This is a genomic window from Curtobacterium sp. PhB137, from assembly GCF_003814955.1.
Taxonomy (GTDB): Bacteria; Actinomycetota; Actinomycetes; order Actinomycetales; family Microbacteriaceae; genus Curtobacterium.
Genome location: NZ_RKQO01000005.1, coordinates 287,889 through 345,559, shown reverse-complemented (window position 1 = coordinate 345,559; position 57,671 = coordinate 287,889). Strand labels below are relative to the sequence as shown.

The following is a 57,671-nucleotide window of genomic DNA, read 5'->3' as shown; positions in this document are numbered from 1 at the left end:
GATCGGGCGTACGTGGTCGAGAGGAACGACCAGGTACGCCCGATTCCGCTGTCCGCAACGGGACCCGCGGGCGTGCGCGCGGCCCTGGTGGTCCCCAGGAGGCGGACGGGAGGCACGGGTCTGGGCCGACCCGCGCCTCCCGTCCGCCGCGCAGCGCCTCCACCGCCGCGACGCGCACCCGCCGCCGCGCACAGCAAGCAGGAACGGGCGTCCCTGGTCGGGAGGACCGACCAGGGACGCCCGGAACGCACGGGTCAGCGCTGCGGGCTGCGCGCCCGACGCTGGGCGCGGGACGCGAGCGACGGCCGGCCGGTGAGCGGCACGCTCAGCGGAGTCCACCGGAACGCCTCGGTGACCGCCACGGACAGCACCACCACGAGCAGGTACGTGACGAGCGTCAGCCACGGCCGCGGCACCACGGCCTCGAGCCAGCTGTCGCCGTACAGCAGGATCCAGATGAGGAACGGGTGGCTCAGGAAGATCCCGAACGACCGGTCCGAGGCGTAGTCGATGAAGCGCGCGACCGGGCTGCCGGGACGCCGACGATCCGCCCAGCGCGCACCGATCGCCAGGAACCCGACGAAGACCGCGGTGCTCCACACGGCCTCGATCGGTTGCAGCGGTGTCCCGGCGGCGTAGAGCGACTGGCCGAGGGCGACCTGGAGCGCCCAGACGCCGAGCGTCAGCGCGCCGACGCCGGCGAACGCCCAGAGCACGGCCCGGCGGTGCACCCGGATGAACCGGAGGAACGCGTCGGCGTGGTCGGCGGCGATCGCCCCGGAGACGATGAAGAACACGTACGAGAAGAAGAACTGCTTCTGGTACCCGTGCAGCCAGGCGTCGCTCGCCGGGAAGTACTTGTAGCCGGCGAACTCGACGAGCTGCACCACCAGCGCCACGACGAGCGTCGTGACGTGGTGCCCGCGGGTCTTCCGGACCAGCCACACGACGACCGGCAGCAGCAGGTACACCTGCATGGTCACGAGCAGGAAGTACAGGTGGTACCAGGACGAGCCGGTGACGATGCCCTCGGCGAGGGTGCGCACCAGGTCGGGCACGTCGCCCCGACGGGTGCTGCTGAGGAGCCAGCTCGACCCGACGTACACGAACGACCACGCCAGGTACGGCACCCCGACGAGCAGGAACCGCTTCGGCCAGAACTGCGCCATCGGCCGCGGTCGCAGCGTGTAGCTGTAGACGAGCACGAACGCCGTCAGCGAGAAGAAGACGAGCCGGGTGAAGTGCAGCAGGGCGAGCAGCGCGTTCAGGCCGACGTCGTCGGAGGCGGCGGTGTGGCTGGTGGTGTGCACGCCGATGACGCAGGCGAAGGTCAGGATCCGGAGGACGTCGACCTCGTACAGGTGGCGTGGCTTGCCCGCCGCGGTGCGGGTCGGGGTCTGGACCTGCGGCTGCGGCTGGGCCTGTGGCTGCGGCTGCGGCTGCGGCTGCGGCTGGGCCTGCGGCTGGGCGCCGGTCACGACGGCTGCGCCATCGTCCGCACCTTCGCCCGCTGCACCTTGCCGGTGGGCGCGCGCGGCAGGTCGGGGACCACGATGATCTCGACGGGGCGGCGGAAGCGGGTCAGGTGGGCCTCGGCGCGCGCGGTCAGGTCGGCGACGAGCGCAGCGGCGTCGACCGGCGCCGCAGCGGCGTCGACCGCGTCGGCTGCGTCCGCTGCGTCGGCTTCGCCCTGCTGCAGGATCACGTACGCCACCGGGACGGCCCCGAGCACCTCGTCCGGCCGCCCGACCACGACGGCCTCGAGCACCCGGGGGTCGCCGAGCAGGACGTCCTCGACCTCGGAGGGGTAGACCTTCTCGCCGCCACGGTTGATGACGTCGTCGGAGCGTCCGGCGAGCGAGACCCAGCCGTCCGCAGCGACGGATCCCACATCTCCCGTGCTCAGCCAGCCGTCGGCGTCGAAGCGGTCGGATGCGCGCCCGAACAGGTAGCGCCCGACGATCCCCGGGCCGCGCACCCACAGTGCACCGACCTCGTCGGCGGGCAGGGCTGCGCCGTCCTCGCCGCGTGCCTGCACCTCGGACCCGACGGGCACGCCGACGGTCCCGGGGCGAGCAGGCGCGTCGAGCGGCGTCGCGGTGATCTGCGACGCACCTTCGGTCATCCCCCAGCTCACGACCAGCGGGACGTCCCCGAGTGCCGTGCGCACCGGGTCCGGCAGCGGTGCCGAAGCACTCCGGACGAACCGGAGGCCCTCCGGGAAGTCCAGTGGCCCGGTCTTCGCGAGCACGGCGAGGATCGCCGGCACCGCGTTCAGCCAGGTGATGCGCCGCTCGGCGAGCAGTTCCCAGAACCCGGTCCGCCGGAAGCGCACGTCGAGCACGAGCGTCGCCCCGGCGACGAGCGTCGCCAACAGGCCGACGACCTCGGCGTTGACGTGGAACAACGGCAGCGAGTTGAACCCGCGGTCGCGGCCGGTCAACCCGTTGTGCAGCGCGACCGCCCGCGCGACGAACAGCAGCTGCGACTCCGGCAGCTCGACGCCCTTCGGAGCGCCGGTCGACCCGGAGGTGAAGAGCACCACGGACCCCTCGCCCGGTGCGTCCGGACTCTGCGTGGGCACGTCACCGTCACGGACGGCTGCCGGGAGGAACGTGGCCGCGTCGACCCCGCTGGCGGGCACCCCGGGGACGGTCCCGTCCACGGCACGGTCCGACACCACGATCGAGGCCCCGCCCATCAGGTCGGCGAGTCGGGCCGGCTCGGTCGCCGGCTGTCCGGTGTCCACCGGGACGGCACGGCGCCCGGTCGCCACGGCGGTCAGGTGCACCACGGCGAACGCGAGGGGGTCGCCGACGTCGACGAGGACGGCTCCGGAGGCGGGCACGCCGATCGCGTCGAACGTCGCGGACCAGGCGGTCACGGCATCCTCGAGCGCTCGGTAGGTCAGGACGCGCGCAGAACGGGCGTCCTCCAGGTAGGGGCGCTCGGGGCTCTCCGCCGCGCGGTCGCGGATGAGCGAGCGCAGATCGGGTTCTCCGTCGACGGGCTGCACCAGCAGAGGCTATTGCGCGAGCCTATGAGCCGTCAGAGGGGAACCGGTGCAGCATCCACTGCCAGAGCGCGGTAATCCTGGGTTCCCCGTCCGGTCCGAGCGGCGTGGAGTCCTTGATGATGAACGAGTGCGCCTTCCCCCGGCCCCGGACGTCGGTCAGGATCGCGTGCGGGTCCGCGCCGGCGAGCGGTGGATCGGTGTCCGTCCGGAAGGGGCCGTCGACGCCGTCGAGCCCGAGGACCCGCCACGACCCGGTGATCCGCGGGCCGAAGGTGTCGCGGACGTCGTCGACGGCGTACATCCGGTCGACGGGGGTCTTGCCGGGGCGGTTCATCCACGCCGCGTGCGACGGCCCCCGTGACTCGACGGGCGACGAGAACATCAGCGCGCCGCGGACGGACCGGATGTGCGCGATGTACGCCGCCTCGCCGCCGCCCTGGGAGTGTCCGGCCACGACGATGTCCTGCCAGGCGATGTCGTCGTCACCCTGCACGAAGCGGCCCCACCCGCCGTCGGGGTCGTGGTCGTCGAGGTAGGCCACCGCGTCACGGAAACGCGACACGATCGACCCGGCGGGCGTCACCGAGCTGAACTCGGACTGACGGGTGCCGTCGAACCGGTTGCGTTGCACCATGCCGTAGCAGCGGGCGTCGGACTCACACGTGCCGGACAGGGTGCGACCGAGGTTCCAGTAGTCCAGCCCGAGCACGTGGTACCCGTCCGCCAGGGTCTGCCCGAGGAACCGCTGGTACTCCGCCGGGCGCGACCTCGTGGCGGGCAGGAACAGCAGCAGGGGGCCGTCCGCCGAGGTGCGGGCGGCGAAGTCGTCGCGGTTCGGGGTGAGCCGCTCGCCGCCCACGGTGCCGAGCCGGAAGCGGTGGAACTCCCCCTCGGGTCCGCGCTCGTCGCCCGACGGTGGCTCGTCGGCGTGCGAGCGGTCGATCGTGGGGACGCGTCCCTCGTCCTCGATGCGCTGCGCACCGAGCAGGTTCGCCGCGACCAGCGCACCGCCGCCGATCGCGACGAGCACGATCGCGGCGAGGACGAGCAGCAGACGGTGCTTCACGAGGTGATCCGCGACCACACCTCGTCGGCCGATCGGATCGTCTGGTCGAGGGTGCCCGTCGCGTCGACGACGTGGTCGGCGAGTGCGAGTCGGTCGGCGTCGCTCGCCTGTGCGGCCACCCGGCGCTCGGCCTCGTCGCGTTCCATGGCACGGTGCTCCACCAGCCGCTCGATGCGCTGCGCAGCGGGGGCGTCGACGACCACGACCGCATCGAACCGGAGCGGGCGGGATCCGCGGGCCTCGGCGAGCAGGGGTACGTCGTACACGACGACCGCGTCCGGGTCGGCGGCCTCGGCCGCGTCGAAGGCACGCTGCGCGAGCCGCCAGACCTCGGGGTGGGTGATCGCCTCGAGGTCCTTGCGTGCCGCCGGGTCGGAGAACACGATCGCTCCGAGCGCGGGACGGTCGAGCGAGCCGTCGGCCGTGATCACCGAGGAGCCGAACCGCTTGGCGACCTGCGCGAGCCCGGGGCTGCCGGGTGCGACGGCGTCCCGTGCCAGCCGGTCGGCGTCGACGACGATGCCGCCGTGCTCCGCCCACCGCTTGGAGACCGTCGACTTGCCCGCGGCGATGCCGCCCGTGAGACCGATGATGCGCACTGCGACAGGCTAACGACCCGCAGCGTGGAAACGCCGGAAGCCCGGCACCCCCTGGGGGATGCCGGGCTTCCGGTCAGTGCGACTCGCTCGATCAGTTGGTCGAGCTGAGCTTCTCGCGGAGCGCCGCCAGCGAAGCGTCGTCGGCGAGGGGGCTTGCACCACCGGTCTCGCTCGAGAACGACGACGAGGAGGAAGCGGACGACGTCGATGCGCCGGCCGGGAGGTCGAAGCCACCCTTTTCCTCGTCGGCGATGGTCTTCGCGACCTGCGCCTTGTGGGCTTCCCAACGACCCTGGGCGGCCGCGTACTGGCCCTCCCACTCGGTGCGCTGGGTGTCGTAGCCCTCGAGCCACTCGTTCGTCTCCGGGTCGAAGCCGTCCGGGTACTTGTAGTCACCCTTGTCGTCGTACTCGGTCGGCATGCCGTAGAGCGCCGGGTCGAACTCAGTGCCCTCGGGGTCCACGCCCTCGTTCGCCTGCTTGAGGCTGAGCGAGATGCGGCGACGGTCGAGGTCGATGTCGATGATCTTGACGAAGACCTCGTCGTTGACCGAGACGACCTGCTCGGCGAGCTCGACGTGCTTGTTCGAGAGCTCGGAGATGTGCACCAGGCCCTCGATGCCGTCGGCAACGCGGACGAAGGCACCGAACGGGACGAGCTTCGTGACCTTGCCCGGTGCGATCTGACCGATCGCGTGGGTGCGGGCGAAGACCTGCCACGGGTCCTCCTGCGTCGCCTTGAGCGAGAGCGACACGCGCTCACGGTCCAGGTCGACCTCGAGGATCTCGACGGTGACTTCCTGACCGACCTCGACGACCTCGCTGGCGTGCTCGATGTGCTTCCAGCTGAGCTCGGAGACGTGGACGAGACCGTCGACGCCGCCGAGGTCCACGAACGCACCGAAGTTGACGATCGAGGACACGATGCCCTTGCGGACCTGGCCCTTGTGCAGGTTGTTGAGGAACGTGGTCCGGGACTCGGACTGCGTCTGCTCGAGGAGCGCACGGCGCGACAGGACCACGTTGTTGCGGTTCTTGTCGAGCTCGAGGATCTTCGCCTCGATCTCCTGGCCGAGGTACGGCGTGAGGTCGCGGACGCGACGGAGCTCGATGAGCGAGGCGGGGAGGAAGCCGCGGAGACCGATGTCGACGATCAGGCCACCCTTGACGACCTCGATGACCGTGCCGGTCACGACGCCGTCGGACTCCTTGATCTTCTCGACGTCGCCCCATGCGCGCTCGTACTGCGCACGCTTCTTGGACAGGATGAGGCGGCCTTCCTTGTCCTCCTTCTGGAGGACCAGGGCCTCGACCTCGTCGCCGACCTTGACGACCTCGTTGGGGTCGACGTCGTGCTTGATCGAGAGCTCGCGCGAGGGGATGACGCCCTCGGTCTTGTAACCGACGTCGAGGAGGACCTCGTCGCGGTCGATCTTCACGACGGTGCCGGAGATGAGATCACCGTCGTTGAAGAACTTCAGGGTCTTCTCGACCTCGGCCAGGAAGTCATCAGCCGAACCGATGTCGTTGATGGCGACCTGCTTAGGAGCCTTGGTCGTAGTGGTTGTCATGTAGAGATTGCTCCGAACGGACATGAGTCGGGCCGTGGCGTGCGGGGAGTCGAGACCCCCGGGGTGCTCCGCCGTGGCGATTGATTGAGTGGCGCGGATTGCGCCGCACAAGTCTAACCGCACCGGCGGAGCCCCCACAACCGGGCGTGTCACCCGCGCGTCAGCCGAGCAGCGCGCTCCGCAGCGTGTCGAGACCGATGCTGCCGAGGGCGAGCGCACGACGGTGGAACGACTTCAGGTCGAAGTCGGCGCCTTCGCGGGCGGCGACCTCGTCGCGGATCGACTCCCACACGCGCTGGCCCACCTTGTACGACGGCGCTTGTCCGGGCCACCCGAAGTACCGCGCGACCTCGAACTGCACGAACGCGTCGTCCATGTTCACGTTCTCGCGCATGAAGTCGAGGGCGTACTCCCACGTCCAGCCGCCGCCGTCCGGGTTGGTCTTCTCCAGGTGCACGCCGATGTCGAGCACCACGCGCGCGGCACGCATGCGCTGGCCGTCGAGCATGCCCAGCCGGTCGCCGTCGTCGTCGAGGAACCCGAGCTGCTCCATCAGGCGCTCGGCGTAGAGCGCCCAGCCCTCGACGTGCCCGGACGAGCCGGACAGCTGGCGGCGCCACGTGTTCAGCTCGCCGCGGTTGTAGACGCCCTGGCTGATCTGCAGGTGGTGGCCGGGGACGCCCTCGTGGTAGACCGTCGTCTTCTCGCGCCAGGTGCCGAACTCGGTGACGCCCTCGGGCACCGACCACCACATCCGGCCCGCGCGCGAGAAGTCGTCGGACGGCCCGCTGTAGTAGATGCCGCCCTCCTGCGTCGGGGCGATGCGGCACTCCAGCCGGCGGATCGGGTCCGGGATGTCGAAGTACGTGCCGGCCATCGCCGCGACGGAGGCGTCGCTCGTCTCCTGCATCCAGCGCTGCAGGGCGTCCGTGCCGTGCAGGATCCGCGACGGGTCGGTGTCGAGCACCTCGATCGCCCGGGCCACACTCGCACCCGGCTCGATCCGGTCCGCGATCCACTCCTGCTCGTCGCGCATGCGGGCGAGTTCCTCGAGGCCCCACTCGTACGTCTCGTCGAGGTCGACGACGGCACCGAGGAACCGGCGGGAGTGCAGCTCGTAAGCCTCGCGCCCGACGGCGTCGACCGGGGTGGCGAGCGGCAGCAGCTCGTGCTCGAGGAACTGCCCGAGGCTCCGGTACGCGGCCGACGCGACCTCGGCCCCTCGGGTCAGCTCGGCACGGAGCGAGTCCGGCACGGGAGAGCCGTCGTCGAACGCCGCACCCTCGGCGAGCCGGCGGAAGAAGCCGTCCTCGGCACCGTTGCGGGCGGCCTGCTCCGCGACCAGGGCGACCTGCCGCTTCGCCGGGGTGACGTCCTCGCGCGTGCCCTCGAGCAGGGTCTCGCGGATGCCCTCGAGCGCGTCCGGCAACGCGTGCAGTCGGCTGGCGACGTCGTGCCAGTCCGACTCGGTCGCCGTCGGCATCAGGTCGATGATCTCGCGGACCGACTGGGCCGGGCTCGCGATCACGTTGAGGTCGCGGAGGTGCAGCTTCCGCGCGTACGACTCCTGCACCAGGTCGAGTTCGGCACCGAGGTCCGCCTTCGTGACCTCGTCGACGGGGTCCACCACGGCCGCGGCGTCGAGCTCGCGCTTCGCCGCCCGTGCCGCGTCGGCCAGGGCGGCCGCGCCGGCGGGCGAGGTGTCGCCGTACTCCCCCGTGCGACCCGGCACACCGATGTACGTGGCCGTCGTCGGGTCGAGGTCGACGAGGGTGGCGACCCATCCCTCTGCCACGTGGTCGACGGCGGTCTGCTGGCGGACGGGACGCTCTTCGCTCATGCTCCGACCCTACCGACCGGCTCGGACGACGGACAGCGGTCCTAGGATCGTGACCACCGGGACCGTCCGGTCAGAGGAAAGGATGTTGCATGTCCGAACACGATGGTCGCTGGACCGAGGGCACGCCCTGCTGGTCCGACCTGGGTGTGCCCGACGTGGACGCGGCCCGCACCTTCTACACCGAGGTGTTCGGGTGGCACGTCGAGGACGGCCCCGCTGAGGCCGGCGGGTCCGTCACGGCGCTCCTCGGTGGCCGCCCGGTGGCCGGGATCGGTCCGCTCACGGGCGAGGGACAGCCGCCGAGCTGGACGGCGTACCTCGCCACCGACGACGTCGATGCCATCACCGCTCGCGTCACCACCGCAGACGGCAGCGTCCTGACACCCGCGTTCGACGTGCTCGATGCCGGTCGGATGGCGATCGCCGCAGACCCGACGGGTGCGGTCGTGGGACTCTGGCAGGCAGGGGCGCACGACGGCTCCGGTCGGGTCAACGAGCCCGGTGCTCCGTGCTGGGCCGAGGTGCACACGCGCGACGCCGAGGCGGCGAAGGCCTTCTACACGGCCCTGTTCGGCTGGTCGTACGACGTGTTCGGCGATCCGTCGGAGCCCTACGCCTCGGCGAAGCTGCCCGGAGCGACCGCCGAGGCCGACCCGGTCGCCGGCGTCTTCGCGCCGCCAGGCGGCCTGCCGGAGGGCGTCCCGGCGTACTGGTTGACGTGGTTCGGCTCGGACGACACCGACGCGACCGTCGACGCGGCCGTCCAGCGGGGCGGGACCGCCCTGATGGAACCGTTCGACAGCCCGTTCGGGCGCTCGGCGATCGTTCTCGGCCCCCAGGGCGAGGTGTTCGGCGTCGTCGCGATGCCGGCCTGAGGGCCAGGCCACGAACGGACGGGAGGCCCGGTGCCAGCTGGCACCGGGCCTCCCGTCCGTTCTGTGGTCGCGTCGCGACCCGCGGTCAGTGCGCCGCACTCTCCCAGTTCGCACCGAGACCGACCGAGACGTCGAGCGGCACGGTGAGTTCGGCGGCGTTGCCCATCCGGGTGCGGAGGATCTCCTCGACGCGGTCCTGTTCGCCGGGCGCGACCTCGAGGATGAGCTCGTCGTGCACCTGGAGCAGCAGGTGCGACTCGAGTCCGCCGTCGCGCAGGTCCTGGTCGACGCCGAGCATCGCGATCTTCATGATGTCGGCCGCCGAGCCCTGGATCGGCGCGTTCAGCGCAGCGCGCTCGGCGTTCTCGCGCAGGACGCGGTTCGGGCTCTTCAGGTCCGGGAACGGCCGGCGACGACCGAAGATCGTCTCGGTGTAGCCGTCCTCGCGCGCCTGCTCGACGACGTTGCGCAGGTAGTCGCGCACGGCGCCGAAGCGAGCGAAGTACTCGGTCATGAGCGTCCGGGCCTCGGACTGCTCGATGCGGAGCTGCTTCGACAGCCCGAACGCGCTCAGCCCGTAGGCCAGGCCGTACGACATCGCCTTGACCTTGGTGCGCATCTCGGCGGAGACCTCGGCCGGCTCGACGCCGAACACCCGGGCGCCGACGAAGCGGTGCAGGTCCTCGCCCTCGTTGAAGGCCTGGATGAGACCGGGGTCGCCGGACAGGTGCGCCATGATGCGCATCTCGATCTGCGAGTAGTCGGCAGTGATGAGCGTCGTGTACGGCTCCGCGACGGCGAACGCCGACCGGACCCGGCGTCCGACCGCGGTCTTCACCGGGATGTTCTGCAGGTTCGGATCGGTCGACGAGATGCGGCCGGTGCTGCTGCCGGTCTGCTCGTACCGGGTGTGGATGCGCCCGTCGACGATCGCCGCGTCGAGCGTGTCGACGATCTGGCGGAGCTTCGTGGCGTCGCGGTGCTGCAGCAGCAGGCCGAGGAACGGGTGCGGGTGCTGCTCCTGCAGGTCGGCCAGGCTCGCGGCGTCGGTCGAGAACCCGGTCTTCGTCTTGCGGGTCTTGGGCATCGCGAGCTCGGTGAACAGGACTTCCTGCAGCTGCTTCGGGGAACCGAGGTTCACCTCGTGCCCGATCTCGGCGAACGCCTGCTGCGCCAGGTCGGCGGCACGCTCCCCCAGTTCCTTCGACAACCCCGTGAGCACCGGGCGGTCGATGCCGACACCGATCGTCTCCATGCTCGCGAGCACCGACACCAGCGGGAGCTCGATGTCGTCGAGGACCTTGAGCGACGACTCGTCGATCCGGGCACGGAGCGCCGTGGTGACCCGCAGGACGAACCAGGCGTGCACGCCGACGTTCACCGGGTCGGTCTCCGGCACGAGCTGGTTCGGGTCGGCGGTGGGGAGCTCTTCGCCGAGCTCCTGGTAGACGAGGTCGGCCAGCGGCTGCCCCTGCTTGCCGGGCTGGGCGAGCCACCCCGTGATGCGGGCATCGCCGGCGATGCCGTTCACGACGAAGCCCGCGGTCGCGAGCACCTTGATCGCGGTCTTGGCGTCGTGGAAGTGCTTCGGGGCGTCGGAGGCGAACCACGCCGACAGCTGCTCGTAGTCCTTCGCGCCGCTGCCACCGGGCACCTGGACGGCGTCGTCGTGCGTGGCGATGCCGATGGTGCTGAGTCGGCCGTCGATGACCTCGACCGCGACGCCGTAGCCGTTCGCCGCCTCGGAAGCGTTGCGGCGCTCGAGCCAGTACCCGAGTTCCTCGTCGATCAGGGTCTTCACCGACGGCGGGGTCGCGGCGCCGTCGGTTACCCCGCCCTCGGCCGGCTGCTCGGACGGTTCACCGGAGCCGGCGACCTTGAAGACGCGGTCGAGCAGCGTGCGGAACTGCAGCTTGGCGAACAGCTCGCGCACGGCGGTCTCGTCGAGGGGCCGGAGCGCGACGTCGGCCGGACCGACGGGCAGTTCGACGTCGGTGACCAGGCGGTTCAGCCGGCGGTTCCGGACCGCACGGTCCTGCTGCTCGCGCAGGTTGTTGCCGACGACGCCCTTGATCTCGTCGGCGTGCTCGAGGACCCCCTCAAGCGAGCCGTACTGCGTGACCCACTTGACCGCGGTCTTCTCGCCGACCTTGTCGATGCCGATCAGGTTGTCGCTGGTCTCGCCGACGAGCGCGGCGATGTCCGGGTACTGGTGCGGCTCGATGCCGTAGCGCTCGTACACCTTGTCGCGGTCGTACCGGGTGAGCTCGGAGACGCCACGGACCGACGGGTACAGCAGCGTCACGTCGTCGTTGACGAGCTGGATGGCGTCGCGGTCGCCGGAGACGACGTACACCTGGTACCCCTGCGCAGCACCCTGGGACGACAGGGTCGCGAGGATGTCGTCAGCCTCGTAGTCCTCCTTCGTCACCGTCGTGATGCCCATCGCCTCGAGCGCCTGCTGCAGCAGCGGGATCTGCCCCTTGAACTCGGCCGGGGTCTCGGAGCGGGTGCCCTTGTACGCCTCGTACTCACGGGTGCGGAACGAGAACCGGGAGATGTCGAACGCCACCGCCAGGTGCGTCGGCTTCTCGCGCTGCAGGAGCATGAGCAGCATCGAGATGAAGCCGTGGATGGCGTTCGTGTGCTGCCCGTCGCGGTTCACGAAACTGTCGACCGGCAGCGCGTAGAAGGCCCGGAAGGCGAGCGAGTGGCCGTCGATGACCATGAGGGTAGGCTTTGCGGAGTCCGACACCCGGACAGCCTACCGACGCCATCCGACACGGGAGTTCGAGCGCGTGACCGACGAAGCCACCATCACCGGGAACGTCGACGAGCGGCTCGCTGCCCGTGGGATGGGCGAGCTCGCCGACAAGATGGGCATGGTCATCACCGAGATGTCGGCCGACCGCGCCGTCGGCAGCATCCCGGTCGAGGGCAACCGTCAACCGGTCGGCCTGCTGCACGGGGGCGCCTACGTCGTCCTCGCCGAGAGCCTCGGTTCGATGGCCGCCAACGTGCACGCCGGCGAGGGCCGCTACGCCGTCGGCATCGAGCTGAACGCCTCGCACACCCGCAGCGCCACGTCCGGCACCGTCACCGGTGTCTGCACCGCGATCCACCTCGGCAACACGCTCACCACGCACGAGATCGTGCTCACGGACGACCAGGGGCGCCGCTGCTCCACCGTCCGCATCACCAACCTCATCCGCGAGGCACGCTGAACTGCGAACAGCGCTGAACCCCTCGCACGCACGCAGGGAGTCCGTCATGGACTGGAAGATCGAACTCGTCATGTTCCCCGTCAGCGACGTCGACCGGGCCCGCGAGTTCTACGAACGCATCGGCTTCACGATCGACCACGACCAGCGCGTGTCCGACGACGTACGGTTCGTGCAGGCCACCCCGCCCGGGTCGGCGTGCTCGATCGCGTTCGGCGAGGGCATCATGTCCCCCGACGTCCAGCCCGGGTCGCTGAAGTCCGTCCAGGTGGTGGTCCCCGACGCCGACGAGGCCCTCGCCCACCTGCAGGGGCTCGGCGTGAACGCGATCGGTGTCGACGAACTGGCCTGGGGTCGCTTCGTCTTCTTCACCGACCCGGACGGCAACGCCTGGACGCTGCAGCAGCTCCCCGCGCGCGGCTGAGGCGACGAGCGCTCAGTCCTCGGGCGGACGCTGCAGCAGCAGCCGTGCGTCGCCGAAGCCGAGCCGCCGGTAGAGCCGCTCCCCGTCGACGCTCGAGTGCACCGAGGTCCGCTCGACGCCGAGGTCGTCCGCGATGTCGAGCAGCGCGGTGACGAGTCGTCCGGCGACGCCGAGCCCGCGCAGGTCGGGGTGCACGTAGACGGTCTGCACGTCGGCGGTCAGGCGTCGCCCCGGCCGGTCCGGGGTCGGCGGCCGGGCGACGAGTCCGAGCCACGCCATGCCGAGCACCGCACCGTCACGCTCTGCGACGACACACCGGTGCGTGTCCGGGTGTTCGCGGGCGAAGGCCGTCATGGCCGCGCGGTAGTCGTCCGGCGTCGCGGCCGGCTCGGCGCCGCCCTCGCCGATACTCCACCGCCACCGCAGGTCGGCCACCGCCGGCATGTCGTCAGGCCGGGAGGCCCGGATCACCACGTCGTCCACAGCTCCAGCCTGCCAGGTGGTCGGCTCCACTGCCCCGCGCGCCCGTGGCCGCGTGCATGCGTCCGCACACTCCGACAGAACACGCGTCGATCGACCGGTGTCGTGTCGGAACATGCACACGCACAGGATGCGTTCGCACACTGCGACAGAACACGCGTCGATCGACCGGTGTCGTGTCGGAACATGCACACGCACCGAGCGCGCCACGCGCCCGGGAACGCAGCAGCGCCGCCGGACCGGGGTCCGACGGCGCTGGTGTGAGCGACGGGTGGTGCTACTTCTTGGCGCTGAGCTGCTCGATGATCGCCTTGGCGACGTCGTGCATGGTCAGGCGGCGGTCCATCGAGGCCTTCTGGATCCAGCGGAACGCCTCGGGCTCGGTGAGGCCCATCTTCTCGTTGAGCAGGCCCTTGGCGCGGTCGACGAGCTTGCGGGTCTCGAAGCGCTCGACCAGGTCGGCGACCTCGGCCTCGAGCGTGATGATCTGCTGGTACCGAGAGAGGGCGATCTCGATCGCGGGGAGCAGGTCGTTCGGGGTGAACGGCTTGACCACGTAGGCCAGCGCGCCGGCCTCGGTCGCACGCTCGACGAGGTCCTTCTGGCTGAACGCCGTGAGGAGGACCACCGGAGCGATGTGGTTCTTGGACAGCTTCTCGGCTGCGGAGATGCCGTCGAGCTGAGGCATCTTGACGTCCATCACGACGAGGTCGGGACGGAGGTCGGTGGCGAGCTGCACGGCGGTCTCGCCGTCGCCGGCCTCGCCGACCACGTCGAACCCGTTGTCGCGGAGGATCTCGACGATGTCGAGGCGGATGAGCGACTCGTCCTCGGCGACGACGACGCGGCGCGGTGCTGTTGCAGTTGCTTCTGTGTCACTCACAGCCGCAAGCCTACTAGACGTCAGAAGTGCTTCATGTCAGCACACGGCGATCCGTGGACAGAACAGCCGCCTTGTACGAGTGGCGGGACTTGAACCCGCACGCCGTGAGGCAGAGCATTTTGAGTGCCCCGTGTCTGCCGATTCCACCACACTCGCGAGGCCTCCAGGCTAGCAGGGCCCCCGCCCCTCGACCGCCGCCGGCAGCCGCAGCTCGAACACCGCACCGCCGAGCACGTCGCCCTCGCCGCCTTCGTGGTCGTCGGCGTGCTGCAGGGACCCGCCGTGCGCTTCGGCGATGCCCCGTGCGATCGGCAGGCCCAGTCCGGCCCCGCCGGAACGGGCGTCGCGAGCGGCTTCGAGGCGGACGAGTCGGTCGAACACCCGCACGCGGTCCTGGGCCGGGATGCCCGGACCGTCGTCCGCCACCCGGAGCACCGGGCCCGCTCCCCGGTCGTCGAGGCAGACGACGATCCGGCCGGCGGGTCCGGCAGCGCGGGCGGCGTTGTCGACGAGGTTGCCGACGACCTGGGCGAGCCGCTCGGGGTCGACGTCGGCGCACACGGGCCGCTCGGGCACCACGACCTCGAGCGCGACGGACGGCAGCCGCAACCGCAGCCGGTCGCCCTCCGCCACCAGGAAGGCGCCGAGGTCCACCGGTCGTCGGTCGAGTTCGATCCCCCGGTCGAGCCGGGCCATCGTGAGCATGTCCTCGATGAGCCGTGCGGCTCGGTCGGCCTGGCGGACGACGTGCACGGCGAGCACCTCGCGCGTGGCGACGTCGCCGCCACCGTCGCGCACGAGCGTGTCGGCCGCTGCCCGGACCCCGGCGACCGGCGTCCGCAGCTCGTGCGCGGCGTCGGAGAGGAACGAGCGGACCCGTGCCTCCGCGGCGACGGCCTCACGCTCCGCGCCCTCGACGGCGTCGAGCATCTCGTCCAGGGCGACGGCGACGCGACCGATCTCGGTGTCCTGCCGCGAGGGCCGGAGTCGCCGTCCGCGGTCGCCGCCCGCGATCGACCGCGCGGTGGTCGCCATCTCGTCGAGTGGCAGCAGGGACCGGCGGACGACGAGCACCACACCGAGCACGGCGACCCCGAGGAACGCCGCGGAGGCACCGCCCATGACCCAGCCGAGCTGCACCAGGGTGTCCTGCACGTCGCGGGTGCCGACGGTCAGCGTGATGCGGGTGCCGTCGTCGAGCCGGCTCACGAGGGTGAGCACCCCGTCGTCCTCGCGCACGGACGACGACGTGACCGTGGCGCCGTCCTCGGTGGTCGTCGGCGTCGCCGCGGCCGTGGGTGTGGTCCCGCCGACGAGTCCGCTGCCGCGCGGCACCGTCGCCGGCAGGCCGCCGGGTTCCGGCGGGCCCGTCCGCAGCTGGTCCGGCGTCGGACCGGCCTCGACGGCCCCGCCGTCCGGCCGGACGATGCGCACCGACAGCCCCTGCGCGGAGAGCCGGTCGGCGAGGTCCTCGGCGTCGACGGTCCCGACGAGCGCCGCGGCGGCCGACGCCCGGTCACGGAGCCGGTCCTCGGCCTGGGCGCGCAGTCGGATGCCGAGCAGGACCTCGACGGCGACCGCCAGCCCGGCGAGCAGCACCGCGAGCAGGACCACGATCGCGACGACCGTGCGCAGCCGCAACGAGGTCGTGCGGAGCGCACCGTCGTGGACCCTCACGCCGCCGTCCGCTCGTCGCTCAGCCGGTACCCGAGGCCGCGGACGGTGTGCACGAGCCGCGGCCCGTGCGCCTCCATCTTGCGTCGGAGGGCGCTGAGGTGGACCTCGACGACGTTCGCCGCGACGTCGTCGTAGCCCCACACCTGCGTCGTGATCTGCCCCTTCGACACGGTGCGGCCCCGGCTCTCGGCGAGGAACCGCAGCAGGCGGAACTCCGTCGCGGTGAGGTCGAGCAGGACCCCGGCACGCCGAGCGGTGGCGGCGTCCGGGTCGAGGACGAGGTCGCCGACCTCGACGACCGACGGGATCCGCCCGCGCCGCCGGAGCACCGCCGTCACCCGCGCCACCAGCTCGGCCATCGCGAACGGCTTCACCACGTAGTCGTCGGCACCCTCGGCGAAGCCGCGCAAGCGCTCGTCGAGCTCGTCCCGCGCGGTCATCATGACGACGGCGGCGTCCGAGGTGGAGCGCACCCGGCCGGCGAGCACGATGCCGCTCGGCCCGGGCAGCATCCAGTCCAACAGGACGAGGTCGGGTGCGGCGCGTCGGAGGTCCTCGACGAGGTCGCGTCCGTCGGATGCCTCGGCGACCGAGAAGCCCTCCGCACGCAGGGTCGTCGCGACGGAGGTCCGGATGGAGTCGTCGTCGTCGACGACCAGGATTCGAGCGGGAACAGGCACGGCGGACACCGTAGGACGCTCCGGCGGCCACCGAGCATGGAGGACGCTGGAGAACCCCTGTGCTTCAGGCATGCTTCAGATTCGGACTCGAGCGTCGTCTCCAGCGGCGGATCACCCGGATCCGCCCGGTCACGGAACGGAACCACCATGCTCGACGAACGAGACGACTCGACCACCACCGCCACCCCGCGACGCGGCGCACTCCTGCGACGGGTCGGGATCGGCACGGCCGCAGCCGCGGTGCTGGTGCTCGGCGGGTTCGGCATCGCCACGGCGAACGCCGCGACGACCACCCCGGCGCCGAGCGCCCCGACCGGTGCACCGAGCGGTGCACCGGACAGCGCGACCACACCGGCCCCGGTTCCGTCGGACGGCGACAGCGCGACGGTGCCCGCACCACCCGAGGGCGGCCCCGTGACGGCCCCCGGCTGCACGTCGCTGCCGAAGGCCGGCGACACCGCGACGGTGCCCGTGCCGCCGAAGGGCGACGAGGGGAAGGCACCCACCCCGCCGAAGGACGGTGCGAAGCCCACGGCACCCACCCCGCCGAAGGACGGTGCGAAGCCCACGAGGCCCACCCCGCCGACGCCCGACGCGACCACCACGCCGACGCCGACCTCCGGTTCCTGATCACCAGGCCGGGAGGCGCGCACCGTCGGCGGTCCCGACCGCGCGGGGCGTGCCTCCAGGCCGGGTCGTCCCGACCGGCTCAGGGACCCTCGAGCGCCTCGATCGCCGCCACGAGACCGGCCCGTCGCGGCGACCGCCGCGGCAGGACCGCGAGCAGCGCGCGGAGCACGCGCGCGTCCGCCGCCCCGTCCGGCGTCCGCGCCCACGCGAGCAGCGCCTCGACGCTGCCGTCCGCGACGACCGACTCGCGGAACCGACCACGCACCAGGTCGCGCACGGCGTCCACCCCCGGCGCAGCCGACCCCGGCAGGACCGGTCCGGTGTACCGGTCGACGGCCTGGAGGCGCGCCCCGCGGTCGAGCGCGGACAGCACGGTGTCGACGTCGGTCGCCATCCCGGTCACCCGGTACGGTCGCGACGTCACGGTCACGCCCGACGCGTGCTCCGCGAGGACCCGTCGGAGCCGCACCACCTCGGCGCGCAGCGTCACGACGGCGCCGGCGTCGCCGTACACGGCGTGCGCGAGGTCGGCGGCCGCCAACCCGTCGGGGTGGGCGGCGAGGACGACCAGGAGCTCGGAGTGCCGCGCGGACACGTGGACCCGGCGGTCGTGGACGCGCAGGACGGCGGTGTCGGTGCCGAGGACCGACAGCTCTGCGCCGGGCGCGCGCGGCGTCGATGCGTCTGGCCCCGGGAACCGGCTCGCGGCCAGGGCGAGCTGCGCCTCGGCGGCGGCGACCGTGGCGGCGAGGAGCGAGAGGGTGTGCCGTTCGACGGCCCGGTCGTCGCCCGTCAGGTCGAGCACGCCGACGGTGGCACCGTGAGCGTCGTGCACGGGCACGGCGCTGCAGGACCACGGCTTGACGGCGTTGGCGTAGTGCTCGTCGGAGCGGATCTGCACCGGCCGGTCGAGCCGCAGGGCGGTACCGGGCGCGCTCGTGCCGACGCGGTCCTCGGCCCAGTCGGCGCCGGGGACGAAGCCCATGTCCTCGGCAGCACGTCGGGCCGTCCGCGCGCCGTCGACCCACACGAGCCGACCGGAGGCGTCGCCGACGGCGAGGACGCAGCCGGCGGACCGGGTGTCGTCGAGCAGCAGGTGCCGGACCACGGGCAGCAGGGTGGCGAGGGGGCCGTCCCGGCGGGCGGCGTCGAGCTCGTCGTCACCGAGTGCGAGCGATGGCACGCCGTCCGGGTCGACCGCCGCGGACCGTCGCCAGGACGCGGCGACGAGCGGGCGGAGCCGGTCGGGTGCGCGCATGCGTCCTCCGATCGACCCCACCCGCCGCACCGTCGCGACGAGTACGGCCAGCCTACGTCCGGTGCGCGACCGGGACCAGGCCGAGATCCGCCAGCTCGGCGTCGTCGAACATCCGCGACCGGGTCAGGAACCGCTTGCCCTCGGGGCTCTCGACCGAGAACCCGCCGCCGCGCCCGTCGACGACGTCGATGGTGAGGTGCGTGTACTTCCAGTACTCGAACTGCGACACCGACATGTACACCTCGACGGGGTCGATGCCGTCGACCTCGAGTGCCCCGAGCAGGACGTCGCCGGAGCCGGTCCGGAACATGCCGACGGGGTAGCACATCGGGCTCGAGCCGTCGCAGCAGCCGCCCGACTGGTGGAACATCAGCGGGCCGTGCCGGGCGGCGAGGGTGCGCAGGAGCTCCCCCGCCGCCGGCGTGACCGCCACGCGTGCGGTGTCGGGCATCAGAAGAAGCCCATCGGACCATCGGCGTAGGACACGAGCAGGTTCTTCGTCTGCTGGTAGTGGTCGAGCATCATCTTGTGGTTCTCGCGCCCGATGCCGGACTGCTTGTACCCACCGAACGCCGCACCGGCCGGGTACTGGTGGTACGTGTTCGACCACACCCGTCCGGCCTGGATGTCACGTCCGGCGCGGTACAGCGTGGTGGCCTCGCGACTCCACACCCCGGCACCGAGTCCGTAGAGGGTGTCGTTGGCCGTGGCGATCGCGTCGTCGTAGCCGCTGAAGGACGTCAGCGCGAGGACCGGACCGAAGATCTCCTCCTGGAAGATCCGCATCGAGTTGACGCCCTCGAACACCGTCGGCGTGACGTAGTACCCGCCGGAGAGCTCCCCGCCGAGGTCCGCGCGCTCCCCGCCGGTGAGCAGCTTCGCGCCCTCCTGCTTGCCGATGTCGATGTAGCTCAGGATCTTCTCGAGCTGGTCGTTCGACGCCTGGGCGCCGATCATCGTGGACAGGTCGAGCGGGTGGCCCTGCTTGACGGCGCGCACCCGGTCGAGGCCGTCGGCGACGAACCCGTCGTAGATCTCCTTCGCCACGAGCGCCCGGGACGGACACGTGCAGACCTCGCCCTGGTTGAGGTTGAAGAAGGTGAAGCCCTCGAGTGCCTTGTCGTAGAACGAGTCCTTCTCGGCGGCGACGTCGGGGAAGAACACGTTCGGGCTCTTGCCGCCGAGCTCGAGCGTCACCGGGATGAGGCTCTGCGAGGCGTACTGCATGATCAGCCGACCGGTGGTGGTCTCGCCGGTGAACGCGATCTTCCGGATGTCCGGGTGCTGGGCGAGTGGTGCGCCGACCTCGATGCCGAAGCCGTTGACGACGTTGAGCACGCCGGCGGGCAGGAGGTCGCGGATGAGCTCGACGAGCACGTGGATCGACGCCGGGGTCTGCTCGGCGGGCTTCAGCACGACGCAGTTGCCCGCGGCCAGGGCCGGTGCGAGCTTCCACACCGCCATCAGGATCGGGAAGTTCCACGGGATGATCTGTCCGACGACGCCGAGCGGTTCGTGGAAGTGGTACGCCACGGTGTCGTGGTCGATCTCGCCGGCCGAGCCCTCCTGCGCGCGGATCGCTCCGGCGAAGTACCGGAAGTGGTCGATCGCGAGCGGGATGTCGGCGCCGAGGGTCTCGCGGATCGGCTTGCCGTTCTCCCACGTCTCGGCGACGGCGAGCATCTCGAGGTGCTCCTCCATGCGGTCGGCGATCTTGTTGAGGATGACCGCGCGCTCGGCGGCGCTCGTCCGCCCCCAGGTCGGGAACGCCTTCCAGCCCGCCGCCACCGCACGGTCGACGTCGGTGGAGTCACCGCGCGCGACCTCGGTGAAGACCTTGCCGGTGACGGGGGTGGGGTTCTCGAAGTACTGCCCGCTCGCCGACGGGACGTACTCGCCGCCGATGAAGTGGTCGTACCGCGATCGGTACTGCACGAGGGAGCCCGGTTCGCCGGGTGCGGCGTAGCTGGTGGGCGATGGTGCGATGGTCATGGTGGTGGCCTTTCGACGACGCTGTCGGGGCACGCACGGTTCGCGTGCTGCTCGCACCGTACGACCGCGGGGGTTGCATCCGGTTGCACGGGCTCACGCCCGCTCGGGTCCGAGGACCGCACGGGCTCGCCGTCGGCCGGGTAGCGTTCGGGACTCCAGCGGTCCGATCAGGAGGAGTGTCCGTGGATTCTCGTGCTGTCCGCACGTTCCGGGTGTTCGTCGTCGTCACGGCGGTCGTCGCGATCGCCCTGGGGATCGTCGCCATCGTGTGGCCCCGGCCGTCGCTCGTCCTCGTGGCGCTGCTGTTCGGCGTCTACCTCGTCGTCGCCGGCGCCCTGCGGGTCGTGGCTGCGGCGCGCGGGCACGGGACACCGACGGTGTGGCGGTGGACCTCCGGGATCGTCGGTGCGCTCGTCGCGGTCGCCGGACTCGTCGCGCTGGTCGACCCGGCGATCCCCCTGGTCGTCTACGCCGTGCTCGCCGGGGTCGGCTTCGTGATCGAGGGCATCGTGTCGATCGTGGGCGGCTTCGTCGGCCACCCCGGGTCGTCCCGGGTGCCGACGCTGGTGAGCGGCGTGCTGTCGATCCTCGGCGGCGTCGTCGTGCTCGTCGTACCCGGCCTCGCGCTCACCGTGTTCATGGTCTTCGCCGGCATCGCCCTCATCGTCGTCGGTGCCGCGGCCCTGCTGCTGCTCCCGCCGCGAGCCGCCGTCCGCCGGTAGGCGTCAGGCGGAACCGGTGCCGAACAGCAGCCCGAGCGCGTAGGTCACGACCGCGGCGCCGAACCCGATCGCCAGCTGCCGGAACGCCCGCTTTCCCGGCGACGCACCGCTCAGCACGCCGACGACCGCACCGGTGCCGAGCAGGGCGAGACCCACGAGCGTGCCGGCGACCGCGATGGCCGCCCACCCCTGCATGCCGAACAGGAACGGCAGCACCGGGATGATCGCGCCCGACGCGAAGAACAGGAAGCTCGACACCGCGGCACTCAGGCCGTTGCCCACCGCCTCGTGGTCGTCGGCGACGGCGACCGGACCGGTCGACGGGTGTCGCTCACCGATGCCGGACAGCACCTGCGCTGCGTGCTCGGTCGCCTCGGCCTCGGCCATCCCACGGGCGCGGTACACCAAGGCCAGCTCGTTCGCGTCGACGTCGAGGTCCGCCACGGCGCGGCCGGCCTCGGGGTGCGGTGCGGACGCCTCGAGCAGTTCGCGCTGCGACCGGACCGACACGTACTCCCCCGCACCCATCGACAGGGCTCCGGCGAGCAGGCCCGCGATGCCGCTCAGCAGCACGAAGTGCCGGTCGGCGCCCGACGCGCTGATGCCGATGATGAGGGCCAGGTTCGACACGAGTCCGTCGTTGGCGCCGAAGACCGCCGCACGGAAGGTGCCCGACAACCGCATCCGACCGCGGTTCGCGAGCCCGCGCACCACTTCGCCGTGGATGCGCTCGTCGGCAGCCATGCTCGCGGTCGCGTCGTCGTCGTCGGCGTACGGCGAGCGGTCCTCGGCGCGCTGCATCAACGCGAGGACGAACACCGACCCGAAGCGCTTCGCAAGTGTCGCGAGGACCCGGGTGCGCAGACTGCCCCGCTGCGGACGTCCGACGTCGTCACCGAGCAGGTCGAGCCAGTGCTGCTCGTGCCGTCCCTCGGCCTCGGCCAGCGCGGCGAGGATCTCGCGTTCCTCGCCAGACCGCCGCGCGGCCAGGTTCCGGTAGACCGCGCCCTCGGCGCGTTCGTCGGCCAGGTAGCGGCGCCAGCGGCGGACGTCGGCGCGCGGCGCCGGGTGTTCGGTCTGGAGGCTCACAGCAGCCATCCTGCCGCCTGCGGCCGACCGGTGGTCACCACCAGGGCCGTGGAGACGCGGCAGGGCGCGGACCGGAGGCGACGCGTGTTCGTGCGCCGTGCCTCCTGTCCGCGCCCCGCGGACGCCGTCGCGCCCCGGTGTGTGGGGGCGCGACGACCACGGCGGGGCGCACCACGGGTACGTTGGCGGCGGGACGCGACAGGGCGCGGACCGGAGGCTGCGCGCACCACGTGCCCCGTGCCTTCCGTCCGCGCCCGGATGGGACGCGACGGGCGTCGGTGTCGGGCCGGGCTGTCGCGCCCCGCAGACGCCGTCGCGCCCCGGTGTGCGGGGGCGCGACGACCACGGCGGGGCGCAGCCGCGGCGCGTCCAGCGTCCGGCGTCCGGCGTCCGGCGTCCGGCGTCCGGGCGAGACGCGGCAGGGCGCGGACCGGAGGCGACGCGTGTTCGTGCGCCGGGCCTCCTGTCCGCGCCCTGTCGGCGTCGGGATCCTGCGGATCAGTCCCGCACGTAGGCCGGAGCGGCCTCGGCGTGGGCGTCGCCCACCCGGTGCACGCGCAGGTCGTTCGTCGAGCCCTCGATCCCGGGAGGCGAACCGGCCGTCACGATGACGCGGTCGCCGGGGGCGGCCAGGCCGTTCTCGAGCAGGACGTCGTCCACCTGCGAGAAGAGCTCGTCGGTGTGGGTCTTGCGCTCGACCAGGAACGACCGGACGCCCCAGGTGAGCGCCATGCGGCGACGCGTGGCCTCGTTCGGGGTGAAGGCGATGATCGGCAGGCCGTGGCGCAGACGCGACATGCGGCGCGCCGAGTCGCCGGACTCGGTGAACACGCAGAGGTACGAGGCCTCGGTGAACTCCGCGATCTCGACCGCGGCGAGGGTGATCGCCCCGCCGAGGGTGCGCGGCTTCGTGCCGAGCGGCGCGATGCGCTCGAGGCCGTGGTCCTCGGTCGACTCGACGATGCGGGCCATCGTGCGGACGGTCTGCACCGGGTACTCGCCGACGCTGGTCTCGCCCGAGAGCATGACCGCGTCCGCACCGTCGAGGACGGCGTTCGCGACGTCGGAGGTCTCGGCGCGGGTCGGGATCGGCGACGAGATCATCGACTCGAGCATCTGGGTCGCGACGATGACCGGCTTCGCCATGCGGCGGGCGAGCTCGACGGCCCGCTTCTGCACGATCGGGACGGCCTCGAGCGGGAGCTCGACGCCGAGGTCACCGCGGGCGACCATGATGCTGTCGAAGGCGTCGATGATCTCCTCGAGCGCGTCGACGGCCTGCGGCTTCTCGATCTTCGCGATGACGGGGAGGCGCTTGCCCTCTTCGTCCATGATCTCGTGCGCGCGGACGACGTCCGAGGCGTTGCGGACGAACGAGAGCGCGATGAGGTCGGCGCCCTGGCGGATGCCCCAGCGGAGGTCGGCCTCGTCCTTCTCGCTCAGCGCGGGGACGTTCACTGCGACGCCGGGCAGGTTGATGCCCTTGTTGTTCGACACGGTGCCGCCGACGACGACCTCGGTGCGGACACGGACGCCGTCGGTGTCGAGCACGCGCAGGCGGACCCGACCGTCGTCGATGAGCAGCGGGTCGCCGGGCTTGACGTCCTGGGGCAGGCCCTTGAACGTCGTGCCGCAGATCTCCTTGGAGCCGGGGACGTCCTCGGTCGTGATCGTGAACACGTCGCCGACCGCCAGGTCGTGCGGGCCGTCGGCGAACTTGGCCAGACGGATCTTCGGACCCTGCAGGTCGACGAGGATCGCGACCGGCTTGCCGAGCTCCTCGGCAGCGCGACGGACGTTCACGTAGTTGGCCTCGTGGACGCTGTAGTCACCGTGGCTGAGGTTGAGTCGGGCGACGTCGACGCCCGCTTCGATGATCTCCTTGACGGTCTCGTAGTCCGACGTTGCCGGTCCGAGCGTCGAAACGATCTTTGCGCGTCTCAATGGATTCCTTCGTGGTGGTGGGTGATGCTCTGGTTTCCGCGCTGTGGGGCCGCGCGGAACGAAGCGAGGCCACCAGCACCTTATCGAGTGCTGGTGGCCCCTCGCTCACCGGGGGGTGAGCATCTGGTGGTGGTTGGTCATGCGGCGATCCGTCATCTCAGACCGACATCGCGCGGTCGGTCGCCTTCACCGGCGCCGGCAGGATCGTCGAGCCCTCGAGGTACTCGTCGACCTTCGCCGCCGCGGCACGGCCCTCGGCGATCGCCCAGACGATCAGGGACTGCCCGCGGCCGGCGTCACCGGCGACGAACACGCCCGCCTCGTTCGTCGTGTAGTCGGCGCGGCGGTCGAGCGCACCGGACACCGTCGTCGGCAGACCGAGCTGCGGCTCGATCGTGTCGGATTCCGGACCCGTGAAGCCCATCGCGACGAGGACGAGGTCTGCGGGGATCTCACGCTCGGAGCCGGCCTTCGGCACGCGACGGCCGTCGAGGTACTCGGTCTCGGCGACCCGGAGCGCCCGGACCTCGCCGGCCTCGTTCGCCAGGAACTCGACGGTCGAGGCGAGGAAGTGCCGCTCGCCGCCCTCTTCGTGGGCGCTCGTCACCTCGAAGACGGTCGGGAACATCGGCCACGGCTGCTCGGACGGACGCTCCAGCGGCGGCTGCTTGCCGATCGCCAGGTTCGTCACGCTCAGGGCACCCTGCCGGTGCGCGGTCCCGATGCAGTCCGCACCGGTGTCACCGCCGCCGATCACGACGACGTGCTTGCCCTCGGCGGTCAGCTGGTTGTCGACCCGGGTGCCGGCGTTCGCCTTGTTCTGCTGGACCAGGTAGTCCATCGCGAAGTGCACGCCCTCGAGGTCGCGCCCCGGGATCGGCAGGTCGCGCGGCACCGTCGCGCCGGTGGCGACGACGACCGCGTCGTAGCGCGACTTCAGGTCGTCCCAGGTGATGTCGCGGCCGATCTCGACGCCCGCACGGAAGCGGGTGCCCTCGGCCTGCATCTGGGACAGGCGCGCGTCGATCTGGCGCTTCTCCATCTTGAAGTCCGGGATCCCGTAGCGGAGCAGCCCGCCGATGCGGTCGTCGCGCTCGTAGACGGCCACGGTGTGACCGGCGCGCGTGAGCTGCTGCGCGGCGGCCAGCCCGGCGGGGCCGGAACCCACGACGGCGACGGTCTTGCCCGTCAGGCGCTCCGGCGGGTGCGGGGTGACCCAGCCGTTCTGGAACGCCTCGTCGATGATCGCGACCTCGACCTGCTTGATCGTCACGGGCGGCTGGTTGATGCCGAGCACGCACGACGACTCGCACGGAGCGGGGCACAGCCGGCCCGTGAACTCCGGGAAGTTGTTCGTCGCGTGCAGTCGCTCGATCGCCTGACGGCCCTCACCCCGCCAGGTCAGGTCGTTCCACTCCGGGATCAGGTTGCCGAGGGGGCAGCCCTGGTGGCAGAACGGCACGCCGCAGTCCATGCAGCGGCCGGCCTGGCGCTTGAGGGCACCGGACTCCTGCTGCTCGTAGACCTCTTTCCAGTCCATGAGCCGGACGGGCACGGGGCGCCGTGCGGGCAGTTCGCGTTCCTGGACCTTGAGGAATCCCTTGGGGTCAGCCACCGGTCACCTCCGTGGTCGTGTCGGGCGCTGCCGGTTCCGGACGTGCGTGACGCTCAGCCACCGGTCACCTCCATGATTCTGTTCCAGACGACGTCGCCGTCGGGGTCGAGCCCCTCGTCGACGGCGCGCTGACGGGTCTCGAGCACCGCCGCGTAGTCACGCGGCAGCACCTTGACGAAGTCGCTCAGGTCGCCGGACTCGAGCAGGTCGGACGCGAGCGTCGAACCGGTCTCCTCGGCGTGCCGGGTGAGCAGGTCGGTGACGATCTCGACGTCGGCGCTGTCGAGCGCCTCGAGTCGGAGTTCACCGGTCGCGAGGGCGTCGGTGTTGACGTGCTCCTCGCGCAGACCACGGACGTACGCGGTGCCGCCGGACATGCCGGCCCCGAGGTTCCGACCGGTCTCGCCCAGGATGAGCGCGAGCCCGCCCGTCATGTACTCGAGCGCGTGGTCGCCAACGCCCTCGACCACCGCGGTCGCCCCCGAGTTGCGCACCAGGAAGCGCTCGCCCACGATGCCACGGATGAACATGCTGCCCTGGGTCGCGCCGTAGCCGATCACGTTGCCGGCGATGACGTTCTCCGCCGGGTCGAAGCCCGAACCGGCGTCCGGCCGCACGATGATCTCGCCACCGGACAGGCCCTTGCCGACGTAGTCGTTGCTGTCGCCGATGAGGCGCAGGGTGATGCCGGCGGGCATGAACGCGCCGAGCGACTGTCCGGCGGAGCCGCGCAGCGTGACGTCGATCGAGCCGCTGGGCAGCCCGTGCTCGCCGTGCCGTTTGGTGACCTCGTGGCCGAGCATCGTGCCGACCGCGCGTTCGGTGTTGCGGATGGGCAGGTCGAGCGCGATCGAGCCGCCGTGGTCGAGCACGTCGGCGGTCTGCTGGATCAGCCCCACGTCGAAGTGCTGCTCGAGCTCGTGGTCCTGCTCGCGCTGGTGGCGACGCGGCTCGGCGTCCTCGAAGTGCGGACCCGCGAGGACCGGTGCGAGGTCGAGCCCTGACGCCTTCCAGTGCTCGAGGGCACGGTCGACGTCGAGGGCGTCGGACCGGCCGATCGCCTCGTCGAGGGTGCGGAAGCCGAGCTCGGCGAGGAGCTCGCGCACTTCCTGCGCGATGAACTCGAAGAAGTTCACGACGAACTCGGGCTTGCCGGAGAAGCGCTTGCGGAGCTCGGGGTTCTGCGTCGCGACCCCCACCGGACACGTGTCCAGGTGGCACACGCGCATCAGGATGCAGCCCTCGACGACGAGCGGAGCGGTGGCGAAGCCGTACTCCTCGGCGCCGAGCAGGGCTGCCACGACGACGTCGCGCCCGGTCTTCATCTGACCGTCGACCTGCACGACGACGCGGTCGCGCATGCCGTTCAGCATGAGCGTCTGCTGCGTCTCGGCGAGGCCGATCTCCCACGGGGTGCCGGCGTGCTTGAGCGAGTTGAGCGGGGACGCGCCCGTGCCACCGTCGTGTCCGGACACGAGCACCACGTCGGCCAGCGCCTTCGTCACACCGGCCGCGACCGCGCCGATGCCGGACTGGCTCACGAGCTTCACGTGGACGCGTGCGGCAGGGTTGGCGCGCTTCACGTCGAAGATCAGCTGCTTGAGGTCCTCGATCGAGTAGATGTCGTGGTGCGGCGGCGGCGAGATGAGGCCGACGCCGGCGGTGGCGTGCCGGGTGCGGGCGACCCACGGGTACACCTTCTGCGGGGGCAGCTGGCCGCCCTCGCCGGGCTTCGCACCCTGCGCCATCTTCAGCTGGATGTCGGTGGCGTGGGTGAGGTACATGCTCGTCACGCCGAACCGCCCGGAGGCGACCTGCTTGATCGCGCTGCGGCGCTCGGGGTCGAGCAACCGGTCGACGTCCTCGCCGCCCTCCCCCGTGTTCGAGCGGCCACCGAGGCGGTTCATCGCGATCGCGAGCGTCTCGTGGGCTTCCTTCGAGATGGAGCCGTACGACATCGCGCCCGTGTTGAAGCGCTTGACGATCGACTCGATCGACTCGACCTCGTCGAGCGCGACGGGCTTCCGCGCCCCGTGCTTGAAGCGGAACAGCCCGCGCAGCGTCATGAGCTCCTCGGACTGGTCGTCCACGGCGCTCGAGTACTCACGGAAGATGTCGTACCGGCGGGCACGGGTGGCGTGCTGCAGCCGGAAGACGGTGTCCGGGTTGAACAGGTGCGGGGGGCCTTCGCGACGCCACTGGTACTCGCCGCCGGTCTGCAGTCGCTCGTGCGACAGGACCGCGCCGTCCTGCGGGTACGCCTGGGCGTGCCGCTCGGCGTTCTCCTTCGCGATGACGTCGATGTCGACCCCGCCGAGGATCGACGACGTGCCGGTGAAGTACTTGTCGACGAACTCCTGGCTGAGCCCCACGGCTTCGAACGCCTGGGCACCGGCGTAGCTCGAGACCGTCGAGATGCCCATCTTCGACATGATCTTCAGGACGCCCTTGCCGAGCGCCTTGATCACGTTCTTGACGGCCTGCTCCGGGGTGATCCCGGTGATCATGCCGGCACGGACCAGGTTCTCGCAGGTCTCCATCGCGAGGTACGGGTTGATCGCCGACGCGCCGTACCCGATGAGGGACGCCACGTGGTGGACCTCGCGCACGTCGCCGGCCTCGACGATCAGGCCGACCTTCATGCGCTGCTCGGTGCGGATCAGGTGGTGGTGCACGGCGGCGAGCAGCAACAGGCTCGGCACGGGCGCCTGCTCGGCGTTGCCGTCGCGGTCCGACAGCACGATGAACTGCTTGCCCGACTCGATCGCGGCGTCGACCTCGTCGCACACGGCGGCGATGCGCTTCTGCATCGCCTTCTTGCCGGCGTCGACGCGGTACAGGCCCTTGATCGTGACCGTCAGGTGCCGGCCCGACTCCGTCTCGAAGTGCTGCACCTTGGCGAGCTGGTCGTTGTCGATCACCGGGAAGTCGAGCGTGATCTGCTTCGCGTGCTCGGGACCGGCCGACAGCAGGTTGCGCTCCGGACCGAGGCCCATGCCCATCGAGGTGATGACCTGCTCGCGGATCGAGTCGAGCGGCGGGTTCGTCACCTGGGCGAACTGCTGGGTGAAGTAGTCGAACAGCAGCCGGGGGCGCTGCGAGAGCACCGCGATCGGGGTGTCGGACCCCATCGCACCGAGCGGCTCCGCGCCCACCTGCGCCATCGGGCGGAGCAGGATGCGGACCTCTTCTTCGGTGTACCCGAACGCACGCTGCCGACGGGTGACCGATGCCGGGGTGTGCACGATGTGCTCGCGGTCGGGCAGGTCGTTCAGGTTGATGCGGCCCTCGTCGAGCCATTCGCCCCACGGGCCGGAGGACGCCAGGCCCTGCTTGACCTCGTCGTCCTCGATGATGCGGCCGGCCTCGGTGTCCACCAGGAACATCCGGCCGGGGCGCAGACGGCCCTTGCGGACGACCTTCGCGGCGGGCACGTCGATGACACCGGTCTCCGACCCCATGACGATGAGCCCGTCGTCGGTGACGAGGAAGCGCCCGGGACGCAGCCCGTTGCGGTCGAGGGTCGCGCCGACGAGCGAGCCGTCGGTGAAGGTGATGGCGGCTGGACCGTCCCACGGCTCCATGAGCATCGAGTGGTACTCGTAGAACGCCCGCAGCTCCGGGTCCATCCCGACCTGGTTCTCCCAGGCCTCCGGCACCATCATCGACACCGCGTGCGGCAGCGTCCGGCCGGTCAGGGTCAGGAGCTCGAGGACCTCGTCGAACGACGCCGAGTCGCTCGCACCGGGGCTGACGATCGGCAGCAGCGGCGCCACATCGCCGAGCAGTTCGCTCTCGAGCTGCGACTGGCGTGCGCGCATCCAGTTGCGGTTGCCGCGCACCGTGTTGATCTCACCGTTGTGCGCGATCGTCCGGAAGGGCTGCGCGAGCGGCCACGACGGGAACGTGTTGGTCGAGTAGCGCGAGTGCACGATCGCGAGCTTCGACGCGAAGCGCTCGTCGCTGAGGTCCGGGTAGAACGGCTCGAGCTGCAGCGTCGTGACCATGCCCTTGTAGACCATGGTGCGGCTCGACAGCGACATGAAGTACAGGTCGTTCGCGTGCTCGGCGCGCTTGCGCAGCCGGTAGGTCTGGCGGTCCAGGGCGATGCCGCTCCACGAGGCGCCGTGCACGTCGTGGCGCACCGAGGCGACGAACAGCTGCTCGAACGCCGGCATCGCCGCACGCGCCAGGGTGCCGAGCACCTCGGGGCGCACCGGGACCTCGCGCCAGCCGAGGACCTTCAGGCCCTCTTCGCGCGCCAGTCGTTCGACGGCGCCCTTGACGGCGTGCCGGTCGCCCTCGTCGGTCGGCAGGTAGGCCGTGCCGACCGCGTACTCCCCCGCCGCCGGCAGGTCGAACGGCGCCACGGCGCGCAGGAACTCGTCCGGCACCTGGCACAGGATGCCCGCGCCGTCGCCCGTGCCGGCGTCCGAACCGACGGCACCGCGGTGCTCGAGGTTGCGGAGGGCGCCGAGTGCAGCGTCGACGATGTCGTGGCCGGGCGTCCCGCGCAGCGTCGCGACCATCGCGAGACCGCAGGCGTCCTTCTCGTTCGCCGGGTCGTACATGCCGGTGGCGTCGGGGACCGCCGAGAACCGACGGTGCGGCGGCACGAGGGACTTCGGTGCCGAGGGCTGGAGTGGCTGGAGCGCCATGGGGGAACCGTCCTCACGAGGAAGTGGAACAGGGACAGCGGTGGCCCGGTGGTGCGTTCCGCCCAGACGGGCGGGACTGGTGCCCGTGCCCCGCTTGTGGCGGGGAGGAGTGCTCCTAGGCGCGGTCAGTGGGAGTCGTGACCGCTCCGGAGCCCTGGGCGACGAGGCGTTCGTCGTCGTCCTCGTGCTCCGAGAAGGTGTCGTCGGAGTCTACATCGGACTTCGGACGCGGCTCGCGACCGGGCAGGTACGGGCTCGGCTCCTTGCCGGTGTGCCGACGGGTCTGCACGATGAAGATGACGATGCCGAGCAGGATGGCCGCGAACGACATCCAGACGTTCGTGCGGATGCCCGCGAAGGTCTCGCTGGTGTCGACGCGGATCGACTCGAGGAAGGACCGGCCGACGCCGTACCAGATCAGGTACAGGGCGAGGACCTTGCCCCACTGCAGCGTGAACTTGCGGTCGAGCAGCAGGATGACGACGACGCCCAGGACGTTCCAGATGATCTCGTAGAGGAACGTCGGGTGGAACAGCGTGCCCTCGGGCAGGCCCTTCGGGAACGCGGCGTTCGTCGACTCGATCTGCAGGCCCCACGGCAGGCTGGTCGGCATGCCGAAGAGCTCGTGGTTGAAGTAGTTGCCGAGCCGACCGAAGGCCTGTGCGAGCAGCACCCCGGGCACGACGGCGTCGATGAACGACGTGAACCGCAGGCCGACCTGGCGGCAGCCGATCCAGGCACCGACGGACCCGAGGATCAGGGCGCCGAAGATCGCGAGCCCGCCCTCCCAGATGTACAGGAAGGACAGCGGGTCGATGCCGGGGCCGAAGTAGTCCGACACGTGCGTGAACACGTGGAAGAGCCGGCCGCCGATGATGCCGGCGGGCACCGCCCAGATCGCGATGTCGATGATGATCCAACGCTCGACGCCGCGCGCGTTGAGGCGGCGGTTCGCGAGCAGGACCGCGGCGACGATCCCGAGCAGGATGCAGATCGCGTACGCGTGGATGCGGAAGTCGAGCGGCAGCGACCAACCGAACACGTCGCGCAGCCAGGCGGTCAGGTCGAAGTACTGCCAGGCGGTGCTCGGGCTCGGGATGCTCAGGAGGGGCATGGAGGAACGGTCGCCTTTCGGAACTGACGGGGCGCGGTGTCGACGTGTCGTCGGCCCCGCTCACTGTAGCGCGGGTCGTGGGCCCGCCAGGAACTGGACTAGGAGCGGCGGGCGCCGGTGGTGAGGTCGGCCGCGCGGTCGGCGACCCCCTGCACCCCGAGGTCGGCCAGTGCGCGGACGAACGCCGAGCCGACGATCGCGCCGTCGGCGTACTCCAGGACCTCGGCGACCTGCTCGGCCGTCGAGATGCCGAGGCCCACGCAGGTGCGCGCGACGCCGGCGTCACGGAGCCGCGACACCACGGTGCGTGCAGCGACGTCGACGCCGGCCCGTGCTCCGGTGACGCCCATCGTCGAGACGGCGTAGACGAACCCGCGGCTCGCCTGCACCGCCTGCTGCATCCGGGAGTCGGACGAGGACGGTGCCGCGAGGAACACGCGGTCCAGGCCGGTCCGCTCCGACGAGGCCATCCACTCGGCGGCTTCGTCCGGGATCAGGTCGGGCGTGATGAGGCCCGCGGCTCCGGCGGCGACGAGGTCGTCGGCGAAGCGGTCCACGCCGTAGCGGAGCACAGGGTTCCAGTACGTCATCACGAGCACCGGCACGTCGGCGCGCTCGGTGATCTGGTGCACGGCATCGAAGACCTGCGCGACCCGGAAGCCGTTCGCCAGGCTCTCCTCGGCCGCACGCTGGATGACCGGACCGTCCATGACGGGGTCGGAGTACGGCAGGCCGAGCTCGATGACGTCCACGCCGTTCTCGGCGAGGGCGACGGCAGCGTCGACGCTGGTCTGCACGTCGGGGTACCCGGCGGGCAGGTAGCCGACGACGGCCCCGGCACGCTCGGCGTTGGCGGTGTCGATCGTCGTGGCGACGGTCTGGTTCGTGGTCACAGCTGCACCGCGTTCTCGTCGAGGATGCCGAAGTAGCGACTGGCGGACGCCACGTCCTTGTCGCCACGGCCGGACAGGTTCACGAGCACGACGCCCTCGGGGCCGAGCTCCTTGCCGAGCTTCATCGCACCCGCGAGCGCGTGCGCCGACTCGATCGCCGGGATGATGCCCTCGGTCTGGCTGAGCAGCCGGAACGCCTCCATCGCCTCGGTGTCGGTGATCGGCGCGTACTGTGCGCGACCGATCGACGCCAGGTAGGCGTGCTCCGGCCCGACGCTCGGGTAGTCGAGCCCGGCGGAGATGCTGTGGCTCTCGATGGTCTGGCCGTCCTCGTCCTGCATGAGGTAGGACTTCGCGCCCTGCAGGACGCCTTCGCGACCGAGCGTGATGCTCGCGGCGTGCCGACCGGTCTCCACGCCGTCGCCACCGGCCTCGAAGCCGTGCAGCGCGACGGACTCGTCGTCGAGGAACGCCTCGAAGATGCCCATCGCGTTCGAGCCGCCACCGACGCACGCGGCGACGGCGTCGGGGAGACGCCCGACGCGGTCGAGGACCTGCTGGCGGGCCTCTTCACCGATCACCTTGTGGAACTCGCGCACCATCTCGGGGAACGGGTGCGGGCCGGCGACCGTGCCGAGCAGGTAGTGGGTCGAGTCGACGTTCGCCACCCAGTCGCGGAGGGCCTCGTTGATGGCGTCCTTCAGCGTGCGCGATCCGGTCTCGACCGGGATCACCTCGGCGCCGAGCAGGCGCATCCGGGCGACGTTGAGCGCCTGCCGTTCGGTGTCGACGGCACCCATGTACACGACGCAGTCCATGCCGAACAGCGCAGCCGCGGTCGCCGTGGCCACGCCGTGCTGGCCGGCACCGGTCTCCGCGATGAGGCGGGTCTTGCCGAGCCGACGGGCCACGAGCGCCTGACCGAGCACGTTGTTGATCTTGTGCGACCCGGTGTGGTTCAGGTCCTCGCGCTTCAGGATCACGCGGGCACCACCGGCGTGCTTCGCGAACCGCGGCACCTCGGTGATGATCGACGGACGACCGGTGTAGTCGCGCTGGAGCTCGTCGAGCTCGGCACGGAAGGCCGGGTCCGCCCAGGCCGTGCGGAAGGCGGCCTCGAGCTCGTCGAGCGCGAGGACGAGCGACTCGGGGACGAAGCGTCCGCCGAAGTCACCGAAGTACGGGCCGTGCAGGTCGCGGAGTGAGGTCACGATGGGTCTTCCCGGGACGTGTCCGACGCGACCGGCGGTGCCGGTGGTCGGACGGGTGGAACGTTCAGCCGCGGTCGGCGGCCTCGATGAACGACGCGAGGGTGGCGGCGGGGTCTGCACCCGTGACGAGCGCTTCCCCGACCAGGACGACGTCGGCACCCGCTGCGCGGTAGTGGGCGACGTCGGCGGGACCGGCGACGGCGGACTCGGCGACGCGCACGACCCCGTCGGGGATGCGGTCGGCGAGCGACCCGAACAGGTCGCGGTCGAGCGAGAAGTCGGTGAGGTCGCGCGCGTTGACGCCGAGGATCCGCGCACCGGCGTCGAGGCCACGGGAGACCTCGTCGGCGGAGTGCGCCTCGACCAGCACGCGCATGCCGAGTTCTTCGGCCAGCGTGTGGAGCTCGACCAGCTGCTGCTGCTCGAGCGCGGCCACGATGAGCAGCACGACGTCGGCGCCGGCGGCCCGGGCCTCGACGACCTGGTACGGGTCGGCGATGAAGTCCTTGCGCAGCACGGGGATGCCCACGCGGGCTTTGACGGCTTCGAGGTCGGCGAGACTGCCGAGGAACTTGCGCCCCTCGGTCAGGACGCTGATCGTCGACGCGCCACCGCGCTCGTAGTCGGCTGCGAGTGCGGCCGGGTCCTCGATGGGGGCCATCGAGCCACGGGACGGGCTGGCGCGCTTGACCTCGGCGAGGATCTTCACCCGGTCGCCCGGGGCGAGGAACGCGAGGGCGTCGAGCGGCGACGCCACCCGGTCGAGGTCGCGTTCGACGTCCGAGTACGGGCGGTCGACGCGACGGGCGGCGGCGTCCTCGAGCGCGCCCGCGACGAGGGTCTCGAGCACGTTCGGCATGCGAGTCCTACTCGGCGTGCTGCTTGGCGACGTACTTCGGGCCGTTCACGCCGTAACCGGCCTTCGCCATGACCGCGCCGATGACGAGACCGATGACGACGACGGCAGCGGAGACCCAGACGCCCCACGGCTGGTCGAACCAGAAGAACAGCGTGCCTGCCGCGAATCCGATCAGCATGATCACGACGGCGGTCCAGGCGGCCGGCGAGTGGCCTTCGCCGAGTTCTGCGGGCTCAGTGTTGCTCACGGTGCTCCTCGTTCTGCTCCGGCGTCGTCGGTCGACCGACGCCCATCCGATCCTACCGTGCCGTCGGTCGGGTCGACCCCAGCACTGAGGTCGTCCCAGTCCACGACGGCGTCGCGCACGACCGGGGCTGCGGCGCGGGCGTCGGCGGCGGCTCCCGCGGTCGCCGCGCCGTACTTCCGGCTCGGACCGGGCCACGCACGCTGCACCACGATGACGACGACACCGAGCAGGACGGCCAGGACCCCACCGGCGATGCCGACGGCCGGCCAGAGCGACACGTCGACGCCGGACACGACGCGGCGCACGGCGGTCAGGTCGCTGACCCCGGCCACCGCGCCGACGGCACCCTTCGCCGCGGCGACCGGGTCACCGAGTGCGGTGATGCCGCTGACCACGACGCCGAGTCCGAGCAGGATCTCGACGCACGCGAGCACGATGCGCAGCACCCGGCCGGCGATGGTCATCGCGAGGAACAGGGCCAGGCTCGCGATCGCCAGGGCGGTGTACTGCGGCACGACCGCGGCCCCGTCGGCGTCGACCGTCGAGGTGACTGCCGCACCGGCGTGCAGGTCCACGGTGAACCAGGTCTGCGTCCACGCGAGCATTATGATGCCGGCGACGAGCAGTCCGGCGACGACGACGATCGGGCGCGAGCGCTTCACGAGCGCACCTCGCGCATCCGGTTCGCCGTGGCCACGGCCCGCAGGGGTGCCGCCGCCTTGTTGATGGTCTCCTCGTGCTCGGTGGCCGGGTCGGAGTCCGCCACCAGGCCGGCACCGGCCTGCACCCGTGCCACGCCGTCCTTGATCAGGGCGGTGCGGATCGCGATCGCGATGTCCGCGTCACCGGCGAAGTCGAAGTAGCCGACGACACCGGCGTAGGCACCGCGCTTCGCCGGCTCGAGCTCGTCGATGATCTCCAGCGCGCGGGGCTTCGGCGCACCGGACAGGGTGCCGGCCGGGAACGTCGCCCGGAACACGTCGATGGCGGACATCCCCGGACGCACCGCACCCTCGACGCTCGACACCAGGTGCATGATGTGACTGAAGCGCTCGACCGTCATGAACTCGGTGACCGCGACGGTACCGGGCTCGCAGACCTTCTGCAGGTCGTTGCGGGCCAGGTCGACGAGCATCAGGTGCTCGGCGCGTTCCTTCGGGTCGTCGAGCAGGTCGTCGCCGAAGCGGACGTCCTCTTCCGGGGTCGCACCACGTGGACGCGACCCGGCGATCGGGTGCGTGATGGCGCGGCCGGACTGCACCTTCACCAGGGCCTCCGGCGAGGCGCCGACGATCCAGTACCGCTCGTCGGCGGTGTCCGCCAGGGCCAGGAAGTACATGTACGGACTCGGGTTCAACGTCCGGAGGACCCGGTACACGTCGAGCGGGTCGGCGGTCACCTCGTGGTCGAAGCGCTGCGAGATCACGACCTGGAACACGTCGCCGTCGCGGATGAACTCCTTCGAGCGCTCCACCGCGGCCATGTACTCGTCCGGCGTGGAACGGTGCGTCGGCGTCGGCTCGGCGATCTCGAACGCCTCGGCGACGGTCGCGACGCTCGGCTGGACGAGGTCGGCCTGCAGGCGGTCGAGGCGGCGCTGCGCGTCGGACCAGAGCGTGTCGGCGTCGTCGGTGCCGTCGTTCAGCACGCTCGCGACGAGCAGGACGAGCCCCGTGCGGTGGTCGAGCGCGACGAGCTCGGAGACGAAGGACAGTGCCTGTCCGGGCACGTCGAAGTCGGCCGGCGGCACGTTCGGCAGGTGCTCGAGCTGGCGCACGGCCTCCCACCCGATGAACCCGACCGTCCCGCCGACGAGCGGCGGGGAGCCGGGCACCCGCGGGGTGGCCCAGCGCTCGTGCAGGCGTGCCAGGACCTCGAGCGGTTCGCCGTCGAGTGAGCCGACCGCACGTTCGGCGTCGATGCCGGTGTCGATCCAGGCGGCGCGGTCGCCCTCCTGCGTGAGGACGCCGAAGCTGCGCACACCGACGAACGACCAGCGCGACCAGAGGCCGCCCTGGCCCGCGGACTCCAGCAGGAACGACCCGGGCCGGCCGTCGGCGAGCTTCCGGTAGACACCCACCGGCGTCTCGCTGTCGGCGTAGAGCGCGCGCACCACCGGGACGACGCGGTGGTCGCTCAGCAGCGCGTCGAACTCCGGCCGGGAGGTCGTGTGCGGCGCATCGGAGATCGTCGCGGTCGTCATCGGGTCGCCTCCACTGCCGTGTCGGCCGGGGCTGACGCCGTCGTGGGCGCGAGCGGATCGACGTCGAAGCAGCGGTGCGCCCCGGTGTGGCACGCGGCACCGACCTGCTGCACGGTGACGAGCAGGGTGTCGGCGTCGCAGTCGAACGCCGCGTCGCGCACGTACTGCGCGTGCCCCGACGTGTCGCCCTTCCGCCAGTACTCGTTCCGCGACCGCGACCAGAAGGTCACGCGCCCCTCGGTGAGGGTGCGGCGGAGCGCTTCCCGGTCCATGTACCCGAGCATGAGGACGTCCTTCGACGACTCCTCTTGCACGATGGCGGGGAGCAGCCCGTCCGCACCGAAACGTGCGCGGTCGAGGACCGCGTCGGTGTCGGTGCTGGTGCTGTCGGTCATGAGACTCCTAGCCTACGGCGGCGGATCAGCGGGCGGCGGCGGTTCAGCGGACGGCGTGGCCGGTCGCGCGCAGCGCGGCCTTGACGTCGCCCACCGTCATCTCGCCACGGTGGAAGACGGACGCGGCGAGGAGGGCATCCGCACCCGCGTCGACAGCGGGGGCGAAGTGGTCGACCCGACCCGCGCCTCCCGAGGCGATGACCGGGACCCGCGCGACCGACCGCACCGCGGCGACGAGCTCGAGGTCGAACCCGTTCTTCGTGCCGTCCGCGTCGATGGAGTTGACGAGCAGCTCCCCCGCACCCCGCTCGACGGCGTCGCGCGCCCAGGCGATCGCGTCGATGTCGGTCTCCGTGCGGCCGCCGTGCGTGGTGACCACGAAGCCGGACGCAGTCCGGTCGGAGCGCTTGACGTCGAGCGACAGCACCACGGCCTGCGCGCCGAACCGGTCGGCGATCTCGCCGACGAGGTCGGGCCGGGCGATCGCGGCGCTGTTCACGCCGATCTTGTCCGCGCCGCACTGCTGCAGGCGGGACACGTCGTCGACGGAACGGACGCCGCCACCGACCGTGAGCGGGATGAACACCTGCTCGGCGGTGCGGGTGACCGTGTCGTACATCGTGGCGCGGTTCTCGACCGTGGCACCGACGTCGAGGAAGGTCAGCTCGTCAGCGCCCTGCTCGTAGTAGCGCGCGGCGAGCTCGACCGGGTCACCGGCGTCCTGCAGATCGAGGAAGTTCACGCCCTTGACGACCCGGCCGCCCTTGACGTCGAGGCACGGGATGACGCGGACGGCCACGCCGCCCGGCGCCGTGGCTGCCGCGGTCACAGCCGGGCCGCGTGGATCGGGCTGACGAGGATGGCGCGGGCACCGAGGTCGTACAGGGCGTCCATGATGAGGTTCGCGTCGTCGCGCGGGATCATCACGCGCACCGCGGACCAGTCACGGCCGTGCAGCGGCGAGACCGTCGGCGACTCGATGCCGGACGCGACTGCCGTCGCCTGCTCGAGCAGCGCGGTGGGGATGTCGTAGTCGAGCATGACGTAGCCGCGGGCGACGAGCACGCCCTGCAGCCGACGGCGGAGCACGTCGATGCCCGGGATCGTCTCGTCGGTCGACACCAGCAGCGCGGTCGACTCGAGGATGACCGGACCGAAGATCTCGAGGCCGGCCTGCCGCAGCGTGCTGCCCGTCGACACCACGTCGGCCACGGCGTCGGCGACACCGAGACGCACGGCGCTCTCGACGGCCCCGTCGAGCTTGACGAGCGTCGCCGTCACCCCGTGGCGAGCGAGGAAGTCGCCGACCAGGCCCGGGTAGCTCGTCGCGACCCGGACGCCGTCGAGGTCCTGCAGCGTGCTGTACCGGCCCGGCGTGCCGGCGAACCGGAACGTGGAGTCCGCGAAGCCGAGCGCGTCGACCTCGTGCGCCTCGGAACCGGAGTCGAGCAGCAGGTCGCGGCCGGTGATCCCGACGTCGAGTGCGCCGGAGCCGACGTAGGTCGCGATGTCCCGCGGGCGGAGGAAGAAGAACTCGACGCCGTTGCGCTCGTCGAGCAGGTGCAGCGCCTTCGGGTCGCGGCGACCGGCGTACCCGGCCTCGCGCAGCATGTCGGACGCGGTCTCGGACAGGGAACCCTTGTTGGGCACGGCGATGCGGAGCATCAGGGGGTCTGCTTTCTGGTCGGGGTCGTGGCGGATCGAGGTCGGTGCACGGGCAGTGCCCGAGCGCGCCCTACAGATGTCGCCAGATGTCCGCCGGGGACAGCCCCTTCGCCACCATGAGGACCTGCAGGTGGTACACGAGCTGCGAGATCTCCTCCGAGGTGCGCTCGTCGCCCTCGTACTCGGCCGCCATCCAGACCTCGGCCGCTTCTTCCACGATCTTCTTGCCGATCTGGTGCACGCCGGCGTCCAGTTCGGCGACGGTGCCGGAGCCCTCGGGGCGCGTGCGCGCCTTCTCGGTGAGCTCCTGGAACAGGTCGTCGAACGTCTTCACGCGGTCCAGGCTACCGGTCTCCGCTGACGCTGCCGACGTACCGTCCGGACGGGTCGCGCTCATGCCCGCGCCCGCGCGGCCGCTTCGCGCAGGTCCGTGATCCGCGCGGCGGGCTCACCGCCGTACACGGCCGACCCGGCGACGAGCGTGTCGGCGCCGCTGCGCACGGCCTCGGGCACGGTGTCCACCGAGATGCCGCCGTCGACCTCGAGCCACACGTCGAGTCCCGAGGCGTCGACCGCCGCACGGGCGTCGGCGAGCTTCGGCATCACGGACGGCATGAACGACTGCCCGCCGAAGCCGGGCTCGACGGTCATGAGCAGGATCATGTCGTAGGCGTCGAGGTGGTGCAGCACCTGCGTGATCGGGGTGGCCGGCTTCACCGCGACGGCCGCGCGGGCGCCGTTCGAGCGGATCGCGGCGGCCGTGGCCACGGGGTCGTCCGCGGCCTCGAAGTGGAACGTCACGCTCGACGCACCGGTCTCGGCGTACTTCGGTGCGTTGACGTCGGCGTCGGTGATCATGAGGTGCACGTCGAGCGGCACCGGGGAGACCTGCTGCAGGCGCTCGACGATCGGCAGCCCGAGCGTCAGGTTCGGCACGAAGTGGTTGTCCATCACGTCGACGTGCACCAGGTCGGCGGTCTCGATGCGGTGGAGTTCACGCTCGAGGTTCGCGAAGTCGGCGGACAGGATGCTCGGCGAGATGCGGATCGTCACCGGGCAAGCCTACCGGCGCGAGCGCGACGCCCCGCTCGACGGCCTCAGCCGACGCGACGGAACAACGCGATGAACATCGCGTCCGTGCCGACCCGGTGCGGCCAGAGCTGCGCCGTCGCGCCGTCCGCGATCTCCGGGTCGCGCGCGGCGACCCCCCGGACGATCGTCGCGGTGTCGAGCTGCTCGAGGACTCCCCCGTGCCGCCCCATCAGCGCGTCGACCTGCCCGCGCGTCTCGGCCAGGTGCGGTGAGCACGTGACGTACGCGAGCGTCCCGCCCGGTGCGAGCACCCGGACCGCGGCGTCGAGCAGCTCGGCCTGCAGGGCCGCGAGCTCCTGGACGTCCTCGGGGGTCTTGCGCCATCGCGCTTCCGGACGCCGACGCAGGGCGCCGAGGCCGGTGCACGGCGCGTCGAGCAGGATGCGGTCGAAGGTCATCCCGGTGCCGTCGCGGCCGTAGCGCCGGGCGTCGCCCTCGACGACGCGGACGTGGTCGCCGAACACCCCGAGGGCGTTCCGCACGAGTCCGGCACGTGCCGGCACGAGCTCGTTCGCGACGAGGGTCGCGCCGCCCTGCTGCGCCTCGGCGGCGAGCAGCGCGGCCTTGCCGCCGGGGCCGGCGCACATGTCGAGCCAGCGCTCACCCGCGCGGACCTCGGACGACCGGCTCAGCGCGAGGGCGGCGAGCTGCGAGCCCTCGTCCTGCACGCGCAGGCGCCCGGCAGCGACGCCCGGCACGCGCGCGGGGTCACCGGAGATGCCCCGGATCCCGACGGGCGAGACCGGCAGGGCGTCGGCGGCCGGCACGGGGTCGGCGGTCCGGACGGGAGGCACGGTGCCGGTCGCGCCGTCGGCCTCCGGTTCGCCGTCGGCGGGCACCAGGGCCGCGGGCACGTCCGCCGCGCCGGTCGCGTCGGCGAACGCGGCATCGGCGTCGGCGTCGTCGTCTGCGTCCGGCACCGTGCGCGTGGTCGCGGTGGCGATGTCCTCGTCGGTGGCGAGCCCGGGCAGCGCCGCGAGCTGCACCCGGGGCGCGGCGTTGTCGGCGGCGAGCAGGGCGGCGAGCTCGTCGCGGGAGCGTTCGGCGGCGAGGGCGTCGCGCAGTGCCGAGACGACCCAGACCGGGTGCGACCACCGCGTGGCGAGCAGGGCGTCGCCACCACGGCCCTCGGTGATCTGCGCGTCCCACTCGTCGTCGGTGCGCGCGGCGATCTTGCGCATCACGGCGTTCACGAAGCCGGTGGCACGGCGGGCACCGACCTCGCGGGCGAGCTCGACCGTGGCGTCGACCGCGGCGTGCGTCGGGGTGCGCATGGCGAGCAGCTGGTGGGCGCCGAGCCGCATCACGTCGAGGACGTCGGCCTCGATGTTCTCCGGCCGACGACCCGACGCCAGCGCGATGATGACGTCGTAGCGACCGAGCATCCGGATCGAGCCGTACGTGAGCTCGGTGGCGAACGCGGCGTCGCGCGCGGTGAGGCCGGCGCGACGGATGCGTGTCGGCAGCAGCAGGTTCGCGTACGCGTCGTCGACCTGCACGGCGCGGAGCACGTCGAACGCGACACGACGGGCGTTCGCGGGACGGGGACCGCGGCGGGCGCCCCGGGTGTTCGTCGGCTGGCTCATGCGAGGACCTTCCCGTCCAGTTCGCCCAGGCCACGGGCCCAGGCTGCGGCGTCCATCGCCTTCTTGCCGGCCGGCTGCACCTCGAGCAGCGCCAGCGGAGTGTCACCGGTCCCGACCAGCAGCCGACCGCCGTGGAGTGCCAGCGCACCGGGCGCGAGCTGCGGGGCGGGGTCCGCGGGGCCTCCTGTCAGGCGGTTGCTGCGGAGCAGCTTCACGCGGGTCTCGCCGAGGTGGGCGTACGCGCCGGGCTCGGGGGTGACCCCGCGCAGACGGGCGTGCACGACCGCCGCCGGAGCGTCGAAGTCGATGCGCCCGTCGTCGATGGTCGTCTTCGGCGCGAGCGTCGGCTCGCCGGTCTGCTCGGTCGCGACGGCCGTGCCGGCGGCGATGGCGTCGACCACTCGGGCGACGGTCTCGGCGCCGGACTCCGCCATGGCGGCGAGGACCTCGCCGGCGGTCGCCTCCGGGTCGATCTCGAACGGGTCCGCCGCGAACACCGGGCCGGCGTCGAGCGCCTCGACGAGCTGGAAGACCGACGCGGCGGTGCGGGTGTCCCCCGCCATCACGGCCCGCTGGACCGGCGCCGCGCCGCGGTACGCCGGCAGGTCGGAGAAGTGCAGGTTGACCCAGCCGAGGCGCGGGGCGTCGAGCGCGGGACGGCGGAGCAACGCGCCGTAGGCGACGATGACACCGAGGTCGACGTCGAGCGCAGCGATGCGCGCGGTGACGTCGTCGTCGACGCGGCTCGCCTCGATGACGGGCAGCCCGAGCTCCGCGGCGACCTGCGCGACCGGCGTCGGCGTCAGCACGCGCTTCCGGCCCTGCGGTGTCGGCGGACGCGTGAGGACCGCGGCGATCTCGTGGTCGGACGCCGCCAGACGGCGGAGGGTGGGGACGGCCGCAGCGGGGCTGCCGGCGACGACGAGACGCATGGGTTCGATCCTCCCACGCGCGCGCTCGGTGGACTGACCCGAACCGGGCCCGCGCCGGGTGGGTACGGTCTGCGGCACAGCACGAGAGGGGTTCCCATGTCCGACGTCACCACGCCCACCGACCGCTTCGCAGGGTCCAGCATCCAGAAGGTCGCGCTGCTCGTCGGCGTCGTGTTCCTGCTGGTCGGGATCGCCGGGTTCGTGCCCGGGCTGACGTCCGGCTCGCTCGCGGGCGCCGGCCACGGGTCGATGGCGATGCTGCTCGGGGTCTTCCAGGTGTCGGTGCTGCACAACGTCGTGCACCTGCTGTTCGGGGTCGTCGGAGTCCTCGCGGCGGCGTACGCCACCGGGTCGCGGATGTACCTGGTGCTCGGCGGGGTCGTCTACTTCGTGCTCTGGGTCTACGGGCTGTTCACCGCCGGGCACTCGTTCGGCGCGAACTTCGTACCGCTGAACTGGGCGGACAACTGGCTGCACCTCGTGCTCGCGGTCGGGATGGTCGCGCTCGGCGTGGTGTTCCCGCGCGTCGGCGGGCGGGCCGTGCGCGCCTGACGCTGCTGCGCGGCGGACTCGTTTCGCGACGAACCACTCGTCGATCGACGCGTGGATCGTCGGAAGGTGCACACGCATCGGGTGCGTGCGCATCGGCCGACAGAACACGAGGTGATCGACGCGTGGAACGTCGCAAGGTGCGAACGCACACGGCCCGGGAGGCGCAGCGCAGCTCCGCCACGCAGGCCTCGGTCCGGCGGCCGGTGCGGGTCAGACCTCGCTGAAGGGTTCGGCGTCGTCGAGCCGGACCCGCAGCGTCGGTGCCGCCCGACGCCGGTTGCCGCCCTTCAGCACCCGCCGGGTCGACGACCGCCGGATGACCTCGGCCTTCAGGGTCGCCGCGACCTCGGCACCGTGGGCGTACGGGAACCGCACGATCGCTCGGACCGTGCCCGGCAGGGCGTCGTCCTCGACGGGGACCGGGCCGAGCACCGGGCCCGCGGTCGCCCCCTCGAGGGCCTCGACCGCAGCGGTCACGGCCTCGTCGGTGCCGGTCATCGTCGCCACGCGGACCGCCGGCGGGAAGTGCAGCTCACGCCGGTCGGTGAGTTCGTCGTGCGCGGGACCGTCGAGCCGCCAGAGCGCCATCGCCGTCGCGAGCTTGCCGCCGATGCCGACCAGGTACGCCTCGGCCCCGGGAGCACCCTTCGCCGCGGCGTTCGTCCAGAAGCGGAGCACGTCCTCCTGCACGCGCAGTCCTTCGCGCGCGAGCATCTTCTCGCCGTCGAGCAACAGCACGCACGCGTAGCCTCCGGGCACGCTCGGCTCGGCGCCACGGGTCGCGACGACGACGGAGGGCCTCGCGGGCACCTCGTCGAGCGGGCGTGAGCCGTCGGCCACCACGATCCGGGTGCCGGGGAACGCCCGCCCGAGTTCGTCGGCGGTGCGTTGAGCGCCCTGTCCCACGGGCTTCACGGTGCCGTTGCCGCACGTCGGGCAGCGGAACCCCACGGCGAGGGCACCGCAGAACCGGCACTGCGGCGTGGCACCGCGGTGCGGACTGCCGAGCGGACCGCCGCAGATCCGGCAGTGCGCCCGCTCACCGCACTCCGCGCAGACGAGCCCGGTGCCGAACCCGGGGCTCGCGACCTGCACGAGCACCGGGCCGTGCTGGCTGGCCTCGCGCGCGGCACGCCAGGCGGAGCTCGGGATGCGCGCCTGTGCGGCGTACCCCTCGGCCGAGGTCTGCTGCACGGTGGGGATGACCTTCGGGGTCTTCACCCGGAACGGCGTGACGTCCTGCAGCCAGTGCAGTTCGACGAGCCGCTGCACGTCGGTGCTGCGGGCGTGCGAGACGAACAGCAGTGCGGCACCCGACTGCGCAGCCCGCACGAGGGCGACGTCACGCGTGTGCACGTACGGCGCGCGCTGCTCGATGAACGAGGCGTCGCCGTCGTCCCACATCGCGATGAGCCCGAGGTCGGTCGCCGGTGCGTACACCGCCGTCCGGTTGCCGATCGCGACGACGGGGTGCGTCCGCGCCTGCAGCAGTGCCTTGGCCCGCTGACCGTTCGTCTGCTTGGCGTCGAAGCGCACGACCCGTTCCGGCGGCAGCACCGCGAGCAGCGCGCGCTCGAGGTCGATCACGTCGCGGAAGTCGGGGACGGCGATGACGGCGGACTGCTCGCTCGCCAGCGTGTGGGCGGCGGCCTGGGCGAGGGTGGCTGCCCAACCGGGCACCCAGATCGGATCGGAGTCGCCGTCGCCCTCGTCGCTGGTGGGCCCGGCCAGCGCCACCGGGTGTGGAACGGCAGCGACCGCAGCGCGATCGTGCTCGGCGATCACGCCTTCGAGCATGCCCGGGGTGTAGCCGGTCACCGGCGGTGCGGACACCGGGGGCGGGGACCACGAGGTGTCCCGCGCGAGCCAGGCCTTCTCGGCGCGGACCTGGCGGGTCGGCACGGCCAGGCGGAGGACGTCCGACGCCACACCGGCGGCGCGGTCGGCCACGGCGCGGGCGAGCTTCCAGATCTCCGGCGCCAGGACCGGGACGGGTGACACCAGGGTCTCGATCGCGCTGAGTTCACCCGGGTAGTCGCCCTCGTCGACGATCTCGACGACGTAGCCGTCGGACATCCGGGCCCCGGTGCGGAGCGGGACCTTCACGCGGACGCCCGGCACGCAGTCGTCCTCGAGCTCGGCCGGCACCCGGTAGTCGAACAGACGGTCCAACTGCGGGAGCGGCGAGTCGAGGACGACGCGCGCGACGGTGGTCACGCGGTGCCTCAGACGGCGGCGGTGACGAGCCCTGCGGCGGCGCGGAGTTCCTCGACGCGGTCGAGCTGCTCCCAGGTGAACCCGGGGAGCTCGCGGCCGAAGTGTCCGTACGTCGCGGTCTGCGCGTAGATCGGACGGAGCAGGTCGAGGTCGCGGATGATCGCGGCCGGACGCAGGTCGAAGACCTGGCGGATCGCGGCTTCGATCGTGGCGTCGTCGACGTGTCCGGTGCCGAAGGTCTCGACGTAGAGCCCGACGGGCTTCGCGCGGCCGATCGCGTAGGCGACCTGCACCTCGAGCCGGTCGGCGAGGCCCGCGGCGACCGCGTTCTTCGCGACCCAGCGCAGCGCGTACGCCGCCGAGCGGTCGACCTTCGACGGGTCCTTGCCGCTGAACGCGCCGCCGCCGTGACGGGAGGCCCCGCCGTAGGTGTCGACGATGACCTTGCGGCCGGTGAGTCCGGCGTCGCCCTGGGGGCCACCGATCTCGAAGCGACCCGTCGGGTTGACGATGACGTCGACGTGCGAGGAGTCGAGGTCGACGAGGTCGAGCACCGGACGGATCACGTGCTCGGTGATCTCGGCGGTGAGCTGCTCCAGCGTGACGCTCGGCGAGTGCTGCGTCGACAGGACGACGGTCTCGACGGTCTTCGGCACGACGCCGTCGTAGCCGACGGTGACCTGCGTCTTGCCGTCCGGGCGCAGGAACGCCAGCTCGCCGGACTTGCGCACGGCGGCCAGACGCTCGGCCAGGCGGTGGGCGAGCCAGATCGCGACCGGCATGTACTCGGGGGTCTCGTTCGTCGCGAAGCCGAACATGATGCCCTGGTCGCCGGCACCCTGACGGTCGAGCGGGTCGACGGCGCCGGTGCGGGAGTCGAGCGACTCGTCGACGCCCTGCGCGATGTCCGGCGACTGCGCACCGATCGACACCTCGACGCCGCACGTGGCGCCGTCGAAGGAGACGTCCGACGAGTTGTAGCCGATGCCCGTGATGACGTCACGGACGAGCTTGGGGATCTCGACGTAGCCCGAGGTCGTGACCTCGCCGGCGACGTGCACGAGGCCGGTCGTCACCATCGTCTCGACGGCGACCCGAGCGTGCGGGTCCACCGTGAGCAGTGCGTCGAGGATGCTGTCCGAGATCTGGTCGCAGATCTTGTCGGGGTGCCCCTCGGTCACCGACTCGGACGTGAAGAGGCGCAGAGCAGCTGCAGTCACCGGGATCAGTCGGAGGGCTGCTGCTGCTTGGTGACGGTGAGCTTGTCCTCGTTGATCTCGTGGAGAGCCACGGACAGCGGCTTGTCGTCGATCGTCGAGTCGACGAGCGGGCCGACGTTGTCGAAGAGCGAGCCCTCGTGCAGGTCGGCGTAGTAGTCGTTGATCTGACGCGCGCGCTTGGAAGCGAAGATGACGAGCGCGTACTTCGACTCGACCTTGCTGAGCAGGTCGTCGATGGGCGGGTCGATGATGCCCTGGGGGTTGGCCATGGAGTCTCCTCGTCGTCGGTGCACCCGTCAGGGCGCAGAGAACAAGTCTACGACCTGTCGTGCCGCGGTGCCGACATCGGAGTTCACGATGCGGACGTCGAACTCGTCCTGGGCGGCCAGTTCGACCTTCGCGGTGTCGAGTCGACGCGCCTGTTCCTCGGGCGACTCGGTGCCGCGGCCGATGAGTCGACGCACCAGTTCTTCCCACGTCGGGGGCAGCAGGAACACGAGCACGGCCTCGGGCATCGCGTCACGGACCTGGCGAGCACCCTGCAGGTCGATCTCGAGCATGACCCGCTCGCCGGCGTCGAGCGCTCGGTCGATCGGCGGACGCGGGGTGCCGTACCGGTACGAGTTGTGCACCGTGGCCCACTCGAGCAGTTCGCGCTCGCGGATCATCCGGTCGAACTCGGCGTCGTCGACGAAGTAGTAGTGCACGCCGTCGACCTCGCCCGGGCGGGGCTTCCGGGTCGTGGCGGAGACGCTGAGGTTCACGTCCGGGTACTGCTCGCGGATGTACGCGCTCACCGTGCCCTTGCCGACGGCGGTCGGCCCGGCGAGGACGACGAGCTTCGAGGCACCGCGCTTGCGACCGCGGGCGGCGAGCCAGTCGGCCAGCGCCGTGCGCTGCCGGGTGCCGAGGCCCCCGAGGCGCTTCGACGGCGCGATGCGCAGGGTGCCCATGATCGACTCGGCACGCGCCGGACCGATGCCGGACAGGCTGACGAGCAGGTCGCGCACCCGGAGCGAGCGCTCCGCCGAGGTCGTGTCGACGAGGGCGTCGTCCCACGCCGAGCGAGCGACCTCGAGTGCCGAGCGCTCCCCCGACGCGACCTGGGACTTCACCGCGGCCCGGGCGCGTCGCGCGGCGACCGCGGCCTGGGCCGCCGCGACGCGGTCGACCTCCGGTGGCGTGCGGTGGGCCGGCAGTTCGGTGCCGTCGGTGCGGTCGCCTTCGGTGCGGTCGCCGTCGGTGCGGTCACCGTCGGCGGTCATGCTGCGGCCCCGAGTGCCGCGCGGATCCGGTCGGCGCGGTCGGACACGAGCGCCGCGACCCCGTCCGGACCGTCGGTCAGCAGACCGCGCGACTCGCTGACGAGCACCTGCTCGGCGCGCGCACCGTACAGCGCACGGAGGTCCTCGATCCGGGCGCCCTGGGCACCGAAGCCCGGGGCGAGCACCGGCGCGGTGCCGATCGCGTCCGCGTCGATGCCGAAGTCGTCGAGGTGAAGGGTCGCGCCGAGCACGAGCCCGACGTCGCCGAGGGCCTGGTCGCCCGCGGCCCGGTTGTCGTCTGCCACGTCCAAGACGATACCGGCAGCCACGGACCGCCCGGCACGCGGGCCCTCCGCCAGGACCGCGGTCTGCAGCACCCGCGCCTCCGGGTTGCTCGTCGCGGCGAGCACGAAGACCCCGGCACCGTTCCGCCGAGCGACGTCGACAGTCCCGCTGAGCGAGCCGTAGCCCAGGTACGGCGACACCGTCATCGCGTCGGCCGCGAACGGCCCGTCACGGTCGAGCCACGCGAGTGCGTAGTCGTCACCGGTCGACCCGATGTCGCCCCGCTTCACGTCGGCGACGACCAGGAGGCCCGCATCACGTGCACGACGGATCGTCGCGTCGAGCGCGCGGTAGCCCGCCACCCCCGCCGCCTCGAAGAACGCGATCTGCGGCTTCACGATCGCCGCGCGGCCGGCGGCCGCGTCGACCAGGGCCGCGCCGAAGGCCGTCAGGCCCTGCTCGTCGCGGCCGAGCCCCCACGTCGCCAGGGTGGTGGCGTGGGGGTCGATGCCGACGCAGAGCGGTGAACGCTCGCGCATCGCGGACGCGAGCCGATCACCGAAGGAGGCCGGGCCTCCCGTCTGCCCCTCGCTCACCAGGTGGCGCGCTCCCGCGCGTAGTCCTGCAGGCTCCGGACGTTGAGCGGCGTGCCGATCGTCTCGATCGCCGCGACCGCCGCACCGATCTGCGCGATCGTCGTGAACAGCGGCTTGTCCGCTGCGACCGTGGCCGCACGGATCTCGTACCCGTCCGCACGACCGGCGGCACCCGACGGCGTGTTGATGACGATGTCGACCTCGTTGCGCGTCAGCAGGTCGACGACGCTCTCGCCGCCCTGGCTGTACTTGCCGACGATGCCGACCTCGATGCCGTTGCGGCGGAGGATCTCCGCCGTGCCCTCGGTCGCGATGATCGTGAAGCCCAGCTGCTGCAGGCGGTGCACCGGCAGCACGATGGCGCGCTTGTCGGTGTCCGCGACGCTCACGAAGACCGTGCCGCTGGTCGGCAGGCCGCCGTACGCGGCGTCCTGCGACTTGAGGAACGCCCGTGGGAAGTCGCGGTCGATGCCCATGACCTCGCCGGTGGAGCGCATCTCGGGGCTGAGCACCGAGTCGACGACCTGGCCCTCGCGGGTGCGGAAGCGGCGGAAGGGCAGGACGGCCTCCTTGACGGCGACCGGGGCCTCCATCGGGACGAACGCCCCGTCGCGGGCCGGCAGCATGCCCTCGGCGACGAGCTCGTCGACGCTCGTGCCGGTCATGATGCGCGACGCGGCCTTGGCCAGCGCGATGCCGAGCGCCTTCGAGACGAACGGGACCGTGCGGCTGGCGCGCGGGTTCGCCTCGAGGACGTAGAGCACACCGGCGCCGATGGCGAACTGGACGTTGAGCAGACCCTGCACGCCGATGCCGCGGGCGATCTTCTCGGTCGCGTCGACGACGCCCTGGATCTCGGCGCGGCCGAGGCCGACCGGGGGCAGGGTGCACGCGGAGTCACCGGAGTGGATGCCGGCCTCTTCCAGGTGCTCCATGATGCCGCCGATGTAGAGCCGCTCACCGTCGAAGAGCGCGTCGACGTCGATCTCCACCGCGTCGTCCAGGAACCGGTCGACGAGCAGCGGGAGCTCCGGACCGATGATCGCCTGGTCGGCCATCCGCTCGAAGTAGTCGGCGAGCGACGGGGAGTCGTACAGGATCTCCATGCCGCGGCCGCCGAGCACGAAGGACGGGCGGACGAGCACCGGGTAGCCGATCTCCTCGGCCACGGCGGTCGCGCTTGCCAGGTCGTGGGCGGTGCCGTTGCGCGGCGCGAGCAGCCCCGCGGCGTCGAGGATGGCGGAGAACTGGCCGCGCTCCTCGGCGGAGTCGATCGCCGTCGGGCTGGTGCCGAGGATCGGGATCCCCGCCGCCTCGAGCGGCTTCGCCAGGCCCAGGGCGGTCTGCCCGCCGAGCTGCACGACGACGCCGACGAGCTCGCCCGACGCCGCCTCGGCCTCGATGACCTCGAGGACGTCCTCGGCCGTGAGCGGCTCGAAGTACAGACGGTCCGAGGTGTCGTAGTCGGTGGAGACCGTCTCGGGGTTGCAGTTGATCATGATCGTCTCGAACCCGGCGTCGCTCAGCGCGAAGGACGCGTGCACGCAGGAGTAGTCGAACTCGACGCCCTGGCCGATGCGGTTCGGGCCGGAGCCCAGGATGACGACCTTCTTGCGGTCGCTCGCGACCACCTCGGTCTCGGCGTCGTACGACGAGTAGTGGTACGGCGTCAGGGCAGGGAACTCGCCGGCGCAGGTGTCGACGGTCTTGAAGACGGGGCGGATGCCGAGGGCGTGCCGGTCGTCGCGGACCTGCTGCTCGCTGACCGGGTGCTCCGGGGTGCTGCGCAGCGCCGCGATCTGGGTGTCGCTGAAGCCGTGCTCCTTGGCCCAGCGGATGGTGTCCGCGTCGAGCTCGTCGGCGGCCGCGACCTCGGCGGCGACCTCGTTGATGAGCACGATCTGGTCGATGAACCACGGGTCGATCTTCGTGGCTTCGAAGACCTCGGCGGCGGTGGCGCCGGCGACCAGGGCCTGCTGCACCGTGACGATCCGGCCGTCGGTGGGGATGGACGACTTCGCGAGCAGGGCGTCCTTGTCGAGCTCCGACGCCGGGGTGTCCCAGTGGAAGCTCGAGCCGCGCTTCTCGAGCGAGCGCAGCGACTTCTGCAGCGCCGTCGCGTAGTTGCGGCCGATGGCCATCGCCTCGCCGACGCTCTTCATCGTCGTGGTGAGCGTGGCGTCCGCCGCGGGGAACTTCTCGAACGCGAAGCGCGGGGTCTTCACGACCACGTAGTCGAGCGTCGGCTCGAAGCTGGCCGGGGTGACCTTCGTGATGTCGTTCTGGATCTCGTCCAGGCGGTACCCGATGGCGAGCTTCGCGGCGATCTTCGCGATCGGGAAGCCCGTGGCCTTCGAGGCCAGCGCCGACGAGCGGGAGACGCGCGGGTTCATCTCGATGACGATCAGGCGGCCGTTCGACGGGTCGACGGCGAACTGGATGTTGCAACCACCGGTGTCGACACCGACGCGACGGATGATGTCGATGCCGATGTTGCGCATGTTCTGGTACTCGCGGTCGGTGAGCGTGAGCGCCGGGGCGACGGTGATCGAGTCGCCGGTGTGCACGCCGACCGGGTCGACGTTCTCGATGGAGCAGATGACGACGGTGTTGTCGTAGTTGTCGCGCATCAGCTCGAGCTCGTACTCCTTCCAGCCGAGGATCGATTCCTCGAGCAGGACCTCGGTCGTCGGGCTGGACTGCAGCCCGTCGCCGACGAAGCGGACGAGCTCGGCTTCGTCGTACGCGAAGCCCGAACCGAGACCGCCCATGGTGAAGGACGGGCGGACGACGAGCGGGTAGCCGAGGTCCTTCGCGAACTCCTTCGCCTCTTCCAGCGTGTGGGCGATGTGGCTCCGGGCCACGTCGGCGCCGGACTCGAGCACGAGCTCCTTGAAGAGCTGGCGGTCCTCACCGCGCTGGATGGCGTCCACCTTGGCACCGATGAGCTCGACGCCGTGCTTCTCGAGGATGCCGGCCTCGTCGAGCGCGATCGCCGCGTTCAGGGCGGTCTGGCCGCCCAACGTCGGCAGGACGGCGTCCGGCTTCTCGATGCGGATGATCTCCTCGAGGCACGCGTTCGTGATCGGCTCGATGTAGGTCGCGTCGGCGAAGTCGGGGTCGGTCATGATCGTCGCCGGGTTCGGGTTGACGAGGATGACCCGGACGCCCTCGGCACGGAGGACACGGCACGCCTGGGTGCCGGAGTAGTCGAACTCGGCGGCCTGACCGATGACGATCGGGCCGGAACCGATGACGAGGACGGAGTTGATGTCTGCGCGCTTGGGCATCAGTTCGCTTCCTTGGTGATGTCTGCTGCGGGAGTGGTCGCGTCGGCGGTGGCCGCGTCGAGCGGCTCCCCGTCACGTCGCGCGCGCACCAGGTCCGCGAACCGGTCGAAGAGGTACATGCTGTCGTGCGGACCAGCGGCGGCCTCGGGGTGGTACTGCACGCTGAACGCGGGCACGTCGAGCGCCCGCAGGCCCTCGACCACGTCGTCGTTCAGCGAGTAGTGCGAGACCTCGACGCGGCCGAACCCGGCCGGCGACTCGAGGACCTGCCCCAGGGGAGCGTCGACCGCGAAGCCGTGGTTCTGGCTCGTGATCTCGACCTTGCCCGTGGTGGTGTCGAGCACCGGCTGGTTGATGCCGCGGTGCCCGAAGGGCAGCTTGTAGGTGCCGAAGCCGAGCGCGCGGCCGAGCAGCTGGTTGCCGAAGCAGATGCCGAAGAACGGGCGACCGGTCCGCAGGCTGCCCTGGAGCAGTTCGACCTGGGCGTCCGACGCGGCGGGGTCGCCGGGGCCGTTCGAGTAGAACAGGGCGTCCGGTGCGAGCTCCTCGAGCGCCGCCGCGGAGATGTCCTGCGGCACGACGTGCACCTCGAAGCCGCGCTGGGCGAGGTAGCGGGTGGTCGACGCCTTCACGCCCAGGTCGAGCACGGCCAGTCGGCCGATCTGCTCGCCCTCGGCCGGCACGACGTAGGTCTCCGGGGTGGACACGATCGCCGAGAAGCTCGCGCCGGCCATCGTGGCCTGCGACCGGACGGCGTCCAGCTGCTCCGACTCCGACAGCGTCGCGTCGGCGCCGCTGAACACGCCGCCCTTCATGGCGCCGGCGTCGCGGATCCGGCGCGTGAGGGCGCGGGTGTCGATGCCGGAGATCCCGACGATGCCGTCGCGCACCAGGTGGTCGTCGAGCGACGCGTTCGCGCGGTGGTTCGACACCACGCGGCTGGGGTCGCGCACCACGTACCCGGCAACCCAGATGCGACGGGACTCGGGGTCCTCGTCGTTGACCCCGGTGTTGCCGATGTGCGGCGCGGTCTGCACCACGATCTGGCCGGCGTAGGACGGATCGGTGAGCGTCTCCTGGTAGCCGGTCATGCCGGTCGCGAAGACCACCTCGCCGAGCGTGCGCCCGCGGGCGCCGTAGGCCCAGCCGTCGTACCGGGTGCCGTCTTCGAGGACCAGGACGGCCCGTTCGCGTGTCATGCTTTCTTCCCTTCGCCCGCGGTTCGCGGGGCATCGGCCGCAGTCGCCTGCGGCCCGGTCTCGGTCAGTCCCTGCAGGGCGAGCAGCGCGGCTGCGTCGCCCTCCGGGAACCGGAAGTACGTGTCGAGGTCCGTCGCACCTGCGGCGCCGGTCGCCGTCCATCGCAGACGGACCAGTCCCCCGGGCTCGACCACCCGGTCGATCGCCCACGTCGAGCGGTCGGCCCCGCGGACCGCAGCACGCGCGATCCAGCGGTCGTCCGCGCCGGCGAGTCGCAGGACCACACCGGTCGCGTGGACGCGCACGCCGCCGCGACCCCGGAACCCGAGTCCGCCGGCGGTGATGCGTTCCAGCGGCTGGTCGGCGCGGGTCGTCGCGACGGAGAAACCGTCCCAGGACCCGACTTCCGGTCCGATCGTGGTGGGGACGGGGACGGGAGGCACGGATTCCGCCTGCTTCCTGGTCCGCGTCCGCCAGGTGCGCGCCATGGCGACGAACAGCGCGGCCACCGCGAGCAGGATCACCCCGCCGAGCAACCAGCGCGCGGCGTCGCCGCTCATGCGCGCGCCCCCGTCCGGAGCGCAGCGGCGTGCTCGGCGACGGTGTCGGCGTCGACGAGGCGGCCGTCGAGCACCGTCGGCGCCCCCAGGTGGAACGTGGCGACGACCCGGCCGGGCAGCGTCATGCCGAGGTACGGCGAGTTCTGCGACTGTCCGGCGAGGTCGGCGACCGCGAACTCGCGGCTGGCCGTCGGGTCGTAGAGCGTGATCTCGGCGGGCGCGCCCTCGGCGATGCGCTGACCGTGGCCCTCGACCTGGCCGATGCGTGCGGGCGCCTCGGACAGGACCCGGGCGACGTCGGCCCAGTCGAGCTGGCCCGACGCGACGACGGCGGACTGCACGACGCTGAGCGCCGACTCGAGGCCGACCATGCCGTTCGCCGCCGCGGGCCACTCGCAGCACTTCGCCTCGGCGGTGTGGGGTGCGTGGTCGGTCGCGACGATGTCGATGGTGCCGTCGGCCAGGGCTGCGCGCAGGGCGTCGACGTCCTCGCGTGCCCGGAGCGGCGGGTTCACCTTGTAGCGGGCGTCGTACCCGGGGGCGCCGTCGTGCCCGGCGATGAGGTCCTCGGTGAGCACGAGGTGGTGCGGGGTGACCTCGGCGGTGACGTCGATGCCGCGGGACTTGGCCCAGCGGATGACCTCGACGCTGCCGGCGGTCGACACGTGGCAGACGTGCAGTCGTGCGCCGACGTGGTCGGCGAGCAGGACGTCACGGGCGATGATCGCCTCTTCCGCCACGGCCGGCCAGCCCGCGAGGCCGAGCTCCGACGACAGCCGGCCCTCGTTCATCTGCGCGCCGATGGTGAGTCGGGGTTCCTGCGCGTGCTGCGCGAGCACCCCGCCGAAGCCCTTGATGTACTCGAGTGCGCGGCGCATGAGGAGCGGGTCGGACACGCACGAGCCGTCGTCCGAGAAGACCCGGACCTTCGCCCTGCTCGTCGCCATGGCACCGATCTCGGACAGGTGCGTGCCCTGCAGCCCCTGCGACACCGCGCCGATCGGGCGGACCGTGACGTAGCCGGCGTCGTCGCCGAGTGCCTGCACCTGCTCGACGACCCCGGCGGTGTCGGCGACCGGGCTCGAGTTCGCCATCGCGTTGACGGCGGTGAAGCCTCCGGCCGCCGCGGCGCGCGAGCCGGTGAGGACCGTCTCGGATTCTTCGTGACCGGGCTCGCGCAGGTGGGTGTGCAGGTCGACGAGACCCGGCAGGGCGATGAGCCCGTCGGCGTCGACGACCGTGGCACCGCTCGCGTCCACGCCGGAGCCGATCGCCGTGATGCGGCCGTCCTGCAGTCGGATGTCGGCGCGCGAGCCGTCGACCAGCTGCGCGCCGCGGATCAGGTGAGCGGTCATGCTGCGGACTCCTTCGGTTCGGTGCCGGTCAGGGCCAGGTAGAGGACCGCCATGCGGACCGAGACGCCGTTCTCGACCTGCTCGACCACGGTGGAACGGGGGTCGTCGGCAGCGACGCCGGCGATCTCCAGCCCGCGGTTCATCGGACCGGGGTGCATGATCAGTGTGCGCTCGGACAGCCGCGCGAACCGCGCAGCCGTCAGGCCCCAGTGCCGCGTGTACTCGCGCGGGTTCGGGAAGAACGCGTCGTCCATCCGCTCCTGCTGGATCCGGAGCGTCATGACGACGTCCGGGTCCTCGGCCAGGGCGGCGTCGAGGTCGTGGTGCACCGCGGCTCCGAACGGCGTCGTCGTCGCGGGCAGGAGTGTCGGCGGTGCGGCGAAGGTCACGCTCGCGCCGAGGGTCCGGAGCAGCCACGCGTTCGACCGGGCGACGCGGCTGTGCAGCACGTCGCCGACGATCAGGACCCGGACGCCGTCGAGGCCCTGTCCACGCGACCCGGCACCGTGCAGGCGACGGCGCATGGTGAAGGCGTCGAGCAGCGCCTGCGTCGGGTGCTCGTGCGTGCCGTCGCCGGCGTTCACCACGGGGACGTCGATCCAGTCGGCGTCGGCCAGCACGCGCGGCGCACCGGACGAGCCGTGCCGCATCACGATGCCGTCGATGCCCATCGCGCCGAGGGTCTGCACGGTGTCCTTGAGGGACTCGCCCTTGGAGACGCTCGAGCCCTTGGCCGCGAAGTTGATGACGTCGGCCGACAGGCGCTTCGCCGCGGCCTCGAACGAGATGCGCGTGCGGGTCGAGTCCTCGAAGAACAGGTTCACGACGGTCTTGCCGCGCAGGGCCGGGAGCTTCCGGACCTCGCGCGTGTTGACCTCGGCCATCTCCTCGGCGACGTCGAGGATGTGCACGGCCTGGTCGCGCGACAGGTCGGCGGTGGAGAGCAGGTGCCGCATCACGCCACCCCCTGCTCGATGAACACGGTGTCGTCGCCGTCGGTCTCGGACAGGTGCAGGGTGACCCGCTCGTCCGAGGCGGTCGGCAGGTTCTTGCCCACGTGGTCCGCGCGGATCGGCAGCTCGCGGTGGCCGCGGTCGACGAGCACGGCGAGCCGGACGGCGCGCGGCCGGCCGATCCCCTGCAGGGCGTCGAGCGCTGCCCGGACCGTGCGACCGGAGTACAGGACGTCGTCGACGAGCACGACGACCTTGCCGTCGATGCCGCCGGCGGGGATCACCGTGCGGTGCGGGGCACGACCGATGCCGTGCCCGAGGTCGTCCCGGTGCATGGTCACGTCGAGCGTGCCGACCCGTTCGGATCCGATGCCGGCCCGCGCGGACTGCCACTCGGGCTCGATGTCCGCCAGGACGCGGCCCAGCCGTTCGGCGAGCGCGGCGCCCCGGGTCGGGATGCCCAGGAGGACGAGGTCCGAGCCGCCGTGGTTGGCCTCGAGGATCTCGTGTGCGATGCGCGTCAGAGCGCGCGTGATGTCGGGTTGCTGCAGGACCGTTCTGGTACCCACGTCGACCCCCTTCCCCGCCTCACTGGACGGCATTAAAGGATGCTGACGTGCACAAGCCTAGCGGGACTCCTGGTCCCCTGCGACCGTCCGACCGGACGGTGCACGACCGCCGGCGACGGCTCCGAGGACACCGTTCACGAAGCCCGCGGAGTCCTCGGTCGAGAGCGACTGGGCGAGCTCGACGGCCTCGGCGATCGCGACGGCGTCCGGCACCTCCGGGTTGAACCGGAGCTCCCAGACGGCCATCCGCAGGATGCAGCGGTCGAGGACCGGCATCCGGGCGATCGACCACCCCTGGGCGTGGTCGATGATGACGGAGTCGATCTCGTGGCGGGCGTCATCGACGCCCGTCACGATCTGCCGTGCGTAGTCCCAGCTCGAGGCACGCTCGGGCTGGTCCAGGTGACGGACGGTCTCGGTCGCCAGGACGTCCGTGATCGGGAGCTCACGCACCTCGGCCACGTACAGCATGTCGAGGGCGCGCTTGCGGGCCTTCGAACGAGCACTCATACGGACGTCGCCTAGGAGTTGACGCGGCCGAGGAAGCTGCCGTCGCGCGTGTCGATCTTCACCGTGGTGCCGCTCTCGAGGTAGAGCGGGACCTGGATGCGGTGGCCGGTCGCGATGATGGTCGCGTCCTTGGTGCCACCGGAGGAGCGGTCGCCCTGCAGGCCCGGCTCGGTCTCGACCTCGGTCACGATCGACGTCGGGAGCTCGACGTAGAGCGGGTTGCCCTCGTTCATCGCGATGGTGACCATCGCGGACTCGAGCAGGTAGTTCTTCGCGTCGCCGACGACCGTCGCCGAGACCGGGATCTGGTCGTAGGTGTCGGTGTCCATGAACACGTACGAGTCGCCGTCCTCGTAGAGGAACTGGTAGTCGCGGCGGTCGACCACGGCGGTGTCGATCTTCGCACCGGCGTTGAAGGTGCGGTCGACGACCTTGCCGGAGACGACGTTCTTCAGCTTGGTGCGGACGAACGCGCCACCCTTGCCGGGCTTGACGTGCTGGAACTCCACGACCGACCACAGCTGGCCGTCGATGATGAGAACGGCGCCGTTCTTGATGTCAGTGGTACTGGCCATGAGTCTTCGGTGTCCCGTTCGGTCGTGTTGTGAAAGGTCTTCGGGCCGCGCTGGCCCCGGACGAGTGTAGCGGACGCCCGCCCGTCGCC

Annotated in this window: 51 protein-coding genes and 1 tRNA gene; 6 read left to right on the top strand and 46 right to left on the bottom strand. The window is 71.6% G+C overall.

Annotation, left to right across the window (positions count from 1 at the left end; all coding sequences use genetic code 11):
• Positions 1-254 precede the first annotated feature (254 nt).
• The 6 genes from EDF28_RS08215 to EDF28_RS08190 form a co-directional block, all read right to left on the bottom strand.
• Positions 255-1,478: an acyltransferase gene (locus EDF28_RS08215; RefSeq protein ID WP_123937830.1), complete on the bottom strand. Its 1,224-nt coding sequence runs from the start codon at positions 1,476-1,478 to the stop codon at positions 255-257.
• Entirely contained in the window at positions 1,475-3,016 is a 1,542-nt protein-coding gene (locus EDF28_RS08210; RefSeq protein ID WP_123937827.1) for a class I adenylate-forming enzyme family protein, read from the bottom strand. Before EDF28_RS08210 ends, EDF28_RS08215 begins: the two co-directional genes overlap by 4 nt.
• Before the next feature lie 22 nt (positions 3,017-3,038).
• Entirely contained in the window at positions 3,039-4,082 is a 1,044-nt protein-coding gene (locus EDF28_RS08205) for a BPSS1187 family protein (RefSeq protein WP_123937824.1), read from the bottom strand.
• The gene (gene coaE / locus EDF28_RS08200; RefSeq protein ID WP_123937821.1) at positions 4,079-4,681 is read right to left on the bottom strand and encodes a dephospho-CoA kinase; all 603 of its coding nucleotides are present in this window, start codon (positions 4,679-4,681) and stop codon (positions 4,079-4,081) included. Before coaE ends, EDF28_RS08205 begins: the two co-directional genes overlap by 4 nt.
• Positions 4,682-4,772: 91 nt before the next feature.
• On the bottom strand, positions 4,773-6,251 hold the full coding sequence (gene rpsA / locus EDF28_RS08195; RefSeq protein ID WP_111083948.1) for a 30S ribosomal protein S1: 1,479 nt from the start codon (positions 6,249-6,251) through the stop codon (positions 4,773-4,775).
• A 160-nt stretch (positions 6,252-6,411) separates the two neighbouring features.
• The gene (locus tag EDF28_RS08190) at positions 6,412-8,091 is read right to left on the bottom strand and encodes a DUF885 domain-containing protein (RefSeq protein WP_123937819.1); all 1,680 of its coding nucleotides are present in this window, start codon (positions 8,089-8,091) and stop codon (positions 6,412-6,414) included.
• 89 nt (positions 8,092-8,180) lie between these two features.
• Between EDF28_RS08190 and EDF28_RS08185 the strand changes: the two genes are divergently transcribed.
• Complete coding sequence (locus tag EDF28_RS08185; protein WP_123937817.1) at positions 8,181-8,966, top strand: VOC family protein; 786 nt, start codon at positions 8,181-8,183, stop codon at positions 8,964-8,966.
• Positions 8,967-9,051: 85 nt separating this feature from the next.
• Here EDF28_RS08185 and polA read toward each other — a convergent pair whose 3' ends face one another.
• Positions 9,052-11,721, bottom strand: coding sequence for a DNA polymerase I (polA, locus tag EDF28_RS08180; protein ID WP_123294360.1), 2,670 nt, complete (start codon positions 11,719-11,721; stop codon positions 9,052-9,054).
• Positions 11,722-11,821: 100 nt separating this feature from the next.
• On the opposite strand from polA, the gene EDF28_RS08175 reads away from it, so the two are divergent.
• The gene (locus tag EDF28_RS08175) at positions 11,822-12,190 is read left to right on the top strand and encodes a PaaI family thioesterase (RefSeq protein ID WP_111084165.1); all 369 of its coding nucleotides are present in this window, start codon (positions 11,822-11,824) and stop codon (positions 12,188-12,190) included.
• Positions 12,191-12,236: 46 nt separating this feature from the next.
• Entirely contained in the window at positions 12,237-12,611 is a 375-nt protein-coding gene (locus EDF28_RS08170; RefSeq protein ID WP_123937815.1) for a VOC family protein, read from the top strand.
• Positions 12,612-12,623: 12 nt separating this feature from the next.
• On the opposite strand, the gene EDF28_RS08165 is transcribed toward EDF28_RS08170, so the two are convergent.
• The 5 genes from EDF28_RS08165 to EDF28_RS08145 all read right to left on the bottom strand — a co-directional run bounded on the left by EDF28_RS08165 (position 12,624) and on the right by EDF28_RS08145 (position 16,331).
• On the bottom strand, positions 12,624-13,094 hold the full coding sequence (locus tag EDF28_RS08165) for a GNAT family N-acetyltransferase (RefSeq protein ID WP_185094185.1): 471 nt from the start codon (positions 13,092-13,094) through the stop codon (positions 12,624-12,626).
• A gap of 274 nt (positions 13,095-13,368) precedes the next feature.
• Complete coding sequence (locus EDF28_RS08160) at positions 13,369-13,974, bottom strand: ANTAR domain-containing response regulator (protein ID WP_071291723.1); 606 nt, start codon at positions 13,972-13,974, stop codon at positions 13,369-13,371.
• 74 nt (positions 13,975-14,048) lie between these two features.
• A tRNA-Leu gene (locus EDF28_RS08155) sits at positions 14,049-14,130 on the bottom strand.
• 12 nt (positions 14,131-14,142) lie between these two features.
• Positions 14,143-15,651, bottom strand: coding sequence for a HAMP domain-containing sensor histidine kinase (locus EDF28_RS08150; protein ID WP_123937811.1), 1,509 nt, complete (start codon positions 15,649-15,651; stop codon positions 14,143-14,145).
• Positions 15,648-16,331 (bottom strand): response regulator, encoded by a 684-nt coding sequence (locus EDF28_RS08145; protein ID WP_243692451.1) that lies wholly within the window; start codon positions 16,329-16,331, stop codon positions 15,648-15,650. The genes EDF28_RS08150 and EDF28_RS08145 overlap by 4 nt, the downstream gene beginning before the upstream one ends.
• A gap of 147 nt (positions 16,332-16,478) precedes the next feature.
• Here EDF28_RS08145 and EDF28_RS08140 point away from each other — a divergent pair, with 147 nt between their 5' ends.
• Positions 16,479-16,961 (top strand): hypothetical protein, encoded by a 483-nt coding sequence (locus EDF28_RS08140; protein ID WP_123937809.1) that lies wholly within the window; start codon positions 16,479-16,481, stop codon positions 16,959-16,961.
• Positions 16,962-17,040: 79 nt separating this feature from the next.
• Here EDF28_RS08140 and EDF28_RS08135 read toward each other — a convergent pair whose 3' ends face one another.
• From EDF28_RS08135 to EDF28_RS08125, 3 genes are read right to left on the bottom strand one after another with little or no spacing between them, the layout of a single operon-like run.
• Complete coding sequence (locus EDF28_RS08135; protein WP_123937807.1) at positions 17,041-18,219, bottom strand: GAF domain-containing protein; 1,179 nt, start codon at positions 18,217-18,219, stop codon at positions 17,041-17,043.
• A 52-nt stretch (positions 18,220-18,271) separates the two neighbouring features.
• A complete protein-coding gene (locus EDF28_RS08130) occupies positions 18,272-18,670 on the bottom strand; it encodes a DUF779 domain-containing protein (protein ID WP_111083940.1) in 399 nt (132 codons plus the stop codon).
• Positions 18,670-20,211 (bottom strand): aldehyde dehydrogenase family protein, encoded by a 1,542-nt coding sequence (locus EDF28_RS08125; protein ID WP_123294335.1) that lies wholly within the window; start codon positions 20,209-20,211, stop codon positions 18,670-18,672. Before EDF28_RS08125 ends, EDF28_RS08130 begins: the two co-directional genes overlap by 1 nt.
• Positions 20,212-20,393: 182 nt before the next feature.
• On the opposite strand from EDF28_RS08125, the gene EDF28_RS08120 reads away from it, so the two are divergent.
• On the top strand, positions 20,394-20,933 hold the full coding sequence (locus EDF28_RS08120) for an HdeD family acid-resistance protein (protein ID WP_185094184.1): 540 nt from the start codon (positions 20,394-20,396) through the stop codon (positions 20,931-20,933).
• Between the two features lie 3 nt (positions 20,934-20,936).
• Here the strand turns inward: EDF28_RS08120 and EDF28_RS08115 are convergent, their stop codons facing one another.
• From EDF28_RS08115 to EDF28_RS08030, 18 genes are all read right to left on the bottom strand, one after another.
• Positions 20,937-22,031: a VIT1/CCC1 transporter family protein gene (locus EDF28_RS08115; protein WP_123937805.1), complete on the bottom strand. Its 1,095-nt coding sequence runs from the start codon at positions 22,029-22,031 to the stop codon at positions 20,937-20,939.
• A 489-nt stretch (positions 22,032-22,520) separates the two neighbouring features.
• The gene (gene pyk, locus EDF28_RS08110; protein ID WP_123294333.1) at positions 22,521-23,966 is read right to left on the bottom strand and encodes a pyruvate kinase; all 1,446 of its coding nucleotides are present in this window, start codon (positions 23,964-23,966) and stop codon (positions 22,521-22,523) included.
• Positions 23,967-24,123: 157 nt separating this feature from the next.
• A complete protein-coding gene (locus EDF28_RS08105; RefSeq protein WP_123937804.1) occupies positions 24,124-25,581 on the bottom strand; it encodes a glutamate synthase subunit beta in 1,458 nt (485 codons plus the stop codon).
• Between the two features lie 53 nt (positions 25,582-25,634).
• Positions 25,635-30,152, bottom strand: a complete 4,518-nt coding sequence (gltB, locus tag EDF28_RS08100) for a glutamate synthase large subunit (RefSeq protein ID WP_123938111.1) — start codon at positions 30,150-30,152, stop codon at positions 25,635-25,637.
• A 202-nt stretch (positions 30,153-30,354) separates the two neighbouring features.
• Entirely contained in the window at positions 30,355-31,353 is a 999-nt protein-coding gene (gene lgt / locus EDF28_RS08095; protein ID WP_123294331.1) for a prolipoprotein diacylglyceryl transferase, read from the bottom strand.
• A gap of 98 nt (positions 31,354-31,451) precedes the next feature.
• On the bottom strand, positions 31,452-32,246 hold the full coding sequence (trpA, locus tag EDF28_RS08090; RefSeq protein ID WP_123294330.1) for a tryptophan synthase subunit alpha: 795 nt from the start codon (positions 32,244-32,246) through the stop codon (positions 31,452-31,454).
• Positions 32,243-33,457 (bottom strand): tryptophan synthase subunit beta, encoded by a 1,215-nt coding sequence (gene trpB, locus EDF28_RS08085; protein WP_123294329.1) that lies wholly within the window; start codon positions 33,455-33,457, stop codon positions 32,243-32,245. The genes trpA and trpB overlap by 4 nt, the downstream gene beginning before the upstream one ends.
• 64 nt (positions 33,458-33,521) lie before the next feature.
• Positions 33,522-34,307, bottom strand: a complete 786-nt coding sequence (gene trpC, locus EDF28_RS08080) for an indole-3-glycerol phosphate synthase TrpC (protein ID WP_123339898.1) — start codon at positions 34,305-34,307, stop codon at positions 33,522-33,524.
• A gap of 16 nt (positions 34,308-34,323) precedes the next feature.
• Entirely contained in the window at positions 34,324-34,563 is a 240-nt protein-coding gene (locus EDF28_RS19210) for an HGxxPAAW family protein (RefSeq protein WP_185094183.1), read from the bottom strand.
• Positions 34,560-35,225 carry a Trp biosynthesis-associated membrane protein gene (locus EDF28_RS08070; RefSeq protein ID WP_123339700.1) on the bottom strand — a complete coding sequence of 222 codons (666 nt, stop codon included), beginning with the start codon at positions 35,223-35,225 and terminating at the stop codon, positions 34,560-34,562. Before EDF28_RS08070 ends, EDF28_RS19210 begins: the two co-directional genes overlap by 4 nt.
• The gene (locus EDF28_RS08065) at positions 35,222-36,766 is read right to left on the bottom strand and encodes an anthranilate synthase component I (protein ID WP_123294327.1); all 1,545 of its coding nucleotides are present in this window, start codon (positions 36,764-36,766) and stop codon (positions 35,222-35,224) included. The genes EDF28_RS08070 and EDF28_RS08065 overlap by 4 nt, the downstream gene beginning before the upstream one ends.
• Complete coding sequence (gene hisI, locus EDF28_RS08060; protein WP_123937803.1) at positions 36,763-37,161, bottom strand: phosphoribosyl-AMP cyclohydrolase; 399 nt, start codon at positions 37,159-37,161, stop codon at positions 36,763-36,765. Before hisI ends, EDF28_RS08065 begins: the two co-directional genes overlap by 4 nt.
• 43 nt (positions 37,162-37,204) lie before the next feature.
• Positions 37,205-37,990: an imidazole glycerol phosphate synthase subunit HisF gene (gene hisF / locus EDF28_RS08055; protein WP_243692450.1), complete on the bottom strand. Its 786-nt coding sequence runs from the start codon at positions 37,988-37,990 to the stop codon at positions 37,205-37,207.
• Entirely contained in the window at positions 37,987-38,826 is an 840-nt protein-coding gene (gene hisG, locus EDF28_RS08050; RefSeq protein WP_111083926.1) for an ATP phosphoribosyltransferase, read from the bottom strand. Before hisG ends, hisF begins: the two co-directional genes overlap by 4 nt.
• 70 nt (positions 38,827-38,896) lie before the next feature.
• Entirely contained in the window at positions 38,897-39,160 is a 264-nt protein-coding gene (locus tag EDF28_RS08045; RefSeq protein ID WP_111084162.1) for a phosphoribosyl-ATP diphosphatase, read from the bottom strand.
• Between the two features lie 59 nt (positions 39,161-39,219).
• Entirely contained in the window at positions 39,220-39,879 is a 660-nt protein-coding gene (gene rpe / locus EDF28_RS08040; RefSeq protein WP_123937802.1) for a ribulose-phosphate 3-epimerase, read from the bottom strand.
• A 44-nt stretch (positions 39,880-39,923) separates the two neighbouring features.
• Complete coding sequence (locus EDF28_RS08035; protein WP_260154722.1) at positions 39,924-41,504, bottom strand: RsmB/NOP family class I SAM-dependent RNA methyltransferase; 1,581 nt, start codon at positions 41,502-41,504, stop codon at positions 39,924-39,926.
• On the bottom strand, positions 41,501-42,436 hold the full coding sequence (locus EDF28_RS08030) for a methionyl-tRNA formyltransferase (protein ID WP_123937801.1): 936 nt from the start codon (positions 42,434-42,436) through the stop codon (positions 41,501-41,503). Before EDF28_RS08030 ends, EDF28_RS08035 begins: the two co-directional genes overlap by 4 nt.
• A 96-nt stretch (positions 42,437-42,532) precedes the next feature.
• Between EDF28_RS08030 and EDF28_RS08025 the strand changes: the two genes are divergently transcribed.
• Positions 42,533-42,988 (top strand): DUF4383 domain-containing protein, encoded by a 456-nt coding sequence (locus EDF28_RS08025; protein WP_123937800.1) that lies wholly within the window; start codon positions 42,533-42,535, stop codon positions 42,986-42,988.
• A 210-nt stretch (positions 42,989-43,198) separates the two neighbouring features.
• On the opposite strand, the gene EDF28_RS08020 is transcribed toward EDF28_RS08025, so the two are convergent.
• From EDF28_RS08020 to efp, 13 genes are read right to left on the bottom strand one after another with little or no spacing between them, the layout of a single operon-like run.
• Positions 43,199-45,205 carry a primosomal protein N' gene (locus EDF28_RS08020; RefSeq protein ID WP_123937799.1) on the bottom strand — a complete coding sequence of 669 codons (2,007 nt, stop codon included), beginning with the start codon at positions 45,203-45,205 and terminating at the stop codon, positions 43,199-43,201.
• Positions 45,206-45,213: 8 nt separating this feature from the next.
• Positions 45,214-46,425, bottom strand: a complete 1,212-nt coding sequence (metK, locus tag EDF28_RS08015) for a methionine adenosyltransferase (RefSeq protein ID WP_111083919.1) — start codon at positions 46,423-46,425, stop codon at positions 45,214-45,216.
• A 5-nt stretch (positions 46,426-46,430) separates the two neighbouring features.
• Positions 46,431-46,694 (bottom strand): DNA-directed RNA polymerase subunit omega, encoded by a 264-nt coding sequence (gene rpoZ, locus EDF28_RS08010; RefSeq protein WP_114849971.1) that lies wholly within the window; start codon positions 46,692-46,694, stop codon positions 46,431-46,433.
• Between the two features lie 27 nt (positions 46,695-46,721).
• Positions 46,722-47,690 carry a guanylate kinase gene (gene gmk, locus EDF28_RS08005; RefSeq protein ID WP_333925912.1) on the bottom strand — a complete coding sequence of 323 codons (969 nt, stop codon included), beginning with the start codon at positions 47,688-47,690 and terminating at the stop codon, positions 46,722-46,724.
• Entirely contained in the window at positions 47,687-48,571 is an 885-nt protein-coding gene (gene pyrF / locus EDF28_RS08000) for an orotidine-5'-phosphate decarboxylase (RefSeq protein WP_260154719.1), read from the bottom strand. Before pyrF ends, gmk begins: the two co-directional genes overlap by 4 nt.
• Complete coding sequence (carB, locus tag EDF28_RS07995) at positions 48,568-51,861, bottom strand: carbamoyl-phosphate synthase large subunit (protein ID WP_123937798.1); 3,294 nt, start codon at positions 51,859-51,861, stop codon at positions 48,568-48,570. Before carB ends, pyrF begins: the two co-directional genes overlap by 4 nt.
• The gene (gene carA / locus EDF28_RS07990) at positions 51,861-53,060 is read right to left on the bottom strand and encodes a glutamine-hydrolyzing carbamoyl-phosphate synthase small subunit (protein WP_123937797.1); all 1,200 of its coding nucleotides are present in this window, start codon (positions 53,058-53,060) and stop codon (positions 51,861-51,863) included. Before carA ends, carB begins: the two co-directional genes overlap by 1 nt.
• The gene (locus tag EDF28_RS07985; protein ID WP_123294318.1) at positions 53,057-53,620 is read right to left on the bottom strand and encodes a hypothetical protein; all 564 of its coding nucleotides are present in this window, start codon (positions 53,618-53,620) and stop codon (positions 53,057-53,059) included. Before EDF28_RS07985 ends, carA begins: the two co-directional genes overlap by 4 nt.
• Entirely contained in the window at positions 53,617-54,975 is a 1,359-nt protein-coding gene (locus EDF28_RS07980) for a dihydroorotase (RefSeq protein WP_123937796.1), read from the bottom strand. The genes EDF28_RS07985 and EDF28_RS07980 overlap by 4 nt, the downstream gene beginning before the upstream one ends.
• Complete coding sequence (locus EDF28_RS07975; protein ID WP_123294316.1) at positions 54,972-55,931, bottom strand: aspartate carbamoyltransferase catalytic subunit; 960 nt, start codon at positions 55,929-55,931, stop codon at positions 54,972-54,974. The genes EDF28_RS07980 and EDF28_RS07975 overlap by 4 nt, the downstream gene beginning before the upstream one ends.
• Positions 55,931-56,530: a bifunctional pyr operon transcriptional regulator/uracil phosphoribosyltransferase PyrR gene (gene pyrR, locus EDF28_RS07970; protein ID WP_123937795.1), complete on the bottom strand. Its 600-nt coding sequence runs from the start codon at positions 56,528-56,530 to the stop codon at positions 55,931-55,933. Before pyrR ends, EDF28_RS07975 begins: the two co-directional genes overlap by 1 nt.
• A gap of 24 nt (positions 56,531-56,554) precedes the next feature.
• Positions 56,555-57,007, bottom strand: a complete 453-nt coding sequence (gene nusB / locus EDF28_RS07965; protein ID WP_123294314.1) for a transcription antitermination factor NusB — start codon at positions 57,005-57,007, stop codon at positions 56,555-56,557.
• Positions 57,008-57,018: 11 nt separating this feature from the next.
• The gene (gene efp, locus EDF28_RS07960) at positions 57,019-57,582 is read right to left on the bottom strand and encodes an elongation factor P (RefSeq protein ID WP_111083909.1); all 564 of its coding nucleotides are present in this window, start codon (positions 57,580-57,582) and stop codon (positions 57,019-57,021) included.
• Positions 57,583-57,671 lie beyond the last annotated feature (89 nt).

Bases quoted from the DNA above. Each gene is read 5' to 3' on its own strand.
- rpsA (WP_111083948.1), bottom strand. From the start codon at position 6,251: ATGACAACCACTACGACCAAGGCTCCTAAGCAGGTCGCCATCAACGAC.
- EDF28_RS08190 (WP_123937819.1), bottom strand. From the start codon at position 8,091: ATGAGCGAAGAGCGTCCCGTCCGCCAGCAGACCGCCGTCGACCACGTG.
- EDF28_RS08185 (WP_123937817.1), top strand. From the start codon at position 8,181: ATGTCCGAACACGATGGTCGCTGGACCGAGGGCACGCCCTGCTGGTCC.
- EDF28_RS08175 (WP_111084165.1), top strand. From the start codon at position 11,822: ATGGGCGAGCTCGCCGACAAGATGGGCATGGTCATCACCGAGATGTCG.
- EDF28_RS08170 (WP_123937815.1), top strand. From the start codon at position 12,237: ATGGACTGGAAGATCGAACTCGTCATGTTCCCCGTCAGCGACGTCGAC.
- EDF28_RS08140 (WP_123937809.1), top strand. From the start codon at position 16,479: ATGCTCGACGAACGAGACGACTCGACCACCACCGCCACCCCGCGACGC.
- EDF28_RS08135 (WP_123937807.1), bottom strand. From the start codon at position 18,219: ATGCGCGCACCCGACCGGCTCCGCCCGCTCGTCGCCGCGTCCTGGCGA.
- EDF28_RS08130 (WP_111083940.1), bottom strand. From the start codon at position 18,670: ATGCCCGACACCGCACGCGTGGCGGTCACGCCGGCGGCGGGGGAGCTC.
- EDF28_RS08125 (WP_123294335.1), bottom strand. From the start codon at position 20,211: ATGACCATCGCACCATCGCCCACCAGCTACGCCGCACCCGGCGAACCG.
- EDF28_RS08115 (WP_123937805.1), bottom strand. From the start codon at position 22,031: ATGGCTGCTGTGAGCCTCCAGACCGAACACCCGGCGCCGCGCGCCGAC.
- gltB (WP_123938111.1), bottom strand. From the start codon at position 30,152: ATGTACGACCCGGCGAACGAGAAGGACGCCTGCGGTCTCGCGATGGTC.
- lgt (WP_123294331.1), bottom strand. From the start codon at position 31,353: ATGCCCCTCCTGAGCATCCCGAGCCCGAGCACCGCCTGGCAGTACTTC.
- EDF28_RS08065 (WP_123294327.1), bottom strand. From the start codon at position 36,766: ATGACGACCGCGACGATCTCCGATGCGCCGCACACGACCTCCCGGCCG.
- hisI (WP_123937803.1), bottom strand. From the start codon at position 37,161: ATGACCGACAGCACCAGCACCGACACCGACGCGGTCCTCGACCGCGCA.
- hisG (WP_111083926.1), bottom strand. From the start codon at position 38,826: ATGCTCCGCATCGCCGTGCCCAACAAGGGTTCCCTGTCCGAGACCGCG.
- EDF28_RS08035 (WP_260154722.1), bottom strand. From the start codon at position 41,504: ATGAGCCAGCCGACGAACACCCGGGGCGCCCGCCGCGGTCCCCGTCCC.
- EDF28_RS08030 (WP_123937801.1), bottom strand. From the start codon at position 42,436: ATGCGTCTCGTCGTCGCCGGCAGCCCCGCTGCGGCCGTCCCCACCCTC.
- EDF28_RS08025 (WP_123937800.1), top strand. From the start codon at position 42,533: ATGTCCGACGTCACCACGCCCACCGACCGCTTCGCAGGGTCCAGCATC.
- rpoZ (WP_114849971.1), bottom strand. From the start codon at position 46,694: ATGGCCAACCCCCAGGGCATCATCGACCCGCCCATCGACGACCTGCTC.
- gmk (WP_333925912.1), bottom strand. From the start codon at position 47,690: ATGACCGCCGACGGTGACCGCACCGACGGCGACCGCACCGAAGGCGAC.
- carB (WP_123937798.1), bottom strand. From the start codon at position 51,861: ATGCCCAAGCGCGCAGACATCAACTCCGTCCTCGTCATCGGTTCCGGC.
- carA (WP_123937797.1), bottom strand. From the start codon at position 53,060: ATGACACGCGAACGGGCCGTCCTGGTCCTCGAAGACGGCACCCGGTAC.
- EDF28_RS07985 (WP_123294318.1), bottom strand. From the start codon at position 53,620: ATGAGCGGCGACGCCGCGCGCTGGTTGCTCGGCGGGGTGATCCTGCTC.
- EDF28_RS07980 (WP_123937796.1), bottom strand. From the start codon at position 54,975: ATGACCGCTCACCTGATCCGCGGCGCGCAGCTGGTCGACGGCTCGCGC.
- EDF28_RS07975 (WP_123294316.1), bottom strand. From the start codon at position 55,931: ATGCGGCACCTGCTCTCCACCGCCGACCTGTCGCGCGACCAGGCCGTG.
- pyrR (WP_123937795.1), bottom strand. From the start codon at position 56,530: ATGCCGTCCAGTGAGGCGGGGAAGGGGGTCGACGTGGGTACCAGAACG.
- nusB (WP_123294314.1), bottom strand. From the start codon at position 57,007: ATGAGTGCTCGTTCGAAGGCCCGCAAGCGCGCCCTCGACATGCTGTAC.
- efp (WP_111083909.1), bottom strand. From the start codon at position 57,582: ATGGCCAGTACCACTGACATCAAGAACGGCGCCGTTCTCATCATCGAC.